Source organism: Streptomyces sp. NPDC038200, assembly GCF_055600785.1.
In genome coordinates this window covers 113,854-171,115 of the sequence record NZ_JBVJYH010000018.1, presented here as the reverse complement: position 1 = coordinate 171,115, position 57,262 = coordinate 113,854, and the positions used below count along the sequence as shown (strand labels likewise).

At 73.8% G+C, this 57,262-nt stretch carries 43 protein-coding genes and 1 pseudogene (2 of these 44 running past the window's edge); 22 read left to right on the top strand and 22 right to left on the bottom strand.

Translation table 11 applies throughout. The annotated features are described in order from the left end of the window. Positions 1-6,339, top strand: partial view of an SDR family NAD(P)-dependent oxidoreductase gene (locus tag ACZ7KF_RS30935; protein WP_471082238.1) — the 3' portion only. It extends 4,152 nt beyond the left edge of the window; the window shows 6,339 of its 10,491 coding nt (coding positions 4,153-10,491); its start codon lies beyond the left edge, outside the window; its stop codon occupies positions 6,337-6,339. Between the two features lie 124 nt (positions 6,340-6,463). Here ACZ7KF_RS30935 and ACZ7KF_RS30930 read toward each other — a convergent pair whose 3' ends face one another. The 4 genes from ACZ7KF_RS30930 to ACZ7KF_RS30915 form a co-directional block, all read right to left on the bottom strand. Beyond that, entirely contained in the window at positions 6,464-9,250 is a 2,787-nt protein-coding gene (locus ACZ7KF_RS30930) for a helix-turn-helix transcriptional regulator (RefSeq protein ID WP_471082235.1), read from the bottom strand. A 662-nt stretch (positions 9,251-9,912) separates the two neighbouring features. Then, complete coding sequence (locus tag ACZ7KF_RS30925; protein WP_471082232.1) at positions 9,913-10,707, bottom strand: SDR family NAD(P)-dependent oxidoreductase; 795 nt, start codon at positions 10,705-10,707, stop codon at positions 9,913-9,915. A 119-nt stretch (positions 10,708-10,826) separates the two neighbouring features. Then, positions 10,827-11,231 (bottom strand): hypothetical protein, encoded by a 405-nt coding sequence (locus ACZ7KF_RS30920; RefSeq protein ID WP_471082229.1) that lies wholly within the window; start codon positions 11,229-11,231, stop codon positions 10,827-10,829. Between the two features lie 96 nt (positions 11,232-11,327). Next, positions 11,328-13,133 carry an MOSC domain-containing protein gene (locus ACZ7KF_RS30915; RefSeq protein ID WP_471082226.1) on the bottom strand — a complete coding sequence of 602 codons (1,806 nt, stop codon included), beginning with the start codon at positions 13,131-13,133 and terminating at the stop codon, positions 11,328-11,330. 299 nt (positions 13,134-13,432) lie between these two features. Here ACZ7KF_RS30915 and ACZ7KF_RS30910 point away from each other — a divergent pair, with 299 nt between their 5' ends. Continuing rightward, entirely contained in the window at positions 13,433-14,140 is a 708-nt protein-coding gene (locus ACZ7KF_RS30910) for a response regulator (RefSeq protein ID WP_471082223.1), read from the top strand. Here ACZ7KF_RS30910 and ACZ7KF_RS30905 read toward each other — a convergent pair. The 5 genes from ACZ7KF_RS30905 to ACZ7KF_RS30885 form a co-directional block, all read right to left on the bottom strand. After that, positions 14,118-14,525: a response regulator gene (locus ACZ7KF_RS30905; protein ID WP_471082220.1), complete on the bottom strand. Its 408-nt coding sequence runs from the start codon at positions 14,523-14,525 to the stop codon at positions 14,118-14,120. The genes ACZ7KF_RS30910 and ACZ7KF_RS30905 overlap by 23 nt on opposite strands. Before the next feature lie 199 nt (positions 14,526-14,724). After that, positions 14,725-16,866, bottom strand: a complete 2,142-nt coding sequence (gene glgX / locus ACZ7KF_RS30900) for a glycogen debranching protein GlgX (RefSeq protein ID WP_471082217.1) — start codon at positions 16,864-16,866, stop codon at positions 14,725-14,727. Positions 16,867-17,055: 189 nt separating this feature from the next. After that, positions 17,056-17,505 (bottom strand): hypothetical protein, encoded by a 450-nt coding sequence (locus tag ACZ7KF_RS30895; RefSeq protein WP_471082214.1) that lies wholly within the window; start codon positions 17,503-17,505, stop codon positions 17,056-17,058. 196 nt (positions 17,506-17,701) lie between these two features. Further along, complete coding sequence (locus ACZ7KF_RS30890; protein ID WP_471082211.1) at positions 17,702-18,838, bottom strand: FAD-dependent oxidoreductase; 1,137 nt, start codon at positions 18,836-18,838, stop codon at positions 17,702-17,704. A gap of 357 nt (positions 18,839-19,195) precedes the next feature. Continuing rightward, a complete protein-coding gene (locus ACZ7KF_RS30885) occupies positions 19,196-20,167 on the bottom strand; it encodes an oxidoreductase (protein WP_471082208.1) in 972 nt (323 codons plus the stop codon). Positions 20,168-20,221: 54 nt separating this feature from the next. On the opposite strand from ACZ7KF_RS30885, the gene ACZ7KF_RS30880 reads away from it, so the two are divergent. The 3 genes from ACZ7KF_RS30880 (at position 20,222) to ACZ7KF_RS30870 (ending at position 22,955) form a co-directional block, all read left to right on the top strand. Next, on the top strand, positions 20,222-20,644 hold the full coding sequence (locus ACZ7KF_RS30880; protein WP_471082205.1) for a MerR family transcriptional regulator: 423 nt from the start codon (positions 20,222-20,224) through the stop codon (positions 20,642-20,644). A 223-nt stretch (positions 20,645-20,867) separates the two neighbouring features. Continuing rightward, positions 20,868-21,275, top strand: coding sequence for an ATP-binding protein (locus tag ACZ7KF_RS30875; protein ID WP_471082202.1), 408 nt, complete (start codon positions 20,868-20,870; stop codon positions 21,273-21,275). 153 nt (positions 21,276-21,428) lie between these two features. Further along, positions 21,429-22,955: a GAF domain-containing sensor histidine kinase gene (locus tag ACZ7KF_RS30870; RefSeq protein ID WP_471082199.1), complete on the top strand. Its 1,527-nt coding sequence runs from the start codon at positions 21,429-21,431 to the stop codon at positions 22,953-22,955. 22 nt (positions 22,956-22,977) lie between these two features. On the opposite strand, the gene ACZ7KF_RS30865 is transcribed toward ACZ7KF_RS30870, so the two are convergent. Continuing rightward, on the bottom strand, positions 22,978-23,340 hold the full coding sequence (locus ACZ7KF_RS30865) for a DoxX family protein (protein ID WP_471082197.1): 363 nt from the start codon (positions 23,338-23,340) through the stop codon (positions 22,978-22,980). Further along, positions 23,337-23,861, bottom strand: a complete 525-nt coding sequence (locus ACZ7KF_RS30860; RefSeq protein ID WP_471082193.1) for a cupin domain-containing protein — start codon at positions 23,859-23,861, stop codon at positions 23,337-23,339. The genes ACZ7KF_RS30865 and ACZ7KF_RS30860 overlap by 4 nt, the downstream gene beginning before the upstream one ends. A gap of 80 nt (positions 23,862-23,941) precedes the next feature. On the opposite strand from ACZ7KF_RS30860, the gene ACZ7KF_RS30855 reads away from it, so the two are divergent. The 4 genes from ACZ7KF_RS30855 (at position 23,942) to ACZ7KF_RS30840 (ending at position 30,608) form a co-directional block, all read left to right on the top strand. Continuing rightward, positions 23,942-24,826 carry a LysR family transcriptional regulator gene (locus ACZ7KF_RS30855; protein ID WP_471082190.1) on the top strand — a complete coding sequence of 295 codons (885 nt, stop codon included), beginning with the start codon at positions 23,942-23,944 and terminating at the stop codon, positions 24,824-24,826. 333 nt (positions 24,827-25,159) lie between these two features. After that, positions 25,160-25,528, top strand: coding sequence for a hypothetical protein (locus ACZ7KF_RS30850; protein WP_471082187.1), 369 nt, complete (start codon positions 25,160-25,162; stop codon positions 25,526-25,528). 177 nt (positions 25,529-25,705) lie between these two features. Beyond that, the gene (locus tag ACZ7KF_RS30845) at positions 25,706-29,548 is read left to right on the top strand and encodes an nSTAND1 domain-containing NTPase (RefSeq protein ID WP_471082184.1); all 3,843 of its coding nucleotides are present in this window, start codon (positions 25,706-25,708) and stop codon (positions 29,546-29,548) included. Between the two features lie 190 nt (positions 29,549-29,738). Further along, on the top strand, positions 29,739-30,608 hold the full coding sequence (locus ACZ7KF_RS30840) for an NlpC/P60 family protein (RefSeq protein WP_471082181.1): 870 nt from the start codon (positions 29,739-29,741) through the stop codon (positions 30,606-30,608). 76 nt (positions 30,609-30,684) lie between these two features. Here the strand turns inward: ACZ7KF_RS30840 and helR are convergent, their stop codons facing one another. Together helR and ACZ7KF_RS30830 are read right to left on the bottom strand one after the other, a co-directional pair. Next, positions 30,685-32,868 carry an RNA polymerase recycling motor ATPase HelR gene (gene helR, locus ACZ7KF_RS30835; protein WP_471082178.1) on the bottom strand — a complete coding sequence of 728 codons (2,184 nt, stop codon included), beginning with the start codon at positions 32,866-32,868 and terminating at the stop codon, positions 30,685-30,687. 139 nt (positions 32,869-33,007) lie between these two features. Beyond that, positions 33,008-34,213: a glycosyltransferase gene (locus tag ACZ7KF_RS30830; protein WP_471082318.1), complete on the bottom strand. Its 1,206-nt coding sequence runs from the start codon at positions 34,211-34,213 to the stop codon at positions 33,008-33,010. Positions 34,214-34,833: 620 nt separating this feature from the next. Between ACZ7KF_RS30830 and ACZ7KF_RS30825 the strand changes: the two genes are divergently transcribed. Together ACZ7KF_RS30825 and ACZ7KF_RS30820 are read left to right on the top strand one after the other, a co-directional pair. Beyond that, positions 34,834-37,080, top strand: a complete 2,247-nt coding sequence (locus tag ACZ7KF_RS30825) for an FUSC family protein (RefSeq protein WP_471082175.1) — start codon at positions 34,834-34,836, stop codon at positions 37,078-37,080. Positions 37,081-37,383: 303 nt separating this feature from the next. Then, entirely contained in the window at positions 37,384-37,575 is a 192-nt protein-coding gene (locus tag ACZ7KF_RS30820; RefSeq protein WP_471082172.1) for a hypothetical protein, read from the top strand. Positions 37,576-37,619: 44 nt separating this feature from the next. Here ACZ7KF_RS30820 and ACZ7KF_RS30815 read toward each other — a convergent pair whose 3' ends face one another. Together ACZ7KF_RS30815 and ACZ7KF_RS30810 are read right to left on the bottom strand one after the other, a co-directional pair. Then, complete coding sequence (locus ACZ7KF_RS30815; protein ID WP_471082169.1) at positions 37,620-39,014, bottom strand: nicotinate phosphoribosyltransferase; 1,395 nt, start codon at positions 39,012-39,014, stop codon at positions 37,620-37,622. Positions 39,015-39,136: 122 nt separating this feature from the next. Then, positions 39,137-39,793, bottom strand: coding sequence for a CBS domain-containing protein (locus ACZ7KF_RS30810; protein WP_471082166.1), 657 nt, complete (start codon positions 39,791-39,793; stop codon positions 39,137-39,139). Between the two features lie 301 nt (positions 39,794-40,094). Between ACZ7KF_RS30810 and ACZ7KF_RS30805 the strand changes: the two are divergent. The 4 genes and pseudogenes from ACZ7KF_RS30805 to ACZ7KF_RS30790 all read left to right on the top strand — a co-directional run. Continuing rightward, positions 40,095-40,388, top strand: a pseudogene (locus ACZ7KF_RS30805) (universal stress protein); the annotation flags it as partial. Positions 40,389-40,576: 188 nt separating this feature from the next. After that, entirely contained in the window at positions 40,577-41,449 is an 873-nt protein-coding gene (locus ACZ7KF_RS30800) for a universal stress protein (RefSeq protein ID WP_471082163.1), read from the top strand. 79 nt (positions 41,450-41,528) lie between these two features. Then, positions 41,529-42,227: a helix-turn-helix domain-containing protein gene (locus ACZ7KF_RS30795; RefSeq protein WP_471082161.1), complete on the top strand. Its 699-nt coding sequence runs from the start codon at positions 41,529-41,531 to the stop codon at positions 42,225-42,227. Positions 42,228-42,419: 192 nt separating this feature from the next. Continuing rightward, positions 42,420-43,154: a CBS domain-containing protein gene (locus ACZ7KF_RS30790; protein ID WP_471082158.1), complete on the top strand. Its 735-nt coding sequence runs from the start codon at positions 42,420-42,422 to the stop codon at positions 43,152-43,154. A 116-nt stretch (positions 43,155-43,270) separates the two neighbouring features. Here the strand turns inward: ACZ7KF_RS30790 and ACZ7KF_RS30785 are convergent, their stop codons facing one another. Beyond that, a complete protein-coding gene (locus ACZ7KF_RS30785; RefSeq protein WP_471082155.1) occupies positions 43,271-43,954 on the bottom strand; it encodes a CBS domain-containing protein in 684 nt (227 codons plus the stop codon). A gap of 447 nt (positions 43,955-44,401) precedes the next feature. Between ACZ7KF_RS30785 and ACZ7KF_RS30780 the strand changes: the two genes are divergently transcribed. Beyond that, positions 44,402-45,292: a universal stress protein gene (locus tag ACZ7KF_RS30780; RefSeq protein WP_471082152.1), complete on the top strand. Its 891-nt coding sequence runs from the start codon at positions 44,402-44,404 to the stop codon at positions 45,290-45,292. Positions 45,293-45,453: 161 nt separating this feature from the next. Continuing rightward, positions 45,454-45,897 carry a universal stress protein gene (locus ACZ7KF_RS30775; protein ID WP_471082149.1) on the top strand — a complete coding sequence of 148 codons (444 nt, stop codon included), beginning with the start codon at positions 45,454-45,456 and terminating at the stop codon, positions 45,895-45,897. A gap of 63 nt (positions 45,898-45,960) precedes the next feature. Here ACZ7KF_RS30775 and ACZ7KF_RS30770 read toward each other — a convergent pair whose 3' ends face one another. From ACZ7KF_RS30770 to ACZ7KF_RS30760, 3 genes are all read right to left on the bottom strand, one after another. Then, a complete protein-coding gene (locus tag ACZ7KF_RS30770) occupies positions 45,961-46,662 on the bottom strand; it encodes a response regulator (RefSeq protein WP_471082146.1) in 702 nt (233 codons plus the stop codon). Positions 46,663-46,843: 181 nt separating this feature from the next. Then, positions 46,844-47,416 carry an Rv1733c family protein gene (locus ACZ7KF_RS30765; RefSeq protein ID WP_471082143.1) on the bottom strand — a complete coding sequence of 191 codons (573 nt, stop codon included), beginning with the start codon at positions 47,414-47,416 and terminating at the stop codon, positions 46,844-46,846. A gap of 104 nt (positions 47,417-47,520) precedes the next feature. After that, entirely contained in the window at positions 47,521-47,925 is a 405-nt protein-coding gene (locus ACZ7KF_RS30760; protein WP_471082140.1) for an STAS domain-containing protein, read from the bottom strand. Between the two features lie 253 nt (positions 47,926-48,178). On the opposite strand from ACZ7KF_RS30760, the gene ACZ7KF_RS30755 reads away from it, so the two are divergent. Further along, entirely contained in the window at positions 48,179-49,270 is a 1,092-nt protein-coding gene (locus ACZ7KF_RS30755) for a zinc-dependent alcohol dehydrogenase family protein (RefSeq protein WP_471082137.1), read from the top strand. After that, on the top strand, positions 49,267-49,953 hold the full coding sequence (locus ACZ7KF_RS30750; RefSeq protein WP_471082134.1) for a pyridoxamine 5'-phosphate oxidase family protein: 687 nt from the start codon (positions 49,267-49,269) through the stop codon (positions 49,951-49,953). Before ACZ7KF_RS30755 ends, ACZ7KF_RS30750 begins: the two co-directional genes overlap by 4 nt. Positions 49,954-50,086: 133 nt before the next feature. Here the strand turns inward: ACZ7KF_RS30750 and ACZ7KF_RS30745 are convergent, their stop codons facing one another. Continuing rightward, entirely contained in the window at positions 50,087-50,554 is a 468-nt protein-coding gene (locus ACZ7KF_RS30745) for a pyridoxamine 5'-phosphate oxidase family protein (protein ID WP_471082131.1), read from the bottom strand. A gap of 314 nt (positions 50,555-50,868) precedes the next feature. Between ACZ7KF_RS30745 and ACZ7KF_RS30740 the strand changes: the two genes are divergently transcribed. After that, a complete protein-coding gene (locus tag ACZ7KF_RS30740) occupies positions 50,869-52,599 on the top strand; it encodes a sensor histidine kinase (protein WP_471082128.1) in 1,731 nt (576 codons plus the stop codon). A 333-nt stretch (positions 52,600-52,932) separates the two neighbouring features. Then, the gene (locus tag ACZ7KF_RS30735) at positions 52,933-53,865 is read left to right on the top strand and encodes a phenylalanine 4-monooxygenase (RefSeq protein WP_471082125.1); all 933 of its coding nucleotides are present in this window, start codon (positions 52,933-52,935) and stop codon (positions 53,863-53,865) included. Positions 53,866-53,946: 81 nt separating this feature from the next. Here ACZ7KF_RS30735 and ACZ7KF_RS30730 read toward each other — a convergent pair whose 3' ends face one another. Next, positions 53,947-54,909 carry a LysR family transcriptional regulator gene (locus ACZ7KF_RS30730; protein WP_471082123.1) on the bottom strand — a complete coding sequence of 321 codons (963 nt, stop codon included), beginning with the start codon at positions 54,907-54,909 and terminating at the stop codon, positions 53,947-53,949. Between the two features lie 50 nt (positions 54,910-54,959). Here ACZ7KF_RS30730 and ACZ7KF_RS30725 point away from each other — a divergent pair, with 50 nt between their 5' ends. Beyond that, the gene (locus ACZ7KF_RS30725; protein WP_471082120.1) at positions 54,960-55,910 is read left to right on the top strand and encodes a nitrilase-related carbon-nitrogen hydrolase; all 951 of its coding nucleotides are present in this window, start codon (positions 54,960-54,962) and stop codon (positions 55,908-55,910) included. Between the two features lie 73 nt (positions 55,911-55,983). Here the strand turns inward: ACZ7KF_RS30725 and ACZ7KF_RS30720 are convergent, their stop codons facing one another. Continuing rightward, on the bottom strand, positions 55,984-57,262 hold the 3' portion of the coding sequence (locus tag ACZ7KF_RS30720; protein WP_471082117.1) for a SpoIIE family protein phosphatase. The gene runs 1,334 nt beyond the window's last position; 1,279 of the gene's 2,613 nt are visible here — the last part of the coding sequence; its start codon lies beyond the right edge, outside the window; it ends in the stop codon at positions 55,984-55,986.

Here is a 57,262-nt window from a genome sequence, read left to right as displayed (position 1 = left end):
CACGGGGTACGCCGCGTGGTGCTGGCCGGGCGCAGCGGTACCGCCGCCGACGACTTCGCCGACCTGGACGCGGAGATCGTGGTGGCCCGCTGCGACGCCGCCGATCGCGGACAACTCGCCCGGCTCCTCGCCGAGACACCGTCCGACCGCCCGCTGACCGCGGTCGTCCACCTCGCCGGTGTCCTCGACGACGGCCTGGTGACCGACCAGACGCCCGAGCGCCTGGACGCCGTGCTGCGCCCCAAGGCCGACGCCGCCCGGCATCTGCACGAGCTGACCCGCGACCTCGGCCTCGCCGCGTTCGTCCTGTTCTCCTCCGCCGCCGGCACGGTCGACGGCGCCGGGCAGTCCGGCTACGCCGCCGCCAACGCCTTCCTCGACGCGCTGGCCGCCCACCGCAGGCACCACGGCCTGCCCGCCCACTCCCTCGCCTGGGGGTTCTGGGAGCAGCGCACGGGCCTGACCGCCCACCTCACCGACGCCGACGTGGCACGCATGGCACGTGCCGGCGTCCGCCCGATCCCCACCGAGGAGGGGCTGCGTCTCCTCGACGCCGCCCTCGCCGCCGAGGAGCCGCTGCTGCTCCCGGTCGGCCTGGACCTGGCCGTCCTGCGCCGCGCCGCCGACGTCCCGTCCGTGCTGCGCGGCCTGGTACCCGCACGCGCGCGCCGCACCGCGGCCGCGCGCACGGACTCCGCGTCGCTCGCCGACCGGCTGGCCGTGCTCGGTCCCGCCGAACGCGAGACGGCCCTCATGGAGTTGATCCGCACCCAGGTGGCCGCCGTCCTCGGGCACGGCAGCGACATGACGCTCGATCCGCGCCGCTCGTTCCGCGAGGTGGGCTTCGACTCGCTGACCGCGGTGGAGCTGCGCAACCGCCTCGGCAGCGCGGTGGGCCTGCGCCTGCCCGCCACCCTCGTCTTCGACCACCCCGACGCGGGCGCGCTCGTGAGACACCTGACGACGGAACTCTTCGGCGCACCTGCCGAGGACACCGTGGACGCCGCCGTCCAGGGATCCGACGAACCGGTCGCCATCGTCGCCATGGCCTGCCGCTACCCCGGCGGCGTCAGCACGCCCGAGGACCTGTGGCGGCTGCTCGCCGAGGGCGGCGACGGCATCGGCGCCTTCCCCGCCGACCGGGGCTGGGACCTGGACGCCCTGTACGATCCCGAGCCCGGCAAGGCCGGCCACTCCTCCACCCGGGCCGGCGGGTTCCTGTACGACGCCGCCGACTTCGACCCCGACTTCTTCGGCATCGGCCCGCGCGAGGCCCTGGCGATGGACCCCCAGCAGCGGCTGCTGCTGGAGACGTCCTGGGAGGCGCTGGAGCGGGCCGGCATCGACCCGTACTCCGTGCGCGGCAGCCGTACCGGTGTCTTCGCGGGCGTCATGTACCACGACTACGGCAGCCGGCTGCGCCGCGTTCCCGAGTCGGTGCGCGACTACCTCGGCAACGGCAGCCTCGGCAGTGTGGCCTCCGGCCGAGTCGCCTACGCCCTCGGTCTGGAGGGCCCGACGCTCACCGTCGACACGGCGTGCTCGTCGTCCCTGGTGGCGCTGCACCTGGCCGCGCAGGCACTGCGGCAGGGCGAGTGCGGCCTGGCCCTGGCCGGCGGTGTGTCCGTGATGTCGACCGTCGACACATTCGTGGACTTCAGCAGGCAGCGCAACCTCGCCGGGGACGGCCACGCCAAGTCCTTCGCCGACGCGGCGGACGGCACGGCCCTGTCGGAGGGCGCCGGCATGCTCGTGCTGGAGCGGTTGTCGGACGCGCGGCGCAACGGGCATCCGGTGCTGGCGGTGGTGCGGGGTTCGGCGGTGAACCAGGACGGTGCGTCGAACGGTCTGACGGCGCCGAACGGTCCGTCGCAGCAGCGGGTGATCCGGCAGGCGCTGGCGGCGGCGCGTTTGTCGGCCGCCGATGTGGACGTGGTGGAGGCGCACGGCACGGGGACGACGCTGGGGGATCCGATCGAGGCGCAGGCGCTGCTGGCGACTTATGGTCAGGAGCGGGACGAGCCGTTGTGGCTGGGTTCGGTGAAGTCCAACATCGGGCACACGCAGGCCGCCGCGGGTGTGGCGGGTGTCATCAAGATGGTGATGGCGATGCGCAACGGGGTGCTGCCGAGGACGCTGCACGTGGACCGGCCGTCCACGAAGGTCGACTGGGACGCCGGGAAGGTGCGGTTGCTGACCGAGCGGCGGGAGTGGCCGCGGCAGGGCCGTCCGCGCCGGGCCGGGGTGTCTTCCTTCGGCATCAGCGGCACCAACGTGCACACGATCATCGAGGAGGCACCCGCCGAGCGGTCCGCGCCGGACGCGAACGCGGACCCGGCGCAGGCCCCGATCCTGCCGCTGGTGCTCTCCGGCGCCACCCCCGAAGCCCTGGCCGCGCAGGCCGCACGGCTGCGGACGGTCGCCGACCGGCCGCTGCCCGACCTCGCCCGCTCCCTGGCCACGGACCGGGCCGCCCTCACCCACCGGGCCGCGCTCGTCGCCCGCGACCGGGACGGACTCCTCGCCGGACTCGCCGCGCTGGCCGACGGCACCCCGGCCGACACGGTCGTGCGCGGTCGTCCCGTCGGCGGCAAGGCCGCCTTCCTCTTCACCGGCCAGGGCGCCCAGCGCGCGGGCATGGGCCGCGGCCTGTACGCCGCCCACCCCGCCTTCCGGCAGGCGCTCGACGCGGCCTGCCAGGCCCTCGACGCCCACCTGGACCGCCCGCTGCGGGACGTGATGTGGGCCGAGCCCGGCTCCGAGGAGGCCGGCCTGCTCGACCACACCCTCTACACGCAGAGCGCCCTGTTCGCCGTGGAGACCGCCCTGTACCGGCTGCTGGAGTCCCACGGCGTCCGCGCGGACTGGCTGGCCGGCCACTCCATCGGCGAGCTGACCGCCGCGCACGTCGCCGGCGTCTGGGACCTGACGGACGCCGCCCGGCTGGTCGCCGCGCGCGGCCGGCTGATGCAGGCGCTGCCCGCAGGGGGCGCGATGCTCGCCGTGGACGCCACCGAGGACGAGGTGCTCCCGTACCTCGGGCCCGAGGTGTCCGTCGCCGCCGTCAACGGGCCCCGCGCCGTCGTCGTCTCCGGCACCGAGACCGCCGTGACCGCCGTGGCCGAGGCATTCCCCGGCCGCCGCACCAAGCGGTTGCGGGTCAGCCACGCCTTCCACTCCCCGCTGATGGACCCGATGCTGGCGGAGTTCGAGAAGACGGCCCGTGAACTCCGGTACGAGACGCCCGCGATCCCCGTCGTCTCCGACGTCACCGGAGCACGCGCCGGCGAGGACGAGCTGTGCGACCCCGAGTACTGGGTCCGCCACGTCCGGGAGGCCGTCCGCTTCGGCGACGCCGTCCGCACGCTGGAGGCCGACGGCGTGCGCACCTTCCTCGAACTCGGCCCCGACGCCGTCCTGTCCGCCCTGGGCGCGCACGCCGTCGCCGACGCCGAGCAGTCGGCGTTCGTCCCGGCGCTGCGCCGGGACCGGGACGAGGAACAGACGTTCGCGGCCCTGCTCGGCATCGCCCATGTGCGCGGTCTGACCGTGGACTGGCAGCGGGTGTTCGCGGGCACCGGCGCCCGCCGCACCGACCTGCCGACCTACGCCTTCCAGCGCACCCGGCTGTGGCTGGACGACGCGCCGGACGCGGTCACCGACGCCGCCGGGCTGGGCCAGGCGCCGGCCGGGCACCCGCTGCTCGGCGCCGCCCTGGAACTGGCCGGCGACGGCCGGGTGGCCCTGACCGGCCGGCTGTCCCTGACCACCCACCCCTGGCTCGCCGACCACGCCGTGGCGGGCGTCGTCCTGGTCCCGGGCAGTGCCTTCGTCGAACTCGCCGTCCGGGCCGGGGACCGCACGGACTGCCCGCAGGTGGAGGAACTCACCCTGGAACGGCCTCTCGTCCTGCCCGAGCAGGGCGCCGTCCAGCTCCAGGTCTCCGCCGCCGCCCCCGATGCCGACGGGCGCCGGCACCTGACCGTGCACGCCCGCCCGGAGGGCACCGACGGCGAGTGGACCCGGCACGCCACCGGCGTCCTCGCCCCGCGCGCCACGCCCGAACCGGCCGGCGCCGCCGAGTGGCCACCGGCGGGCGCCGTACCCGTCGACGTCACCGGCACCTACGACCACCTGGCCGAACAGGGCTACCATTACGGCCCGTTGTTCCGCTGCCTGCGCTCCGCGTGGCGGCTCGGCGACGAGGTCTGTGCCGAACTGGCCCTGCCCGACGCCGACGCGGCCGACGGCTTCGGACTGCACCCGGCCCTGCTCGACTCCACGCTGCACGCCATCGACCTGCTCGACGGCCAGGACCCGACCGTGATGACGCTGCCGTTCTCCTGGGAGGGCGTCGCCCTGTACGCGACCGGCGCCACGGCGGTGCGGCTGCGTCTGACCCCGCACGGCACCGACCACATGACCCTGCGCCTGTACGACGCCGCAGGAGCGCCCGTGGCCGAGGTGACGTCGCTGCGCATCCGCCAGGTGACCGCCGAGCAGCTGACCGCGGCCACACCGGCCCCCGGTGACCTGTTCCGCGTGCGCTGGACCGAACTGCCGGTGACCGCCGACGGATCCGCGCCCGCGCCCCGGACGCTCACCCTCGACCGGGCCCCGGACGCCGATCCGCCGGTGCGAGCCCGCGCGACCGCCGTACGGGCACTCGCCGCACTGCGCCGGCACCTCGCCGAGGCGCCGGACAGCGAGCCGCTGGTGGTCCTCACCCGGTCCGCCGTGGCCGTCCACGCCGACAGCGTGCCCGACCCGGCCGAGGCCGTGATCTGGGGCATGGTCCGGGCGGCGGCGGTCGAGCACCCCGGTCGCTTCGTGCTCGTCGACACCGACGGCGCCCCCGCCTCCGACGTCGCGCTCCCCGCCGCCGTGGCCGCCGGCGCACCCGAACTCGCCCTGCGGGCAGGCACGGCGTACGCCCCGGAACTGGCCCGGACCGCACAGGCGGCCGAGGCCCAGGCGCCCGTCCTGGACCCGCACGGCACCGTCCTCGTGACCGGGGGCACCGGCAGCCTCGGCCGGCTGCTGGCCCGGCACCTGGTCACCCGGCACGGCGTACGGCATCTGCTGCTGGCCGGCCGCACCGGGCGGCTGCCCGAGCCCGGCGCCCTGGACGACCTGGCCGCCCTGGGCGCCACCGTGACCGTCGCCGCCTGCGACGCCACCGACCGGGACGCGCTCGCCGCCCTGCTGGCGTCCGTCCCGGCCGAACACCCGCTGACCGCCGTGGTGCACGCCGCGGGCGTCCTGGACGACGGGCTGCTCACCGACCTCACGCCTCAGCGGCTGGAAGCGGTGCTGCGCCCCAAGACCGACGCCGCCTGGCATCTGCACGAGCTGACCCGCGACCTCGGCCTCGCCGCGTTCGTGCTGTTCTCGTCCGCCGCCGGCACCCTGGGGGCGGCCGGGCAGGCCAACTACGCCGCCGGGAACGCCTTCCTGGACGCCCTGGCCGCGCGACGCCGCGCCGAGGGGCTCCCGGCTCTCTCGCTCGGCTGGGGACTGTGGGACACGGGGGAGGGCATGGCGGCCGGGCTCGGCGCGACCGAACTGCGCCGGCTGGCCCGCGACGGAATCCTGCCGCTGCCCGCCGACCGGGCGCTGGCCCTGTTCGACCGGGCGCTGACCGCCGACCACACCCCGGCCGCCGACCGGGCCCTGCTGCTGCCGGTCCGCGTCCAGGTCACCGAGGACGCTCCCGCCCTGGTACGGGGGCTCGCTCCGGTGGCCGTACGCCGCACGGCCCGGGCGGCGGCGGACGCCGCGCCGGCGTCCGCCGAGGCGCTGCCGCAGCGGCTGGCCGGGCTCGCCGCCGCCGACGCCCTGCGGCTGCTGACGGACACGGTGTGCGGCCATGTCGCCGACGTCCTCGGACACGGGTCCGGCGGCGCCGTCGACCCCCAGCGCTCCCTGGGCGACCTGGGCGTGGACTCGCTGGCCGCCCTGGAACTGCGCAACCGGCTCGGCGCCGACACCGGGCTCCGGCTGTCCACCACGCTCACCTTCGACTACCCGACCTCCGAGGCCCTCGCCCGGTACCTCTTCGCGGAACTGGGCGGGGACGCCTCCGCCGACCTGGTGGACGTGGAGGCCGAAGTGGTGCGCCTGGAGACGGCGCTGGGCGCCGCGCTGGACTCGGCCGCGCTCGACGAGGAGCAGCGGGCCCGGGTGGCCGCCCGGCTGCGCACGCTCAGCGCGCGCTGGGAGGACAGCGGACGGTGGCGGGAGAACGGGACCGCGGACGCCGGCGGTGCGGGGCTGGAGACGGCCACGGCCGATGAACTCTTCGGCATCCTGGACGACGAACTCGGCAGCTTGGGCTGAGGCCCGCGCCCGCACGGGCGGGCGGAGCGCGGCCCCGCCGGTGACATCACCGGCGGGGCCGCGCTCCGCGTAGGGGACGAGAAGAGTGAGCGCTCTCAGATCGACACGACGACAGGACGGGCTCTCAGCCCGTGGACGAGTGAGTGCTGGCCCAGCGGTCCGACAGCTTGGGGATGCGATGGTCCAGCATCTTCGACGGCAGTTCCGAACGGTTGGCCACGTTCAGCTTGCGGTAGACCCGGGTGAGGTGCTGCTCCACCGTGCTGATCGTGACGTGCAGGCGGGTGCTGATCTCGCGGTTGGTGTACCCGAGCGCGGCCAGCCCCGCGACCCGGCACTCGGCGTCGCTGAGGATGGCGGGGCCGCCCTCGGACCCGGAGGTCTCGGGCCGTACCGGATCCTCCAGCAGATGCGCGTCGACCGGCGACTCGATGCGGCACGCCTCGGCCTCCCGTGCCGCCTGCCGCGCCACCAGCCGGGCCCGCGCGTACTCGCCGAGCTCGTAGTGGGCCGCGGACAGGTCGGCGTACGCCTGGGCCAGCGCGTACCGGTCGCCGCATGTCTTGAGCAGGTCGATCGACTCGCGCAGCAGCGAGGCCCGGCGGTGCGGCTTGCAGGTCGCGGCCAGCAGACGCAGGGCCATGGCCCGGGCGCGGGAACTGTGGCCGCCGGGCAGCCGCAGCTGCTCCTCGGCCCACTCCCGGGCCGTGCGGGCCTTGCCGATCCGCAGGTTGGCCAGGGCCAGGTCGGACCGCCAGGGGATGCCCTTCTGCAGGCTGGGGTTGCCTTCCCGGAGCAGCCGCCCGCAGGTCTCGAAGTCGTTGAGCGCCGCGAAGGGCCGGTCGGTGGCGAGGTAGTGGTGACCACGGGCGCGCAGGTACTGGATGCCGAACACGGTCCGGAACATGGGTTCGGGCACATCGTGCTTGAGCAGTTGCTCGGCCTCGTCGTAGGAGCCCATGGCGGTGTGCGCGGAGATCGCCGTCGACAGGGGCAGGCCGATGAGCACTCCCCAGCTCTGGGCGTGCAGTGTGCCGAGGGCGGCGAGCGTGCCCTGGGCGGCGGTGGTCACGTCCCCCTGGAGCAGGGCTATCTCCGCCCGGATGCTGCCGAGCAGGGCCTGCCATGTGGTCGCCCGGCGTTCCAGGGCGCACCCCAGCAGCGTGTCGCAGGCCTCGGCGGCGACCGCGGGCCGGTCCGCGTGGGCGATGGCGAGCAGGGACATGGCGACCAGTTCCAGGTTCAGGTGGTCCAGTTGGTGTCCCTGGACGGCCTGGGCGACGGCCGCCGCGGACTCGTCGGTGGCCTCGCCGCCGATGAGTGCCGCCAGCCGGGCGGCCAGTCCGCCCGTGTCGGTGGGAGCCGGGCGGCGGCGGGGGTCGGTGCCGGTGGCCGGGGTGCTCTTGCCGGGGAGCGCCACGCCGTAGAACCACTGCCGTACGAACTCCACCTCGGCGACGATCTGGGCGTCGGCGGGCGACTGCGCGGGGACGAGGGTGGCCACGGCCTGGGCGGCCAGTTCGGTGTCGCCCCGCCACAGCATGTACCGCAGGACGGTGGCGGTGTCCCGCATGTTCAGGTCGCCGTCGAGCGCGGCCCCGCGCAGGGGTTCCAGGTGAGGGGCGGCGGCTGCGGGGTTGGTGCGCCACTGGGCGCGCGCGAGCGCCACCGACAGGGCATGGCGTTCGCGTTCGTCGGCGCAGTCGCGCAGGACCAGGCCGAGGTAGGCGGTGCACGCCTCCACGTCGTCGGCGGCCAGGGTCTCCTCCGCGGCGGCGCGCAGGATCCCCGCGCCCCAGCCCGCCGGGACCAGGTCCGCGAGACGGAGGTGACGTGCCACCTCGACGGCGGGTGCGCCGGAACGATACAGCACGTGGGCGATCCGGCCGTGCAGGTCGGTGCGTGCGGCGGCGGCCATGTCCTCCAGGACCGCCGCGGCGGCGGTCGGGTGGCGGTAGGCACAACCGTCCAGCAGTCCCGAGGAGTTGAGCAGGTCGACGGCTTCCTGGGTGCCGGCCGGGGTGGTGCCGGCCAGCTCTCCGACGGCGACGGTCTCCGCCAGCGGGCCGAGCGCGGCCAGTACCCGGGCCACCCGGACATGGCCCGCGTCGCCGCGGTGCAGCAGCGACAGCACGGCCTGGCGGTAGGAGGCGCCGGCGATGGGCCCGCGGATCTCGGGCGCGAAGCGCGTGCTGTCGTCCAGCAGCGCGTGCACCAGCAAGGGGCTGCCGGCGGTGGCCCGGTGGTAGGCGGCGCCGATGTGCCCCGGCAGGGACCGTCCCGCCTGTGCGGCGAGCAGTTCGCCGACGCTCGCCTCCGACAGCGGAGCCAGGCGTACCCGTCGGTGGGGCTGGCGGAGGAGTTCCGTGTGTGCGGGCGAGCGAATCTCGCCGAAGTGCCCCGACGTGGCACACACCACGAGCACCCGCCGGGAGCGGCTTCGGTGCAGCAGGCCGACGAGCGTGTACAGCGAGGCACGATCCATCGTGTGGGCGTCGTCCACGGCGATGACCAGGGGGCGTTCCTCCCGGACGAGGTCCAGGAGAGCCTCGTTCGGCCGGTCTCCGGCGGGCGCCCGGACGGCATTGTGCTCGGGGTCGGCGGAACGGCGATTTTTCGCCGGGAAGTTCACTTCCGCGGGGGCCGGGTGTGAGAGCGCGCACTCCGCATCCGCGTTCCGCAGTAATTGCTGCACGAGGCTCATCGGGCGATCCCGATCGAACGAGCAGGCCGTACCCGTCAGTATGCACGCGCCGGTGCCGTTCAGTGTGGTGAGGAATTCATGCAGGAGCTGGGTCTTGCCGGATCCGGGACCGCCCGTGATGATCACGAGCCGGCCGTTTCCCCGCGCGCTCTCGGTGAACACCTCACCCAAGGCCCGGAGTTCTCTTGAACGGCCGAAAAGGTGCATCGTGGGTCCCCCCTAGATTCATTTTTCCAAGCGAGGTCGTGCCCCGTTTCCCGCGTGACGAGGCGGCGTCGTGCGACGGTGCGTGAAGAGTTTGTGAGGATGGCGGCGCTGCCGCAAAGGCGGCGCGCCGAGTCGCTCCTGGGCCGGCCGGACAGCTCCTGACCGGCCGCGCAAGGTCAGTCCATCGGCCGGTGTGGCCGCTGCTCGCGCCGCGAGAGAGGCGTCGCATCCCCTGGTCTCCCGTTTTTGCCGCGTACCGCGGGTGGCTCTCGACGCCGCCATGCATTGATGTGCCGTTGCTTACCGGCGGTACAACCGCGAGGCGGCCTGAAATCCATGGACCGAATGTTTTCGGCCAATTTCTGGCCGACTTCCATTCGGAGTGTCCATGTTTTTGCCGGCCGAGTGCCGAATTAGAGATTAGATGCTCATATCAGGCAGAGACGCTATCTGTCCAGGCCAACGTTGTCAACTGCTGACCTATGTGGCCCCATCCCTACTCTCCGGATGGTCCGCCGAGGCGTCCTTTTACAGTCCTGTGATTTACCGGATGGTTAAGAAAGGATCCGGGCGCGGGCAATCGTGACATCGGTCACGGGAAAGCGCTTCCGGTGCCCGTACGGGCAACGCGGCTTTTCCGGTGCGGCCGGGCGCCGGACCGGTCAGGGAAGGATCGCGTCGATGTACCCGCCGTCGACCCGCAGGGCGCCTCCGGTCGTGGCCGACGCCTGCTCGGAGCTGAGGTAGACGACCATGTGGGCGATCTCCTCCGGCTCGATCAACCGCTGCAGCAGGGACTGGGGACGGTACTCGCGCATGAACGCACGCTGTGCCTCGTCCCACGGCAGGTCCCGGTCGACGAGTTCGTATACGAAGTCCTCGACGCCGCCGGTGTGCGTGGGTCCGGCGATGACGGAGTTGACCGTGACGCCCGTGCCCGCCGCCTTCTTGGCGAAGCCGCGGCTCACCGCGAGCAGTGCCGTCTTCGACATCCCGTAATGGATCATCTCCGCGGGGATGACCACCGCCGAGTCACTGGCGATGAACTGGATCCGGCCCCAGCCGCGCGCGGTCATGCCCGGCAGATACAGCCGGGTCAGCCGTACCCCGGCGAGCACGTTCACCTCGAAGTAGCGCCGCCACTCGTCGTCGGTGATCTCCAGCGGGTCGGCGGTGCCGAAGACACCGAGGTTGTTGACGAGGATGTCCACCTCCGGCAACAGCTGCGCCACCCGGGCCGCGCCTTCCTCGCCGGACACATCGGCGGCCACCGGAACCAGCTCGGCACCGGGCGCCTCCCTCGCCAGTGACTCCACGCTCTCGGCGACCCGCTGTTCGTCACGGCCGTTGATTCCCACGCGGGCCCCGGCCCGGGCGAGCGCGACGGCGATGGCCGCCCCGATGCCCTGCGTCGAACCGGTGACCAGTGCGGTGCGTCCTGTGAGGTCGAGATGCATGGGCGGACGGGTTCCCTTCGTGCGCGCCTGGATGCCACGGTCCGTCAAGTCTGGCCGCCCGGACCGCGGAACGGGCGAAGGACGCGAGCGGGATCGGCCGTTCGGGCGCCCCGGCCCCGCTACCGTCCGTGGAGCGCCTTGTGGGCGCCGTACGCCTCGATGAAAGCCTGGACCGTCTGCAGGTTGCCCGCGAAGGACATGGATCGCCACTTCGCCTTCCTGCCGTCGACGAAGACGAGATCGAGCCACACGCTCAGGCTGACCGCCGAGCTGCCGGAGGAGCTCTGACCGGCTGCCTTGAGCGTGATCTCGCTCAGATCGCAGAAGGTGATGATCGTCAACGGTTTGCGGTCGTGTGCGTACTCGACGACGCACTCGTGGGTGATGACCAGCAGGGGGTCCGGGTCGTGCGAGGTGCCGTGGAAGAAGCCGGACACTTTCCCGCGTCTTTTCGTGAAGACCCGCCAGTCGGTCGGCACGGGCCCTTGGCGTGCCCGGTCGAGGATGGCTCGGGGGTCGAGCATGATGCCTCCGGTGTGCTCCTCCCGGGCGACTGGAGCGGGCCGCGCCGCGTCGGTGTGTCGTGCGCGGACCGCGGGGCGGCCGGCTGCCGCGGCGGCTCAGAGGTCCAGGACCGTTTCGGTGGTCGGTTCGCTGCAGCACACCAGGACGGTGCCGGCTTCGGGAAGGTCGAGGGGCGGGGTGGTGTAGGTGATGTCGCCCGACAGGAGAGGGGTGACGCAGGTGTGGCAGACGCCGGTGCGGCAGGACCAGCGGGTCGGGATGTCGCAGGCTTCCGCGAGGTCGAGGAGCGAGGGGTGCGCGGGTGACCAGGCGGTGGTGATCCCGCTGCGGGCGAAGGTGACGAGGGGACCCGTGCCGGGCGGGCCGTCGGGCTCGTGGGGTCTGACGGTGGCCGCGGACCTCACCCCGGGGTTGAGCGCGGGGAGCGCGCTGAACTGCTCGGTGCGGATGCGGTCCGGGCGCAGGCCGGCCTCGCGCAGACGGGCTGCGAGGTCGTTCATGAAGGAGGCCGGCCCGCAGAGGTAGGCGTCGGCGTCGGCCGGAATGCCCGTGGCCGCGAGCGCCGAGGCCGTGGGGCGTCCTCGGGTCACGTGGGCGTCGGACCGGTCGCACGGCGGGGCGGCTTCGGCGGTGTAGAAGATGTGCTCGTGTGCGGCGGGCAGCCGGGCCAGGAGCGCGTGGGCCTCGTCCGCGAAGACGTGACGGGCGCGGTCACGGGCGACGTGGATCCACCACACGGGCGGTGGGTCCGGCAGGGCGGTGAGCCGGTGGAGCATGGCGAGCACCGGCGTGACGCCGATGCCCGCGGAGGCGAGGACGACCGGGCGCACGCCTTCCTCCAGGACGAACGTCCCGCGGGGGCTCGCGATGTCCACGAGGTCGCCCGGGTGCAGCGTGTCGTGGATGTACGCGCTGACCTTTCCGTGTGCCTCGTGTTTGACGCTGATGCGGTAGGTGCCGGCGTCGGGCGCGGCGGACAGGGAGTAGCTGCGCACGGTCGGGGCGGTGTCGCCGAGGGCGAGGCGGATGGAGAGGTACTGGCCCGCAGGCGCCGTGGGCAGGGGAGTGCCGTCGGTGGTGTGCAGGTAGACCGACGAGACGGTGGGTGTCTCGGGGACCACACGGGCGACGCGCACGGTCCGGAAGCCCGGCCACCCCGGCACTCCACCGGGCTGTCGGTCGCCGCCTCCGTCCGGCCGTCCGGGTCCCTGTCCGGGCTGTGCGCCTCGGTCCGGGCTTCCGGGTTCCTGTCCGGCCTGCCGGGCGGCGGCCAGTTCGCGGAAGGACTGCTGCCATCCGGGGCTGAGGGCGGGGATGTCCAGTGCCCTGCGCAGCTTCGCGGGGTCGCGGTCGGGGAGGTAGAGCAGTGCGTCGGTGTCGGCGACGCTGAGTCCTCCGGGACCCCTGCGGGTCAGAATGATCTCGTCGCCCGCCCGGACGTGCCCCTCGGTGATCACCCGCAGATAGAAGCCGGGCCGGTGGTGGGCGACCAGCAGGGAGGCCATGGCCGGTTCGCCCAGGCGCATCCCGACGCGGTAGCAGGTGACGCGGGGCTGGGTGACCTCGAACTCGGCCTCGCCGATGCGGTACCGGTCGCCGATGCACACCTCGTCGTCCGGCAGCCCGTCGACGGTGAAGTTCTCCCCGAAGGCACCGAAGGCGAGGTCGTCGCGGCCGAGGTGGGCGCGCCAGTGCCGGTAGGACTCGAGCTGGTACACGAGCACGGCCCGGATCTCGCCGCCGTGCCCGGCCAGGTCTCCCTGGCCGTCTCCGTCGACGTTGAGCCGGTGCACCATCCGGGGCCCGGCCACAGGGGACTTCCAGGCACCGGTGTGCACGGTCCTTCCCTGCCAGGAGACGTCCTTCGGCATCCCCACGTTGACGGACAGCAGCGTCGCCATCGCGGACCTCCTGCGGGTGGCCGGCCGGGGCAGCCCCTCATGGCGCTGTGCTTGTGCGCTCGGGCCGATCCTAGTTCCAGTGCCGGTGGCGCCGCGATTCCGCACGGCCGCCCGCACGCCGTTCGTGCCCGGCCTGCCCGGTGCCCGGTGTCCGTCGTCCGTGCCCCTGCCCGGCCTGCCCGCCGCGCGCCTTCCGCCCGCCGGAGCGCCCTCCCTCGGCGCCACTCGAACAGGCGTGCTCGGGGCGTCAGCACCGTCGCCGGGTGCCCACCCGGCGCGGCTCACCGACAATATGAGGTATGACGCCAGGAACCCCCGGTTTCGGCGACGGGCCCCTTGATGACGGACCGGCCTTGGCGGATCTGCGGGTCGTCCTCGCCGACGACGACGTCCTGCTGCGCGAAGGACTGGCCAGCCTGCTGCAGCGCTCGGGCTGCGCGGTGGTGGGTCAGGCCGCCGACGCCGCCCAGCTGATCGACGTGGTCCGGCAGGCCGAGCCCGGACTGGTGGTGGTCGACATCAGGATGCCGCCGGGCCAGTCCACCGAGGGACTGGACGCGGCCCGCACCATCCGACGTGAGTTCCCGGCCATCGGCATCCTGGTCCTGTCGGCGCACGCCGAGGTGGAGCACGCGATGGAATTGCTGGCCAGCGGCCACGGCGTCGGCTACCTGCTGAAGACCCGCGTGGGTGACGTACGGGAGTTCCTGGAGGCACTGGAGCGTATCGCCAGGGGCGGGTCGGTGGTGGATCCGGCGCTGGTGCAGGAACTGGTCACCGCCCGGCACAGGGCGGATCCGCTGGCCGTGCTCAGTTCCCGGGAGCGCGAGGTGCTGGAGCTGATGGCGGAGGGCCGGTCCAACGCCGGCATCGGGCGTCGGCTCTGGGTGACCGAGGGCACGGTGGAGAAACACGTGCGCAGCATCCTGGCCAAGCTGGACCTGCCGGAGACCGACGACGACCACCGGCGTGTCCGGGCCGTGATCACCTACCTGGAGGCCCGTTGACCGGGTCCTCCCGGCGCCGGTCGTCCGCCCCGGCGAGCAGGGCACGGACGGCGTCGCCCGACAGGGCCGTCTTGGACAGGTAGCCCACCGCGGGGCTGGCCTCGATCAGATCGGCGAAATCCTCCTCGGCATGGCTGGAGATCAGGATCACCGAGAAGGGCGCATGGCCGGCCTCGCGTTGGAGCCGGCCGGTCAGCTCCAGACCGCACTCGACACCGAGGTCGATGTCCACCAGGGCCACGTCCGGCCTGAGCTGCGCCGCGAGCCGCAGTGCCTGGGCACTGTCGGATGCCACGCCCACGACGGAGACGCCCTGGTCCTCCAGCAGACTCCGGGCGGCGCTCAGGAAACACGGGCTGTCATCCACGATCAGGCATCGCAGCATGCCTCCAGAATCCCAGGGCGGCACCCGGTCGGCATTCCTGCTAGCTGGATGCGGAGCCCGTCCGCCCCTGCATTCGGCAGGCGGACGCCCGGCGATCAGCATGGGCGGGCCCTCGCCGCCGGGCGGACGGGGCGTCGCCGTGAACGAGGCCGGGCGATGCCCACCGGCCGGGCTCCGCCCCGGCTGGGGCCGTGCGACGTCAGCCGTGCTCGTGGCAGCGGAGGACGAACGTGGAACGGCCTTCGACCTCCACCTCGCTGCCGCCCTTGATCAGGGGCCGGTACTCCGTATGAGGGATGGCCGTGTCCACTTCCACCGCCCACCAAGGGCCGAGTTCTTCGGGGACGGCGAAGGAGAGGGCCTGGCTGTGGGCGTTGAAGAGGAGGAGGAACGAGTCGTCCTCCACCCGCAGCCCTCGGAGATCCGGCTCGGTGATGGCCTTGCCGTTGAGGTGGACCATCAGGGACCTGGCGAAACCGGTGTCCCAGTCGGTGTCGGTCATCTCGCGTCCGGCGGGGGTGAACCAGGCGATGTCCTTCTCCTCGGGACGGGCTTCGTGCGAAGCGCGTCCCTTGAAGAACCGTCGCCGGCGGAAGACCGGGTGATCGCGACGCAGGGTGATCAGTTTCCGGGTGAAGTCGAGCAGTTCGCTTCCTTCGGTGACATTCGACCAGTCGATCCAGGTCAGTGCGTTGTCCTGGCAGTAGGCGTTGTTGTTGCCGCGCTGCGTGCGGCCGAGTTCGTCACCGTGGAGCAGCATGGGCACGCCCTGGGAGAGCAGCAGGGTGGCGAGGAGGTTGCGCTGCTGGCGGGCGCGCAGGGCGAGGACGTCCCGGTCTCGGGTGGGGCCTTCGGTGCCGCAGTTCCAGGAGCGGTTGTGGTTCTCGCCGTCGCGGTTGTCCTCGCCGTTGGCCTCATTGTGTTTGCCGTCGTACGACACGAGGTCGCGCAGGGTGAAGCCGTCGTGCGCGGTGACGAAGTTGACCGAGGCGTAGGGACGCCGGCCGTCGTTCTGGTACAGGTCGGAGGAGCCGGTCAGGCGGGAGGCGAACTCGCCCAGCGTGCCGCCCTCGCCCCGCCAGAAGTCGCGCACGGTGTCGCGGTACTTGCCGTTCCACTCGGTCCACAGCGGAGGGAAGTTGCCGACCTGGTAGCCGCCGTCGCCGACGTCCCAGGGTTCGGCGATGAGCTTCACCTGGGAGATGACGGGGTCCTGCTGGACGAGGTCGAAGAACGAAGACAGTCGGTCGACCTCGTGGAACTGGCGGGCGAGCGTGGCGGCCAGGTCGAAGCGGAAGCCGTCGACATGCATCTCGGTCACCCAGTACCGCAGCGAGTCCATGATCAGCTGCAGGGTGTGCGGATGGTTCATCCGCAGGCTGTTGCCGGTCCCGGTGGTGTCCCAGTAGAAGCGCGGATCCTCTTGGGACAGTCGGTAGTAGGCCGCGTTGTCCAGGCCCCGCAGCGACAGCACCGGTCCGAGGTGGTTCCCCTCGGCGGTGTGGTTGTAGACGACGTCGAGGATGACCTCGATACCGGCCTCGTGCAGGGTCTTGACCATCGAGCGGAACTCCTGCACCTGCTCGCCCCGCTGCCCCGACGAGCAGTAGGCGTTGTGCGGGGCGAAGAAGCCGATGGTGTTGTACCCCCAGTAGTTCGACAGGCCCTTCTCCACCAGTGCGTGGTCCTGGACGAACTGATGGACGGGCATCAGCTCGACCGCGGTGACGCCCAGCTTGACGAAGTAGTCGACCATGGCCGGGTGCGCCAGCGCGGCGTAGGTGCCGCGAATCGCCTCCGGGATGGCCGGGTGGGTCTGCGTCATGCCCTTCACATGGGCTTCGTAGACGACCGTCTCGTGGTACGGAGTTCGCGGCGAGTGGTCGCTTCCCCAGTCGAAGTAGGGATTCACCACCACCGACTTCGGCACGTACGGGGCGGAGTCGAGGTCATTGCGTCGCCCCAGGCCGCCGAAGTGGTAGGGGAACAGCGCCTCGTTCCAGAGGACCTCGCCTTCGATCGCCTTGGCGTACGGATCGAGCAGCAGCTTGCTCGGGTTGCAGCGTTCACCGCGCTCCGGCCGGTACGGTCCGTGCACGCGGAACCCGTAACGCCGGCCGGGGCCGACGTCCGGCAGGTGGATGTGGTGGATGAAACCGTCGACCTCCGTCAGCGGTACGCGTTCCTCGGTGCCGTCCTCGTCGAAGAGGCACAGCTCCACGCGCTCCGCCGCCTCGGAGAACACGGCGAAGTTGGTGCCGGCGCCGTCGAAGGTGGCCCCCAGTGGCGCCATGCGCCCCGGTCGCGGGCCGACCTCCATGGTGTCCTGCCAGATACGCATGGCCCCGCCCCTCCCGACATGGCCGGCGGGCAGCCCGCACGGCGCAGGTCTCCTTGTGCCCGTGTCCGCGGTGAGCATGCCCCCGTGTCCGCGGTGAGCGTGCCCCCGTGTCCGCCCGGCGACGGCCGGTGCCGGGGAGGGGGCCGCCTGCGCGGTGCTGCCACCTCGGACGGAGGAGGCGCGCCCGGCTCAGAGCGGTGAGCGGCTGCGAGGCACCCGAGCCAACGGGCTCACGAGCCCGTGCAACTGGTCGAGCGCGTCGCGCAGTACCGGCCGGTCTTTCGCGGCGGCCGTCACCAGTACCTGCTCCAGAAGCTGGCGGCGCCGTTGACGCATCGCTTCTAGGACGCATTTCCCGGCGCCGGTGAGACAGATCTCCCCCGAGGGCAGGCGGCGCACCAGCGTGCGCTGTTCGAGCTGGTCGAGCAACTCGGCCGCCCAGGAGCGACTGACGCCGAGGGCGTCCGCGACCCGCCCCGCATCGCTCGGCGTGCCGCCCAGCGCGAGCAGACCGCGCATCTGCGCGTCGGACACCGTGGGAGCGACGTCCTCATGAGCCCGCTGGAACAACTCGATCATCGATTCGGCCACGTGCTCCGCCGCAGACTCGGCTTCGGCAGCTTCGGGATCCAGTGGCATGGCGTTCCCCTTCCGTGATGCCGTCAGATCCCCCTGCATACCCGCCCGATGACAGGTCAGCCCCGCCCTCATGTTCGAATGGGCTGTGAGCTGGGACGAAACGGAAGCAATGTGCCACTTCGAGCGGTCATTCGGGTGACGGAGCCGTCCCGGGAGGGCCGCCCGGCCGGTGCCGGGCGACACTTCGGGCGAAGCCTCACGGGGACTGCTCATGCCGGGTGATCGCGGTGATCAGGCTGTCGACGATGTCGTTGTCGGAGGCGGTCCCGTGAGCCTCGGCGCCTTCGAAGACGGCGGCCTCGGCGCTGCGGGGGAACATGGCCTGTTCGTATGCGGTGAGCGCGGCCTCGAGGTCGTCGGGGTGCGCGGCGAGGGCCTTGCCGAGTTCGGCGCCGTCGAGCATGGCCAGGTTGGCGCCTTCGCCGTTCGGGGCCGCGAGGTGGGCGGCGTCGCCGAGCAGGGTCACCCCCGGCACCCGGTCCCACCGGTGCCCGGCCGGCAGAGCGTGGAGGGGACGCAGGACCGGCGCGGTGTCGGCGTCGGTGATCAGCGCGGTGAGCTGCGGCGCCCAGCCGTCGAACTCCGCGGCGATCCGAGCGGTGGCCACGGCCGCATCGGTGAAATCGATGGCGGCGAACCAGTCCTGCGGCTCGGACAGCCCCACGTAGGCGTGCAGGGTGTCGTTCTTTTCCCGGTGAGCGAAGATCTCCCTGTTCGGCATGTGCGCGATCATCGACCCGCCGCCGACCGCTTTCGCGGCGGCCGGGTGCCGGGTGTCGGCGTCGAACAGGTAGGTCTCGACCACCGACTTGCCGATGTACTCGGGTGTGGCGGTGGAGAGCAGCGGCCGGACCCGTGACCACGCGCCGTCCGCGCCGACCAGCAGGCGGGTGGCGATGGTGCTGCCGTCGGCGAAGGTCACCTCGTGGCGCCCCTCGCCGAGGGTGCGGGTGCTGCTGACCTTGTGCCCCCACCGGACGGTGCCGGCCGGGAGCGAGTCGAGCAGGATCTGCCGCAGCTCGCCGCGCATCACCTCGGGGCGCCCGCCGTCACCGTCGTCGGGTATGGCGAGCCGGACGGTCCCGTCCTTGTCGAGGACCCGCATCGTCTCGCGGCCCTCCAGGATGAGGCCACGGAACTCGTCCATCAAGTCGGCTGCTTGGAGGGCGAGTTGTCCGTTGTAGTCGTGGATGTCGAGCATCCCGCCCTGGGAACGCGCAGCCGGGGAGGGCTCCGCCTCGTAGACCGTGGCCGGTATTCCGTGGACGTGCAGGACGCGGGCGAGCGTGAGGCCGCCGAGCCCGGCGCCGATGATCGTGACGTCGGTGGTCATGGGGACTTCCTTCCGGACCGTGGGTCGCTGGGCGGACCCCGGCGGGTCACGCCGGGAGCGCCGCTTCGGCGAGTCGGGACGATGCGATGCCGGTGGCCGGTGCCGTTGACGGCCGACGTCGCAGCACCGACTCTCCCGGCAGCCGTCGACAGATCACCGACAGATCACCGCCTACCGCCGACAACCACCCGACACCGGCCCGGTCCGGCCCTGGAGGACGCCCCGGAGCCGAAGCACACCGCGCTGCGGACCTCGGTGGTGCGGCACGGCACCGGGAGGCGTCGGTGACCGACGACGCGCTGCCGCCGAGCGAGTCCTGCGGGCCGCCGACGGCCACGCCGGTGGGCTCCGCCGACGTCATCGGGTGATCGGCGGGGCGCCGGTCGCCGCGAGCGAGATGTCCCAGAGCCGTGCGGCGGAGCCGGGCGCGAGGGCGTACGCGCGGACCCCGCCGTCGTCCATGGGAGTGCCGGGGGCGGCGACGGGTGCGACCTCGCAGTCTTCGAGGTAGAGGCCGCCGCGGCCGTCGAGGAGCGGGGACGTGGCGGCCCACAGGCCCGTGGCGGCGCCCTGGGCGGGAGTCTTGAAGCCTGCGCCGATCACCTGGCCGTGCTCGTCCACCCAGCCGCGCTCCATCTGCTCCCGGAGCGTCATGTCGCGCTGGAGACCAGTGATGATCTTGCCGGGGTGGAGGGCGAACGCCCGGACGCCGTCGTCGCGGCCGAGGGTGTCGAGATGCACGGCGAACAGGACGTTGGCGGTCTTGGACTGGCCGTAGGCCAGCCACTTGTCGTAGCCGGTGCGGAAGTGCGGGTCGTGCCAGCGGATGTCGGTCAGAGCGTGCCCGGCGGAGCTGTTGACGACGACGCGCGCACCGTCGGCGGCGGCGAGCAGCGGGTACAGCGCGCAGGCGAGTGCGAAGTGGCCGAGGTGGTTGGCGGCGAACTGGCTCTCCCACCCCGGTCCGACGTGCCGCTCCGGGCCGGCCATGACGCCCGCGACGGCCATCAGGAGGTCGAGCCGGTCGAGGGAGTCGCTGATCCGTGCCGCCGCGGCGCGTACGTCGGCGAGGTCCGCCAGGTCCATGGGGACGACCTCGCAGCCCTTCACGTCCGCGAGCGCGGCACGCGCGACGACGGGCCGGCGTGCCGGCACGACGACCCGGGCTCCGGCGGCTGCCAGGGCCCGGGTGGTCGCCAGGCCGAGTCCGGAGTAGCCCCCGGTCACGACGGCGGTCGCACCGGACAGATCGAGGCCGGCCAGGACGTCCTCGGCGGTGGCGGCGGCGGAGAAGGGCGAGCCGAGCGGCTGCTGAGCAGTGGTGGTCATGGCGGCGACGCTATGATCTGGAGCGCGGTCTAGATCAAGTCGTAGCCTGGCGGCATGACGACTGCCGAGACCCGCGAGGAGTCCCTCAGCATCGGCGAGACGGCCGAGCGGACCGGACTGAGCGTGCACGCCCTGCGCTTCTACGAGCGTGAGGGTCTGCTGGTCGGACCGGTCCGGCGGACCTCCGGAGGCCGGCGCCGCTACAGCGCCGTGGACGTCGACTGGCTGCTCATCTGCGTCAAGCTCCGCGAGTCCGGAATGCCGCTCGCCGATCTGAAGCGGTTCGCCGAACTGGTGCGCAGAGGTCCGGGCAACGAGCCGGAACGCCTGCGGCTCCTCGATGCCCACCAGCAGCGCGTCGACGCACAGATCCGGGCGCTTCAGGAGTGCCGTTCCGTCATCGCGTGGAAGGTCGGTGTCTACGCCGAGCACCTCGCCCGCGGTGCGGCCGAAGGGCTCTGGGACCCGACGGCCTGAAGCGGACGGGACATCGACACCCGGTGTCGCTGCCGGGCCCTTCGTGCCGTCGTCCCGCGTGTACTGCTGCCACCTGCAGTGCGGCCGTTCCGGCTGCCCGGTAGTGGGGTTGGGCGCTGGCCTCGAAGACGTGCGCGGGCGCCGGAGGCCAACATGGGGGCAACTGGCCCGTACGGCACTCCGAGTCCGGTACGCCGCCAGGGTGCTGGAGGAGGTGGACGCCGTGACGGACGACCGCGGCACGCCGACGTCGGCACGGCCCTGGTCCCTGGAGCACCGTCCGGAAGCCGCCGGGCAGGCCCGCACCATCACTCAGGGGCTGTTGAACCGGTGGGGGGTCGCCGGGGAGGTCGCGGACTCGGTCCTGCTGACCGTCTCGGAACTGGTCGCCAACGCCGTACAGCATGCCCAGCCACCGCTGTGCCTGGGGCTGGGATGTGATCCCGCCGCCGGACACGTGTACGTCGAGGTGTCGGACGGCGGTCCCGCCACCGAGGACAGGAAAGCCGGTCTCGCCGAGGACGAACACGGCCGCGGGCTGATGATCGTCGACCGGGTCGCCGCCGCCCACGGGGACCGCCAGGAAGCGGGTCAGGCCATCCACTGGGCAGACATCACCTACGCCGCGTGATCCGAGCGCCACGGCCCGGGAAACCGCGGGCCGGCGACTCCGGCCGGCTTGCGCCGCCACCCGGCCGCTGCGCCCCCCACATCCCCTTCCGGCCCGCTATGTCACACTTTGAAGAGGAAACATCCGTCTGTGCTCGGTCAGGGAAACGATGCGATGGCACGGCGTTGCGTGGTCCGCTCGCCGCCTCTGCGCTGGCCCAACCGGCTTCTCGCCAGCGTGACCATGGTGGCTGCGATGACGGGGGTCATCGCGCTCCTCGAGCCGCACATCGGAACGCTGCACCCGCTGCTGTTCTACCTCCTGGTCATCCTTCCCGTCGCCATGCTGTGGGGAACCGGACTGGCACTGGCCACGTCGATGCTGTCCGTCGCGGTCTACGGCTACCTCTTCGTGCCGCCGCTCCACGCGCTGCGGCTCGGCAACCCCGAGAACCTCGTCGGACTGGGCGTCTTCCTCCTCACGGCGGCCGTCGTGGGACAGCTGGCGGCTCGGTTGCGGCGAGCGGCATGGGAAGCCGAACGCCTGACGGAGGAGCAGTCCGCGCTGCGCCGGGTGGCGGAACTGGTCGCCCGCTCGGTTCCGCCCTCGGCGGTGTTCGAGGCCGTCACCCGCGAGGTCGGCATGCTGTGCGACGCCGACGCGGCCCGCATGGAGCGCTACGAGACGGACGGAACCGTCATCGGCGTCGCCGCCTGGGGCCGGGACCGGGGACAGGCCCCGCCGCTCATCGGCACCCGCATCGACCTGAACGGTCTGAGCATCGCCCGCGACATCCGGATCAGCGGCCGTCCGGTCCGCATCGAGAGCTTCGCGGGTGCCACCGGGGAGATGGCACGGGAGGCCCGCGCCAGCGGCATCACCTCGTCGGTCGGCTGCCCGGTCGCCGTGCGCGGCCGTCTGTGGGGGGTGATCGCCGCCTCGACGAAGGGCGACAAACCCTTCCCGGAGAAGACGGAGGAGCAGATCGCCAGCTTCACCGAGCTGGTCGCCACCGCCCTGGAGAACGCCGAGGCCGGTGCCGAGCTGACCGCCTCACGCGCCCGTCTCGTCAGCGCCGCCGACGAGACGCGCCGGCGCATCGAGCGCGACCTGCACGACGGCGTCCAGCAACGGCTGGTCTCGCTGGTGCTGCTCGCGGGTTCGGCGCAGGCGCTGGTGCCGAACGGGCTGAACGAGCTGCGGGGGAAGCTCCGCCAGCTGACCGCCGGGCTCACGGACGCGTCGGACGAACTGCGCGAGATGGCGCGGGGCATCCACCCCTCGGTCCTCACCCGGGGCGGCCTCGTCGCCGCGATCAAGGCGCTGGCCCGGCGCTGTCCCGTCCCGGTCGACCTCGTGGTGCACGACGACGGGGCTCTGCCCGGGCAGATCCAGGTCAGCGGTTACTACATCGTCTCCGAGGCACTGACCAACGTGGTCAAGCACGCGCGCGCCTCGGCCGTCACGGTCACGGTGGGGCAGGAGGACGGCGTGCTGCGCCTGGCCGTCCAGGACGACGGCGTCGGCGGCGCCGACTTCGGCCGCGGTACCGGCCTCGTCGGGATCAAGGACCGTGTGGAGGCGCTCGGCGGCCGGATCTGGGTCAGCAGTCCGCGGGGGGCGGGCACCACACTGCGTGTCGCACTGCCGCTCTCGGACCGGCACCGCTCCGCCGTCCAGCCGGCCCGAGCGGCGCGGTGAGCCGGCGCGTACCGGGCGGACCTCACAGCCGGACCGTCGCCGGCCAGACCACGGCGGCCGCGGCGAGCACGAGCGTGATGTTGAGGGCGATCCGGCGGTCTCCGAGGCGAAGATGGATCCCGATCGCGCCGATCTGGAGGACCAGGAACCCGAGGGCCGCGGCCAGGGCGAGCCAGGGTGCGACACCGGTCAGCGGCGGGAGGATCAGCCCGGCCGCCCCGAGGACCTCGAGCACTCCGACGGCTCGGACGGCCGGCATCGGTGTGCTGTCCACCCAGGCCATCATCGGCCGGAGCCGCTCCCTGCTCCGCACCGCCTTCAGCCCGCCCCCGTAGAGGTAGAAGCAGGCGAGCAGGACGGCGACGGTCCAGTAGAGGAGGTTCATGCGTCGCGTCCGCCCTCGGCCCGGACCCGGGAGAAGTCGGCGGCCGGCTCGGTGGCGTAGCGGCGCATCACGTCGATGTTCTCCTCCGGGCCGGGCGCCCGGCCGTCGGCGAACAGGTCCCGCAGGTCCCGGAAGTACCGCACGTACAGGTCCGGAGTGAACGTGCTGAGCATGACGGCCGGCCGGTCGGTCGTGTTGGCGAAGGTGTGCGGAACCCCGGGCGGGACCATGACGAGCGTCCCCGGCGTCGCGTCGTGCTCCTCGGCCCCGACCGTGAAACGCACCGTGCCCGACACGATGTAGAAACCCTCGTCGTGCCGCGCGTGGCGGTGCTGCGGCGGTCCGGGCGTGTGCGGCGCGAGGACGGACTCGGCGAGTCCGAGGCGGTGCGCGGTGTTGCTGCCGTCCTCGAGCACGCGCATCCGTGTGGTGCCCAGCACGAGCACCTCGCCCTCGTCCGGACCGACCACCGATACGGCGGTTCCGGCGGTCGTCTCACTGTTCCTGCGTTCGTCGGTCATGCCCCGATTCCACCGCCGGGGTCGCGGGAGTGTCCAAGACCCGTTCCGGCACCTCGATACCGTGCGGGTATCGTCGCCGCATGGAGCTACGCACGCTGCGTTATTTCGTGGCGGTCGCCGAGGAACTCCACTTCGGGCGGGCCGCCGCCCGGCTGCACATGAGCCAGCCGCCCCTGAGCCGGGCGATCAGGCGGCTGGAGGCCGACGTCGGCGCCGCGCTGCTGGACCGGTCCTCCACCGGTGTCGCGCTCACTCCGGCGGGGGCGGTGCTGCTCGACGAGGCCCGCGCCCTGCTCGACCGGGCCGAACGGGCACGCGTACGGGTGGCCGCGGCGGCCGGCGCCGCGACCCTCACCGTCGGCTTCCTGGGGGACAGCACCGACCCGGGCGCGACCCGGCTGGCCCGCGCCCACCGCCGTCGGTACCCGGGCGTCGAGGTCCGCGTCCGGGAGACCGACCTGGCCGACCCCACCTGCGGCCTGCACGCCGGACTGGTCGACGTCGCCCTGACCCGCGGGCCGTTCGACGAGAGGGGGCTGACCGTACGCGAGCTGCGCGCCGACCCGGTGGGCGCCCTGCTGCGCGCCGACGATCCGCTGGCCCGCCGCGACAGCCTGACACCGGCCGACCTGGCGGGCCGCCGCTGGTTCGTGTTCCCCGAGGGCACCGACCCGCTCTGGCAGGCGTACTGGAACGGCGGAGAGCCCCGTGAAGGCCCGGTGGTGCGCGCCGTGCAGGAGTGTCGGCAAGCCGTGCTCTGGAACGGCACGGTCGGCCTGACGCCCCTCGGTCACGAGCAGGGCCGGGGACTCACGGTGGTGCCGCTGACCGGCATGCCGCCGAGCCGGGTGGTGGTGGCATGGAACGAGGGCGACACGAATCCCCTGATCCACTCGTTCGCCCGGCTCGCGACGGCCGCCTACCGCGACCGAGACGAATTCCCCCCGACCGCCAGTCGCGACTGAGACGACTTTCCCCGACCGCCTGTCGCGACTGAGACCCCTTGCCCAGCCCGCCTGCCGTGACGGAGGCGACCCCCTGAGGACGGAAGGGAGGCAGCCGGCACCGGCCAAGCCGTGATGTGCCCGCACTCCTCGTGCGGACGGGTTCCTCGGTCCCGGCCGGTTGCCCGCCCCCGCCGACCGTCGCTGGTCGGGCGCGGTTTCCCGGAGGCGGAGGGGACGGGCGACGGGAAACCCGTCGACGCCGGGCGGTCGGGACGGCAGTTTTGATGCCGTCAGCACCAAGCACGACCTGCGGCGACGTGGACGACGCAGGAGAACCGCAAGGGGGAACACATGCGCAAGACGATGCGCTGGACTGCCGCGTTCGCGACCGCCGCGGCCGCGGTGACGGCGATGAGCGGCGCGGCCCACGCCGGGCCGGCCGCCGATCCCTGGGCGGGCTGCCCGGACGGGGCGGTGTGCGTCTACCCGCAGAACCAGAACCCCGCCCAGTCGCCGAGCCTGGTCCTCTACAGCTACGGGCCGCACAACCTCGACAACCAGGTCGGCCGGCACTGGGTCCTCAACAACCAGTACGGCGGCGCCACCGCGAGCCTGTGCACGGGCTACAACGGCGCCGGCTGCGGCACCCCCATCGCCGAGGGAACGGGCGTGTACGCGGACCTGACGCCGGTCAACTCCCTCACTCTCAACCGGCCGTAACCCCACCCACGGCCGACCGAGGGGGGCCCACGGGGGAAGCTTCCGGAACCGCAACCGCGGTTCCGGAAGCTTGTTTTCGGTCACTCCGTACGCGTGGCTGGGCCACCTGTCCCACCCCCGCAGTAACCTGGGCTCCCGCCGTCTCACGGCCTGGGCACGTGCGCCATGGGGGACGCCTTGGGGGAGCCGCAACAGGGAGCCGACACCGGCAACCGGAACGAGAACGACGGGGACCGGACGGTGCCGACCACACCGCCCTTCCCCGCACAGCTACGACGACTCAGGCAGCAGCGCGGTCTGTCGCTCGCCGACCTGGCCCGGCAGACCCACTACAGCAAGGGGTACCTGAGCAAGATCGAGACCGGTGCGAAGCGCGTGACCGCCGACGTGGCCCGCCGCTGCGACCAGGTCCTGCGTGCCGACGGCGAGTTGCTGCGCCTGGTCGCCCCCGCACGCCCCGCGGAACGGGACGACGGCAACGATGTCACCGGCCCCTACCCGGGCCTCTCGGCGTTCACCACGCAGGACGCCGACCGGTTCTTCGGCCGGGAACGGGCCACGGCCGCGCTCGTGGAACGGGTCTTCGGCAGAGTCGGCGAGGGGCCGCTGCTGCTCGTCGCCCCTTCGGGTGCGGGAAAGTCGTCCCTCCTCAACGCCGGCCTCGTGCCCGCGCTCCGGCGGCCCGGCGGTTTCCCGATGGCGGGGGCCGACCGATGGCCGGTCGTCACCCTCACCCCCACCGCCCACCCGCTGGACGAACTCCTCGAACGCACCGCCAAAGCCCTCGGCGGCGACCTGGAGCTCACCGCGGCCCGGCTGGGCGAGCGGCCCGAGGCCCTCCTCAGTGCCGTCCGGACCCACGCGGACGCGACCCCGGCCGGGCGCCGGCCGCCCCCACCGCCCCGCCTCGTCCTGCTCGTCGACCAGTTCGAGGAACTGTTCACCCTCTGCGCGGACGAGGCCGAACGACGCACCTTCGCCCGCGTGTTGTGCGCGCTGGCCGCCCCCGCGCCGTCACCCGCCCACGACCCCGCCGTGGTCGTCCTCGGTGTGCGCGCCGACTTCTCCGGCCGATGTCTGGACCTCCCCGAACTCGCCCCCGCCTTCACCGACGGCCTCCACGTCCTGCCCCCGATGACCACGGCGGAACTGCGCGAGTCCATCACCCGCCCCGCCGAACTGGCCGGCGCCGCTCTCGACCCCGGCCTGGTCCCGGTGCTGCTGCGGGACGCCGGGCTGACCGGCGAGCCCGGCACGCAGAGCGTCCCCTCCGGCGCGCTCCCCCTCGTCGCCCACGCCCTGCTGGCCACCTGGCGCCACCGCGAGGCGGGCACGCTGACCGTCGCCGGGTACGAGAGCACGGGCGGCATCCAGGGCGCCGTCGCACGCACCGCCGAGGACGCTTTCGCCCAGCTGTATCCCGCCGAGCAGCAGACCATCCGCCGCATCCTGTCCCGGCTCGTCCAGGTCTCCGACGGCACCGGCGCCACCCGCCGCCGGGCCGGCCGGACCGCCCTCATGGCCCAGCTCACCGACGCGGAGGGCGCCGACACCGCACTCGACGTCTTCGTCCGTGCCCGGCTCCTCACCGTCGACAGCGACAGCGTGGAGATCACGCACGAGGCCCTGCTGCACAGCTGGCCCCGGCTGCGGACGTGGATCAGCGCCGACCGCGCAGGCCTGCTCGCTCGCCAGCAACTCGCCCACGCCGCCGCCGAATGGGAACGCGAGGGCCGCGACCCGTCCGCGCTCTACCGCGGCACACGGCTGGACACCGTACGGTCCTGGGCCACGGAACCGGACGGCCTCGGTCCGCCGGCCCCCGCAGAGGAGGCGTTCCTGCGCGCCAGCCAGGCGGAGGAGGACGCCCGGCAGCGCCAGGCACGACGCCAGACCCGGCTGCGGCAGGCCATGGTGGCCACCCTCGTCGTCCTGCTCGGCTGCGCCCTGGCCGCCGGCGGCCTCGCCCACCGCCAGCGGGCCGACGCACTCGCCCAGGAACGCCTCGCCCGCTCCCAGGCCCTCGCCGCCCGGTCCACCCTGTTGGCCGGCGGCCGCCCCGAGGCATCCATGCTGCTCGCCGCGGAGGCCTACCGCACGCAACCCACCGCCACCGCCCGGGGAGCCCTGCTGAGCACGCAGGCCGAGCCCTTCGCGGCCCGGCTCGGCGGACACCACGGCCCGGTCAACACGGTCGCCTTCGCGCCGGGCGGCCAGGTGCTGGCGACCGGCAGCTCCGACGGCACGGTCCGCCTGCGGCGCCCGGCCGACCGGCGGACCATCGCCACGCTCACCGTCACCGGCCGGATCCGCTCGATCGCCTTCGGCCCCGACGGGCGCACCCTCGCCGTCACGGACTCCACCGGGCCGGTACGGCTGTGGTCCCCGGGCCGCTCCGCCCGCCCCGTCCCCCTGCCGACGGCGGACACCCGCGCCGCCCGCGCGGTCGCCTTCGACCCGCACGGCCGCACCCTCGCCGTAGCCGCCGCCGACGGCACCGTCCAGCTCTGGGACACGGCCGGAACACCCCGGCGCACCGCGCGCCTCACCGGCCACACCGGCCAGGTCGACGCGCTCGCGTTCGCCCCGGACGGCAGAACGCTCGCCTCCGCCGGCGCGGACCGGACCGTACGGCTGTGGGACCCCGACCGGGCCCGGCAGCTGGCCGTCCTGCGCGGCCACACCGACGAGGTGCTCGGCCTGGCGTTCGCTCCCGACGGCCGCGGCCTGGCCAGCGGGGGAGTGGACCGGACGGTACGGCTGTGGGACGTCGGCCGCCGCCGGACCACGGCGACACTCACCGGGCACAGCGACGACGTCAACGCGGTCGCCTACACCCCCGACGGCACCACCGTGATCAGCGCCAGCGGGGACAGCACCACCAGGCTCTGGGACGTACCCGGCGGACGGCTCGTCACGACCCTCACCGGACACTCCGACTACGTGATGTCCGTGGCGGTCGACGCCACCGGCACCCGGCTCGCCACCGGCGGGTTCGACCAGTCCGTGGTCCTGTGGGACCTGCGCGGCCGGGCCCTGGCCGCGCGGCCCTTCACGGAGGTCTCCGCCGTCGCCTACCGTCCCGACGGGCGGCTGCTCGCCGGCGCGGACGCCGACCACACCGTACGCCTGTGGGACCCCGTCCGGCGGCGCGCGACGCCCACGACCCTGACGAGCACTCGCGGAAGCGTCACCACCGTGGCGTTCGCGCCGGACGGCGCCACCCTCGCCGCGGCCGGCTCCGACGGCACGGTGACCCTGTGGGATCCCGCCGCCCGCCGCCCGCACACGGCGCTGCACGGCCACCGCGGCGCCGTCTTCTCGGTGGCGTTCGCGCCGGACGGCCGTACCCTCGCCTCCGCGGGCGCCGACCGCACCCTGCGCCTCTGGGACGTCACCGGCCGCCGTCCGCTCGCCGTCCTCGCCGGCCACACCGACTACGTCAACGCCGTCGCCTTCAGCCCCGACGGGCGGACCCTGGCCAGTGCCGGCGACGATCTGACGGTGCGTCTGTGGGACGTGCGGACACACCGTCCGCCGGACACGCTGACCGGCCACACCGGTGCCGTACGGGGCGTCGCCTTCAGCCCCGACGGGCGCACGCTGGCCAGCTGCGGCAACGACGGCACCGTACGTCTGTGGGACGTGGCGCGGCACCGGCTCCTCGCCTCGCTGACCGGCCACACCGGCTCGGTGCGCGGCCTGGCGTTCGCGCCGGACGGCCGGCTGCTCGCCAGCAGCGGCAACGACCGCACGGTACGGCTGTGGGACGTGCCCGGACGGCGGCCGTGGGCCACGCTCGCCGGGCACACCAACGCGGTGTGGGGCGTGGCCTTCGCGCCCGACGGCCGGACCGTGGCGAGCAGCAGCAACGACGGCACGGTACGGCTGTGGAGCCTGGACGCCCGGACGCGGCTGGCCGAGATCTGCCGTCTGGACCGGGGCATGGACCCGGCGACCCGCCGTTCCCTGCTCCCCGGCGAACCCGCCCCCGGCGCGTCCGCGTGCCCGGCGCACTGAGCGACTGCCCTGCTCGGCCCGGGTTTCCCGGGTGTTGCCCGTTGCCCGTCGAAGAAGGACCGCACGGCATCCTCGACCGGCAGGCCGCACCCGGGAAGGCTACGAACCGCACCACGTCCCTCCTCTCTCCCGAGGGACGTGGTGCTTCCCTCCCCACCGGACGACCAGACCACGAAACGGGGGTCCCGGCATGCTCCGCCGAACCGGTGCCATCGGCACACTCGTCACCCTGCTGACCGCGCTCTTCCTCGCCCCGTCGGCGCTCGCCGCCGATCGCCCCACCCGGCCGGCCGGGGCGGCGGACGGCGGCTGCGGCGTCCTCGCCCCGGGCGCCACGGCCGCGGCCGAACGGGCCGTCGACGCCGCCTGCGCCCAGGTGGCGGCCGGCGTCTGGTACACCTGGGGCGGTGGCCACGGCCCCCGGCCCGGCCCCACGCACGGCAAGGTGGACCCGACCGACCCGGCCAGCGAACACGATCCCGAACGCCTCGGCTTCGACTGCTCCGGACTGGTCCGCTTCGCCTACGCCCAGGCCACCGGCGCAGACATCCTCGACGGCGACGCGAGCGCCCAGTACTACACGTACCGCACCGCCGACCGCTTCACCGCGGCCGAGGGCCTCGCCCCGCTGCGCCCCGGGGACCTGCTCGCCTACGGCACCTCGGCGGACCTGCACCACATCGCCCTCTACCTCGGCGCCGGCAGGATGGTGGAGGCCCGGCAGTCCGGCACCAGGCTGATGGTCAGTGACGTCCGCCTCGGCGGCGACTACTTCGGTGCCGTCCGCGTCGCGACCGGCACGGTCGGGGGTCCCGTCCTGCGCACCTGGGGCACCGGAGTCTGGACCAAGGCGCAGCCCTCCGTCAGGGCCGCCCGCGTCTTTGCCTTCCCCGGCCCGACGACCGTGCGCGTCACCTGCCAGAAGCACGCCGAGGTCGTCACGGCCGAGGGGTACACCAACGACGCCTGGTCCTACCTTCCCGACTACCGCGCCTGGGTCACCAACATCTACCTCCAGGGCCCGGCCTGGCTGGACGGCGTACCCACCTGCACGACCTGAGCGAACCGTCCGCCGGCCGGGCCGTGCGCCGCCGGGACGCGCGCGCTTCCCGTCCGGCGTCCGGCGGCCCCGTGGCTCAGGTGCTCGTGAGGACGACGAGCTGCCGGGTCGCCCGGGTCATGGCGACATAGCGGTCCACCGCCCCCGCGACGCCCTCGCCGAAGTCCTCCGGGTCGACGAGGACCACGAGGTCGAACTCGAGCCCCTTCGTCAGTTCCGGGGCCAGCGAGCGCACGCGGGACGTCGCCCGGAAACCGGGATCGCCGATGACGCAGGCGATGCCCTCGGGATGTGCGGCGAGCCAGGTGTCGAGCACCGAGGGCAGGTCGGTGACGGATCCGTGGACGACGGGGACGCCGCTGCGGCGGACGGAGGTCGGCACGTTGGCGTCGGGGAGCACGGCCCGGATGACCGGCTCGGCCTCCGCCATGATCTCCTCCGGGGTCCGGTAGTTGACGCTCAGGGAGGCCGACTCGATCCGGTCGAACCCGACTCGGCCGAGCCGCTCCCGCCAGGACTCCGTGAACCCGTGCCTGGCCTGGGCGCGGTCTCCGACGATGGTGAAGCTCCGGGACGGGCACCGCAGCAGCAGCATCTGCCACTCCGCGTCGGTGAGTTCCTGGGCCTCGTCCACGACGACGTGCGCGAACGGTCCCGCGAGCAGGTCCGGGTCGGCGGTGGGCAGTTCGGCCTCGTCCACCAGGCTGACCTCGGCGTCCGCACCCCGCAGCATCGTCACCAGGCCCTCGCCGTCGTCACCGTCGGCGCCGGAGTCGGCCGCGGCGGCGATCAGGTTGTCGACGACCTGCGCCATGCGCTCGCGCTGGGCGGCGATGACGGCCTCGTTCCGGCGCTTGCGCCGCGCCGCCTCGGGGTCACCGAGCCGCTGCCGTGCCGCGTCCAGCAGCGGCAGGTCGGACACCGTCCACGCCTGGGCGTCCGCGCGCTGCAACAGGCGGACCTCGTCGCGACCGAGCCAGGGAGCGCACATCCGCAGATACGCGGGCACCGACCACAGGTCTCCGACGAGGTCGGCCGCCTCCAGCAGCGGCCACGCGCGGTCGAACGCCGTGAGCAGCTCCCTGTTCGACAGCAGCGACCGCCGGAGCAGCTCGGGCGAGGCGTCCCCGTCCCCGTCCCCGTCGCACTTGTCCACCAGGATCGTGACCAGCTCCGCCAGGACCTGGTCACGCGCCTCGTTGTGCGGGGTGCCGGGTTCCGCCGCCTCGAAGGCCACGGCCCAGTCGTCGGCGCTCAGCCATACGTCGGACCAGTGGGTCGTGACGGTCATCCCCTCGGCGGGCGGCTCCTCGTAGAACCTGACGGCCGCCTCGATCGCCCTCACCATGTCCGCGGACGACTTCAGACGGGCCACCTCCGGGTCGGCCTCGGCCTCCGCCGCGGCCCCTTCGGCGACGAGGTCCCGCAGGGTGCAGGTCTGCACGCCCTCCTCGCCGAGGCTGGGAAGGACATCGGCGACGTACGCCAGGTACGGCCGGTGCGGACCGACGAACAGGACGCCGCCCCGGCGGTGTCCGAGCCGGGGGTCGGAGTGGAGGAGGTAGGCGGAGCGGTGCAGGGCGACGACGGTCTTGCCCGTGCCCGGGCCGCCGTCGACGACGAGAGCGCCCCGGGAGCCGGCCCGGATGATGGCGTCCTGATCGGCCTGGATCGTGCCCAGCACGTCCCGCATCCGCGGCGAACGGCTGGTGCCGAGGCTGGCGATGAAGGCGGACTGGTCGTCGAGCGCGGCATGCCCGACCAGCCCGTCCGAGGTGAACACCTCGTCCCAGTAGTCGCCGATGCGGCCGCCGGTCCAGCGGTACCGGCGGCGGCTCGCCAGCCCCATCGGGTGGGCATGCGTGGCTCCGAAGAACGGCTCGGCGGCGGGGGAGCGCCAGTCGATCAGCAGCCGGCGCCCGGTGCTGTCGGTGAGGCCGAGCCGTCCCACGTACAGGGGCTCGGTGCCGTCCTGGCCGACCATGCGCCCCAGGCACAGGTCGAGCCCGAAGCGGCGCAGCGCGCGCAGTCGCGTGGTCAGCCGGTGGATCTCCGCGTCCCGGTCCATCGCCTGCCGGCCCATGCCGCCCGGCGCCCTGCGTTCGGCATCGAGGCGGGCGGTCAGTTCGGCGATCGACTGCTCCAGACACTCGGCGACGGCCGCGAAGTGCCGCTCGTCGTCGGCGATCAGCGTGGGGTCGGCCTTCGCGGAGAGGTGGCCGGGAATGGCGAAGGCGCTGGTGGTCAGGGGGTGTGTCACGTCATGGCTCCGATGTGAGGCTGCTTCCGGCCAGGGCGCGCGGCAAGGCGTCCGCGCGGGCGCGTGGCTGCGGGTGTGCGTGTTTCCGGGTGCCGGCTCGTCGTGCTCGCGCCGGGGGCGGCGGGCCCGGCGGCGTCGGTCAGCGGACGGTGTCGAGCAGCAGCCGCGCGGCCACCGACGCGCCGTCGGCGCGGACCCGACCGGCCACGGCCCTCGCTCGTGCGCGGGTTCCGGGGTCGAGGGCCGTCCCGAGAGCGGCGGACAGGGACGCGAAGGTCGGGGTCGGACCGTCGTGTGCCGCGCCGATGCCCAGCTCGGCCACCCGGCCGGCCCAGTACGGCTGGTCCGCCGCCTGGGGCACCACCACCTGGGGCGCGCCGGCCCGGGCCGCCGTCGTCGTCGTACCCGCGCCGCCGTGGTGCACGACGGCGGCCACCCGGCCGAACAGCGCCTGCTGGTTGACCTCCCCCACGACGAAGCAGTCGTCCCGGTCGTCGATCAGGGCCAGGTCCGCCCAGCCGCGAGCCACGACCGCGCGGCGGCCCTGCGCGCGGACCGCCTCGATGGCGATCCGGGCGACGTCCGACGACGTGTGCATGGGCATGCTTCCGAAGCCCACGTACACCGGTTCTGTCCCGGCGTCCAGAAAAGCCGTCAGGTCGGCCGGGAGAGGGTGCGGGTCCGGCAGGATCCACGCGCCGGTCTGGACGACGTCGAGGTCCGGCGTCTCGTGCCACGGGTCCAGGACCGGGTCCGTCGCCAGCCACGGCCGGTCACCGATGACGTAGCCGCGCACGTCGTCCACCGGCGGCAGGCCCAGTTCCGCACGGTGGGTGTCGAGCGCCTCACCGAACAACGCGTCGATGTTCCGGGCGTCCAGGTCCCACAGCGCCCGGTGGTCGGTCACCTCCGGCGGGAACGGCCGGCCCGGGTAGGCCAGCGGCGCGCGATGCGGGGCCGGCAGGGTGAGCTGCTGGAAGGTCACGGACACGGAGGGGACGCCCAGCTTCTCGGCCACGGACAGGGCGCCCGCGGCGGCGGGCAGGGGGCCGGTCGCCACCAGCACATCGCATCCCTCGGCCGCCGCCGTGACCGGGCCGAGCTGGCCGGCGATCAACTCGGCGGCGCGCTGGGGCAGGGACGCGGGCGAGGGCGCCGCCTTCGTGAGAGCGCGCGCGGACGGGCCGACCGGCACCAGGGGCACGCCGACACCGGCCAGCCGCTGCGCGAAGTCCTCGTCCGGCGGCGCGCACACCCGCACCTCCGCGCCGAGTTCCCGCAACCGCACCGCGAGTCCCGCCATCGGTTCCACGTCCCCGCGCGACCCATACGTCGACAAAAGCACACGCACTGAGTGAATCTCCTATTTCCGCTGCTTCCTGGCTTCGGCCGATGATTCTGCGGTACGACGGGGGCCTTGCCGCAAGCCCCCCAGTGCGCTATAAGTTGAGAGTGGCAAGGAGTGGGTGAACTCCTTGCCTTTGTCATGCGGCCCTGGCGAACGGTGTTTCCGCCCACGGGAGTTCCGCCGCGCGAGAAGGCTCGCCGGGTCAGCGGCCATGGCAGTTGGAGGGGCGGGGAGACGGTCTCGGGTGAGGTCGTCGTGCCGGCCGGTCATGTCGGTCGTGGCGCCGCCGGGTCGGTCCCGAACACCGTGACGCCGCTGCCACGCGCACCATGACGCCGTTGCCACGCGGCCGCTCCGCCGGATCCTCGCGCCCCCTGGCGGGCACGGCCGAGCAGGTGCTCGCGGACCGGCCGAGCGTGGCCTTCAAGGAAGCGCTCGGCCGACAGTGCCTCCCACAGCGCGCGGCGGTTCGGGAAACGCCGGGACACGAAGCGACCGGTGCCGCTCCGGCCGCAGGCCCGGCCGGCCCGGACCCGGAGCGACCGGCCCGCCAGGCCGCGGCCCGGGCGCCGGCGATCAGAGGTGCCGGATGACCGGTGATGGGTGATTCTGAAGGGGTGCGGGGTGTTCCAGGTGCTCGCCGGCCGACGGCCTTCGCCGCCTCCGGCCGCCGCGCGCTGCGCGTCACATTGGTCGCCGCGGCCGGCTTCAACCTCTTCCGCTACGGCCTGGACCGGCCGGTGGCTGCGACCTACGCGCTGTTCACCGTCGTGGCGGTGGGCGGGCTCTCCAGGATCCCCGGCACCGGGCGGCAGCGCGCGGCGGTGGTACTGCGCCTGCTGCCGGTGTGCTGGGTGCTGGTGACCGTCGGCACCTATCTGTCGGTGCGGACGTGGACCGCCGTTGTCGGCATGCTCGTGGTCGGCTTCACGCTGGCCTTCGCCGCCGTGGGCGGCCCCCGTCCGGCGGGTGCGGCGCCCGGCCTGCAACTCCTCTACATCCTGCCGTCCTTCCCACCGTACGAGCCCGGCTCGCTCGGCGAGCGGCTGATCGGGACGACCACGGGCGGAGCCCTGTTCGTCGTGGCCGAGGCGCTGCTCTTCCGCGAACCCGCCCCGCTCCCGTACCGGGAGCGGGCCGCCCGGGCGGCCCTGATCGCCGAGCGCTGCGCCGCGAAGCTCGCCGGCCCCGCGGGCGCCCTCACCGAGACGGACCTACGGGCGTCCCGGGAGACGAGCCAGGCACTGCGGCCGATCAACGTGCCGGAGGCCGAGCGCCCGGCGGGGCCGGGGATGCGCGACCGCGCCCTCACCCACACCGGCCTGGCCACCCGCACCCTGCTCAGCAGGCTGGCACAGCTGCGCCTCGCCCCGGGGCCGCACACCGCGGCCGACGTCAGCGCCGTGCTGCGCGCGGTGGCGGGACTGGCGACGGCGACCGCGACCTGCCTGCGGACGGGGACGCCTCCCGACCCGGCGCAGCGGGAGCTGTCCGCGGCACGCGCGCACCTGTCCGCCCGCTCCGCGAGGCCACCACCCGCCGCGGCGGCCTCCCGGCCCGAGCCGGACGGGACCGGCTTCCCGCCCGCCGTCCTGCGCTGCCACGCCGCCGTGCTGGAGGTCGCCGACGCGGCGCTGGCGATGGGCGCGGCGGCCGATCTGGCGGCCCGCGGCCGGCACTCCTCGCTGGAGCTGCCCCCGGGCCACTTCTGGTACGCCAAGAGCCGGGCCCCCGTCCTGTGGTGGCACCGGCTGCGCGGCCACGCCGGGCGCCGCTCGGTCTTCTTCCAGAACGCGGTGCGCATGGCCCTGGCGCTGACGGCGGTACGGCTGGTGGCCGGAGTGGACACCCTGCCGCACGGCTTCTGGGCGATGCTGGCGACGCTCACCCTCACCCGGACCACGCTGGGCGAGACCTGGAGCACCATCCGCCTGGCACTCGCGGGCACGCTGGCCGGGGCCCTGGTCAGCGCGGGAACCCTGATCCTGGTGGGTCCCGACACCGCCGTCTACGCCGTCCTGCTGCCGGTCTGGATGCTGTTCGCCTTCACGGTGGGACCGGTCAAGGGCATGGGCTGGGCGCAGGGGATGTTCACCGTGCTCGTGGCACTGGTCTTCGCGCAGCTGGCGCAGCCGACGTGGCGGCTGGCCGAGGTCAGGATGCTGGACGTGCTGGTCGGCAGCGCGATCGGGGTCGTCTTCGGGGTGCTGGCCTGGCCGCGGGGTGCCCATGACGAGCTGCGCCACGCGGCGGCCGAACTTCTGCGCAGGGCGGCGGAGATCGTGGTGGCGACCAGCGCCTCGGTGGCGGGCGGCACGGCGGCGGCCGTGCCGCCGGGAGTGCCCGGTCACCGGTCGCTGCAGCGTGCCGTCATCCTGGCGGAGTCCGCGTACGCGCAGTTGCAGAGCGAACCCATGCCCCTCGGGGGACGGGGGCGCAGAGCGGAACCGCCCGCGGTGGACTGGCAGGCGACGCTGATCGCCGGGCATCACACGCTGTGGGGATCCATACGGCTGCTGGAGCCGCCGCTCACCGCGCTGAGCCCGGCGGCCGCCGAGTCGGCCCGCATGCTGGGGGACCGGGTGGCCGGCCGGATGCTGCTGGTGTCGGCGGCGCTGGATCCGGGCGACGACACCCCGACCGCGGCGCTGGATCCGGGCGGCGACACCCCGACCGCGGCGCTGCCGCCCGACGGTCCCGCAGCCGCCGGTTTCGTCACCGAGCCGCCCGGCGCTCCGCGGAGGTACTACGCCACCGTGGCGTGGCTGGACTCGCTCCTCACCGATCTGACACACATCGCGCAGGGCGACCGTGCCCCCGAGACCGCTACCGCTCTTTCGGAACCCCGGCGGCGGGGTACGTGACCGTCGCCGAGGGGCCCATGGGCCTGTCGTACCGCCGGGCGAAACCGCCTGTGGCGGACTGCGCCGTCTGGGCACTCGGACCCCGGTGCGCACCGTCGCCGACGGCGGCGCCACGGCGGGGACGGCCCGGAAAGGGCGGGCATGGTCCTCCGCCCGGGAGTGTCCCTCGGGTCCCCGTCCCCCTCCCGCGCCGCACGCCGGCCTCGGCGGGCCCGATGTTCCTCGCGCAGGCCGTTTCGGCCCCGCTGTACGGGGCAGAGCACTGCGGTCCGTGCACGGAAGGGATCGAACGGGAAGGCATCGATGAGCAAGCGCAAGCGAGCCAGGAGGCGGGCCGGCGGCAGCGGCCGGGCGCCGACGGCCGCCACGGCCAAGCGGGCGACGGGCGGCTCGGTCCAATGGAGTGCCCGTGGCAAGGCCGGCGACTGGTTGCTGCTCCCCGGTGGCGCCTGGCGGCGCGTCGAGACGATCCGGGTCGAAAGCCTCTTCGGCTGACGCAGCGCATGCCCGCATCGCCCCTTGGGCCCGCCGCCCGTCCCTCACGGCGCGTCGGCGGACGCCTCCGAGGAACGGGAGTCGGCCGTGCCGAACGCGGCGGGCAGACGGCGTCGGCGCGATCGTGCCTCGATGTCCGCGCGTGCCGCGGCCGTCAGCTCCTCCAGCGCCCGCGACCGGCTCGGCCGGACCGGTTCGGGACGCTCGATCCGAAGCGCCGGGCCGGGCAGGCCGGCGACGTCCTCGCGGAACCGGTCGCGGGCGTCCTGCCAGCGGTCCGGCGGCCCGGTCCGGCGGCCACCCCGCATGACCGTGCGCAGCAGCGGTCGTCCCGGGGCCGGAAGGTCCTCGTCCAGGAGGGCGATGACGTCGGGCTGCCCTGCACGGCGGAAGACCTGCTTGCGGCCCGGAGCCGTGACCTTGGCCGAGGACAGCTTCATCACCGGGCGGCCGTCGTACTCGACGAGCTTGTACGCGGCGTCCAGGTACGGGGCGTCCGCGGCCACGCCCACGCGCGTGCCCACGGCGTACACGTCGATCGGGGCTCCGGCGCGCACCAGCCGCGCGACACCGTACTCGTCGAGTCCGCCGCTGGCCACGATCCGTACGCCGGCCGGCCCCGCGCTGTCCAGGATGGTGCGCGCCCGGCGGGCGAGCGCGTCGAGGTCTCCGCTGTCCAGCCGGATCGCGCAGCCGGGACCGCGCCCGAGGTCCGCGAGAACCCGGGCGGCGATCCGCGTTCCCTCCTCGGTGTCGTAGGTGTCGACGAGGAACGTGACCGGGCCGGGATGACTGCGTGCGAACGCGCGGAACGCCTCCTCCTCGCCGGGGAACGCCTCGATGTACGAATGGGCCATCGTGCCCGAGGCGGGGATGCCCAGGGCCGTGGCCGCGGCGACGTTGCTGGTGCCGGCGAAGCCCACCATGGCACCCAGCCGGGCGGCCTGGTGGCCCGCCCAGGGGCCGTGGGTACGGCGCAGCGAGAAGTCCACGAGGGGCCGTCCGTCCGCGGCCAGGACGCAGCGGGCCGCCTTGGACGCCACCGCCGTCTGGTGGCAGAGCTGGTTCAGCAGGTACGTCTCGACGAGCTGAGCCTGCGGCAGCGGGGCGGTCACCTCCAGCAGCGGCTCCCCGGCGAACACCACGTGGCCCTCCGGGACGGCGCGCACCTCGCCCTCGAAGGCGAGACCGAGGAGGGGTTCCAGGTCCCGCACCGGACGGTGCAGAGCGGCCGCGAACTCCTCGACGTCCTCGCGCTCCACGCGGTAGCCGGCCAGGAAGTCCAGGGCGGGCTCCAGCCCCGCGGCGACCAGGAAGCCCCGGCCGGGCGGGAGGTCGCGGACGAAGAGCGTGAAGCTGGCCGGAGCCCGCATGTCCTCCCGGAGATAGGTCATGGCCATGGTCACTTCGTAGAGATCGGTGGTGGTGACGTCGGACATGGTGATCGCCGCCGGGTGTGATCGTCGTTTCCTGCCGCCTGCCGCCTGCCGCCTGCCGCCTGCCGCCTGCCGCCTGCCGCCTGCCGCCTGCCGCCTGCCGCCTGCCGCCTGCCGCCCTCCGCCTACCGCACCCCCGCCTTCCGGGTGAGGTCGAACTCCACGTCCACCACTCCCTCGACGGCCCGCACCAGGCGCGCGGCCACGGGCACCAGGGCGGTGTCGCGCACCATGCCGGTGAGCGTGACGACTCCGTCGTGCACGTCGACCTGGATGACCGAGGACGGCAGCGGGAAGAGGTACGCCACGATCTCCCGCCGGATCTCCTCGGCGATGTCGGCGTCGTCGCGCAGAAAGACCTTGAGCAGGTCGGTACGGCTGACCACGCCGACCAGCAGACCCGCTTCGTCGACCACGGGCAGCCGCTTGACCTTCCCTCGGGCCATGATCCGCGCGGCCTCGGCCAGGGTGGTGTTCGCACGGACGGTGATCGCGGGCGAGGACATCAGCTCGCCCGCCGTGACCGCGCCGGCCTTGGCCATGTCGGCCGGCTTCCGCAGGAGCGCGTAGCCCTCCTCGGGGCTGTCCCGGAGTTCCTCGGTGGGCAGCAGATCGGCCTCGGAGACCACGCCGACCACCCGCCCCTCGCCTTCGAGCACGGGCAGGGCGCTGACCCCCCGGTCCTGCATCATCTCCACGATCACCTTGAACGAGGCCCGCCGGCCGACGGACGCGACCGGCTGCGTCATGACGTCGCTGACGATGTGCGGGATGCCGTACATGCTGACCCCCTGGGGTCCTCGGCGGGTGGTCGTGCCGCTTCCAGCGTGTGCCGTGCGGGAGGGGGCCGGAAAGGGGCCCCTCGGCCCGTGGGCGGGCCTTTCGGCCTCCCGTCGGCCGGGCCGGGGAGGCGGTCCTCGCGGCACCGGCCCGGTGCTCCCGCCGCGAACTGCTCACGACCTCCCGCGCCGGTCGCCCGCCCGGGTGGGTCGGTCGGCCCCGCTCGGGGACGTGTGGCCCCTGACAGTGGCCGTGACCGTGCGGCCACGCTGGAGGCGGAACCGCATCCGGGAGAGGGAGACCATGTCCCCGACCGTCACCGTGGGCCTCGACGGATCGCCCGCGAGCCGGGCCGCCGCCGAATGGGCGGCGCGTGAAGCCCTGCTGCGCGGCCTGTCGCTGAAGATCGTCCACGTCTGCGCACCCGCACCGGCGCGCGTGGCGCAGGCGCCGCTGCTCGGCCCGGAGACCCGTCAGGACTGGCTGGAGCGGATTCCGCGCGAGTCCGCGCAGGGCCTGCGTCTGCGCCACCCCGGTCTGGAGGTGACCAGCGAGCAGCCGGTGGGGAGCCCGGTCGACGTCCTGTGCGCGGCGGCGGACCCGCGCCGTGAACGGGAGGAATCCATGGAAGCAGCAGCACCACGGGCCGTCGCCGAGCCGGTGCCCACGGCCGTCACCCCCGTCGCCGCCGACGTCGGTCGGCCGTCCTGTGCGGACGTCCGTACGACCCCGGTGTGCGCACGGCGGGCGGCGGACACCTGCCCACGCCCGGGAGGGTGATCAGGATGGACCTTCCGATCGTCGTCGGGGTCGATGGTTCCGAGCCGAGCCTCGGGGCCGTGGACTGGGGCGCCGACGAGGCCGTCCTGCGGGGGGCGCAACTCCGGCTGGTGTATGCCTCGCTGTGGGAGCACTTCGGAGGCGACTGCCTCGCGCACGACCACGGCAAGCCCCCGGAGGAGGTGACGGCGGGAGACATCGTCGACACCGCCGAGCGGCGGGCGCACCGTCGGCAGCCGGGCGTGAAGGTGACGACCGATGTGCTTCCCGAGGCGCCGGAGTACTCGCTCGTCCGGGAGAGCCAGACGGCCTTCGCGGTGGTCGTGGGCAGCCGTGGCCGCAGCGGCGTCACGGAAGCGCTTCTGGGCTCCGTCGCCGTCATGGTGGCGGGGCACGCCTCCTGCCCGGTGATCGTGCTGCGGGGCGGCCACGACGACCGGGCCGGACCCGAGGCACGCGGTCGCGTCGTCCTGGGCGTCGCCGACAGCCCGGCGGACTCGGCCGCCTTCTGGTTCGCGGCCGAAGAGGCCGCGCTGCGCGGCGTGCCGCTGGAGGCCGTACGGGCCTGGCGCCCGCCCGCGCACGCGGCGGCGGCCCACCCGCTGATCGTCGGCGATCCGGCCCACGGGTACGAGCAGCGGGCGACGGAAGTGCTGGAAGAGGTGCGCCGCCGTGCGCCGGCCGGCTTGCAGGTACGACGGCGTGCGGTCGAGGACCGTGCCCGTGACGCCCTGCTGGCCGCCTCGCACGACGCCACCCTGCTGGTGGTCGGTGCCCGGCGCCGGCACGGCGACTTCGGCCTCCAGCTCGGCCACGTCGCCCACGGGTTGCTCCACCAGGCCGCGTGCCCGGTGGCGGTCGTGCCGGAGCGTGGCTGACCGCGGCCCGTGCCCGACCCGACCGCGGGCCCGGACGTGGCCGGCCCCCCACGGCGAGGCGAGGAGAGAGGGAGAGATCATGGCCGAACGGACGAAGGTGATCCCGGACACCACCGTGCCCGGGGCGTTCGACGTGGAGGCACCGCTGGGTGATCTGGGCCGCCGGCTCGCGGCCCGGCGGGTGAAACTCGGCCTGACCCGGCGACAGGCGGCGGCGCGGGCCGGAATGGCGGTCACCTATCTCGGTTACCTGGAGGAGCATCCTGGCGCCGCGCCGGGCACCAGCGCGCTGATGAAGCTGGCCGAGGCACTGGAGACCACCGTCGCCGACCTCACGGGCGGCGCCGTCGACCTGCCACCGGGAACCGGACGGGCCGGGCGCGCACCGCAGTTCACCGTGCTGCGTCCCGGTGAGTGCCGCACCCTGCTGGCGATGCACGGGGTGGGGCGTCTCGCGGTGTCCACGGACAGCGGTCCGGTGATCGTGCCCGTCAACTACAGCGTCGTGGACGACGCGATCGTCTTCCGGACCGCGCGTGGTACGACGCCCTCACTGGCCGCCGGCAACCAGGTGGCCTTCGAGGTCGACCGTATCGACGACGCGTTCAGCCAGGGCTGGAGCGTCCTGGTCCGCGGACCCGCGCGCGCGGTCACGGACCCGCAGGAACAGCGGCGGCTGACGGAACGTGCCTACAGCACTCCCTGGGCCGGCGGCTCCCGCAGCCTGTGGGTGAGCATCGACACCTTCACCGTCACCGGACGCCGGATCACGGTGTGAGCGCGGGGAGCGGGACGGCGCGTCGACCCGGCGGGCGCGGTGTGCCCCCGACGGCGGGCGCGCCGCACTCCCGACCGGGCCCCCTGGCCCGCTCGGGCCCCGCGCACGGGCCGCTCGGCCCATGCCCGCGGGCGGTCCGTGGCCGCAGGCTGAAGGTGTCGCAGGACGGCATCGATCCCTCGGGAGGACGCCATGGACGTCGCTCTGACCGTCGTGGACGACGTGATGACCCGCCGGGTCGTGGCCCTGCGCGCGGGGGCTGCCTTCAAGGACATCGTCAAGGCCATGGGGGAGTGGCGGGTGAGCGCCCTGCCGGTGCTGGACGACGCCGGACGTGTCGTCGGTGTCGTCTCCGAGGCCGACCTGCTGCCGAAGGAGGAGTACCGCCGAGGAGACCCCGGCCGGTACGGTCGGGCGCGGCCCGCCCCTGACGTGCGCAAGGCACGGGCGGTGACGGCGGGCGACCTGATGTCCGCCCCCGCGGTCACCGTGACGCCCGATGCCACCCTCGCGTACGCGGCACGCGTCATGGCGCGTTCCCGCGTCAAGCGGCTGCCGGTCGTCGACCGGGCGGGCGTGCTCCAGGGCATCGTCAGCCGTGCCGACCTGCTGAAGGTGTTCCTGCGGGCCGACGAGGACATCGCCGAGGAGGTCCGGCGCGAGGTCGTCCTGCGGCTCTTCGGCCCACACGACGACCTCGGCACGGACGCCGAAGCGATCGGGATCGAGGTGCGCGACGGCGTGGTGACGCTCACGGGCCGGGTCCGCGACACCGCGCTGGTGCCGCTCGCCGCCTTGCTGACGCGGGCCGTGGAGGGTGTGGTGGACGTGCGGTGCGCGCTGGCCGGTCCGCCCCGCCGTCCGGACCTCGAGCCGGATCTGCCGGATCCGGATCTGCCGCGTCCACAGCGGACGGCCCGCGCCTGACGGCGGCGCCGGCCGAACACCGTCGCGGGGCGCAGAGCAAGCGGACACCGTCCCCCTGCACACCGTCCCCCCGGACTCTGTCCCCCCCCGGGGCCGGGTTCTCCGAGCCCGAGCCCCTACCCGTCCGCTTCCTGTCCGCTGCCCGTCCGCCCCTCGTCGGCCGGGGTGAGCCGGCAGTCCACTCCCACGACGCCCTCGACGCCCCGCACCAGGCGGACGGCGAGGGGGATCCGGGCGGCGTCCGTGACTCGTCCGGTGAGCGTGACGACGCCTTCGGCGACCATGATGTGCACGGGCTCGACCGGGGCAGGGAAGAGGACGTCGACCACCTCGCGCCGGATCTCGTCGGCGAGGTCGTTGTCCGGACGCAGGAACACCTTCAGCAGATCCCCGCGGCTGACGACGCCTTCGAGCAGCCCCTCGGCGTTCACCACGGGCAGCCGTTTGACGTTGCGCAGGGCCATGACGCGCGCCGCCTCGGCGAGCGTGGCGTCGGGATGGACGGTGACGGCCGGAGCGCTCATCAGCTCCTCGGCACGCGTCGCCGCGGCCTTGGCCAGGTCGGCCGGGCGGCGCAGCCGGGTGGACGGGTCCGGGTCGCTGTCCCGGAACTCCTCCTTGGGCAGCAGATCGGCCTCGGACACCACACCGACCACCCGGCCGTCACCCTCCAGCACCGGAAGCGCGCTGACCTTCCACTGCTCCATGCGCTCGACGATCTCCTTGAACAGGGCCCTGCGGCCCACGGCGACGGCTGCGTGCGTCATCACGTCGCTCACGCGACGCGGGCTGGTGCGCATGGTGTCCCTCCTGACCGGACCGCGTGGCCACGTCGGACCACCGCTGCCGCAGGAAGGCACGGAGGCGGGCGCATCGACCGTTCGCGGCGCACGGGCTCCGCGGGCTGCGGGTGGCTGCGGCACGACTGGACGGGAAGGGCCATCCACTTCTCGCGGATCCTGATTGCGCGGTGCGCGACTCTCGGCCGCTTCTCCGCATCCCAACGGGTCCTTCCCGCCACCACCAGCACACCACAGGGCTCGGCCGGTCCGCCAGGGCTCTTCGGCCCCGATCCCGCGCGCTGCGCGAGACGCCGAGCCGTGTCCACCGCCGGCCCGGCCCGCCGGGCGCGCCTCGCCCCGCGGCACTCCGGACCGGACGCGAGGGTGAAATCAGTGCGACCGTGGAATCACCTCCCTGTGCGGGCCCGCCCCGCGAACGGCGTCGCGGCAGCCCCATGAAAGGCGGTGGGGACGATGACACTCCCTCTGGTCGTGGGCGTCGACGGATCACAGGCGTGTCTGCTCGCGGTCGACTGGGCCGTCGACGAGGCCATGCGCCACGGTGTCTCCCTGCGGCTCGTCTACGCCTCTCGCTGGGAGCGTTACGAACGGGCCCTGCCGGCAGCCGATGACGAGCCTCCCTCCGAGCTGGTCCTGGAGGAGCACATCGTGGCATCCGCGGCCGAGCGTGCCCAGCGGCGCAATCCTGACGTCAAGGTCATCACCGACATCCTCCCGGACGACGCCGCGGTGGCCCTCGTGCACGAGAGCAACGACGCGTTCGCGCTGGTGACGGGATCGCGCGGGCGGGGGCGGCTCACGGAACTGCTGCTCGGCTCGGTGAGCCTGGCCGTCGCGGCCCGGGCGCGCTGCCCTGTCGTGGTGGTCCGAGGCGACCAGGCCGGCCTGACCGGCGCACACGGACGCATCCTGCTCGGCCTCGGTGACGCCGACACCGGTACCGAGGCCCTGAGGTTCGCCTTCCGCGAGGCCGGCGCCCGGCGCTGCGTCCTGGACGTCGTACGTGCCTGGCGCCACTCCGCCCACGACCCGGGCGACGACCGGACACCGGGCGAACCCGCGGCCGAGGCGCGGGCCGCCACGCTGCTCGACGCGTCACTGAACAGCCTCAGCGCCGAGTATCCGCGCGTCGACGCCCGCCGCTCGGCGCTCGAGGGCCCCGCGAGCAAGGTCCTGCTGCACCGGTCGGCCGCCGCCGATCTCGTGGTCGTCGGCGCGCACCACAGGACGGGCCACTTCGGGCTGCAGCTCGGCCGGGTGGGGCACACGCTGCTGCACCACGCTCAGTGCCCGGTCGCGATCGTGCCGGAACGACCCCAGGTGCCCGCGACCTGAGACGCGGGGCGGGTCCCGGGAGCGGTCGGCGGCCGGAGCGGCCACGAGGTTCCGGACGCCCCCCGGCCGGCACTGCCCTGGCGAGATGACGGCACCGCGTGCAGCGTGGAGGTGAAGGGGGCCGAACGGCGGGGCGGGGATCCGTAGGAGAGGTGGGACGCATGGACAAGGATGGCTCCGAACCCCGGGTGGTCGTCGGCGTGGACGGCTCGGCGGCCTCGTACGCGGCCCTGCGCTGGGCGGTGCGGTACGCGGGTCTCGTCGGCGGCATCGTGGACGCGGTCGCGGTGTGGGAACTGCCGGGGCTGTACGGCTGGTCGGCTCCCGCCGTGGACATGGACATCGACCAGGACGAAACCCGGCAGCGGATGCGGAAGGAACTGACCGACGTGCTCGGCGAGGACGCGGCCGGCTCGGTCCGGACCCATCTGGTGCACGGCAACGCCACCGACGTTCTGCTGCGGGCCGCGGAGGGAGCCGAGGCCCTGGTGGTCGGCAGCCGAGGGAGGGGCGGGTTCGCCCGCGCCCTGCTCGGCTCGGTCAGCCAGCACGTGTCGCAACACGCGAGCTGTCCCGTGGTCATCGTGCGCGCCGAGAAGGACTGAGCGGCGGCCCGCTGCCGGGGAGGGGGCCGGCCGGTCGCCGGATGTCCGCGGCGGAGGCCGGCCTCAGTGGTCGGAGCGTTCCCGCGGCGACAGCGGCTCCAGCTGGGACGCGAGCACCGCCGCCTGTACCCGGCGCTGGACGCCGAGCTTGGCCAGCATCCGCGAGATGTGGTTCTTGACGGTCTTCTCCGACAGGTACAGCCTCCCGCCGATCTCACGGTTGGTCAGACCGTCCCCGATCAGGGCGAGGATGTCCCGTTCGCGCGGCGACAGGCCCGCCAGCTCGGGCGGCACCGACGGCGTCTGCGCCGGGTCGGACCGCAGGGAGCGCATGAGGCGGGCCGTGGTCGCGGGGTCGAGCATCGACTGCCCGGAGGCGACGGTACGGACCGCGGAGACCAGGTCCGAGCCCTTGATCTGCTTCAGCACATAGCCGGAGGCTCCGGCCATGATGGCGTCCAGCAGAGCGTCCTCGTCGTCGAACGAGGTCAGCATCAGACACGCCAGCTCCGGCATCCGGCTGCGCAGCTCCCGGCAGACCGAGATGCCGTCGCCGTCGGGGAGGCGGACGTCCAGGACGGCGACGTGCGGGCGCAGCGCGGGGCAGCGGACGACGGCGTGCTCGGCGGTGTCCGCGTCGCCGACCACGGAGATGTCCGGCTCGGCGTCGAGCAGGTCGGCCAGGCCACGCCGCACGACCTCGTGGTCGTCCAGCAGGAACACCCGGATCGGGTTCTGCTCCGTGAAGCTGCGTGTCTCGGCCATGACGCCCTCTCGTTCCCCGGCGACGGACAGGCTCTGGGCTGCCCACGCTGCTGATCATCCGCCCAGGGGTGCCGTACGGACTAGGGCCGTCCGGCCCCACTCGCTCCATGATCGTCGGACTCGGGGCCGGACCGCACGTCCACCGCCGGCCCGGCGGCCCGCGCCGGGCCCCTGACCGCCCTCAGCCCGTGGGGTGCCGCCAGTGCGGCTCCACCAGGTCCCATTCCCTGGCCCAGCGGCCCATGCGCCGCCGGTCGAGGCACAGCCGCACGAGTGCCGTCGCGCCGTACGCCGGGACGATGACGGCCAGGGCGGCCGCCGCGCCGAAGAGACCCGCCTCGACCGAGCCCTCCGTGGTGCCCGCCGGTTTCGTGGGGGCGAGCCGGCCGTGGTCGTCCTGCCACACCACCACCCGGGCGCCGGTCCGCAGACCGCCGTCGACCGGTGCGCTGCCGGTACGGGAGGTGCCGTCCGGAGCCGTCCAGCGCACCGCCGCCCGGACCAGGCCGTCCGCCGGCCAGGCCGCCGCGGTGCCCTCCGGCGCGTCGGCGACCAGCACGGCGCGGACGGCGTGCCGGTGGGCGCGCTGCTGCGCGAACACCCCCTCGGCGGCACGCGCCGTCAGGACCCCCGCCACGGCGCCGCCGACCACGGCCAGCACCCAGACGGCGAGGACGAGCCAGGCCTCCACCACGTCCTCGCGGCGCCGCAGCGGACTGCTCCGCCACCGCCACAGCCGCTTCCTCACGTCCATCCGGCGGCACCTCCTCGGCGTGGTGACACCCTCGACGCTGCCTTCCCGCCCATCGGCCCCGACAGGGGCCGATGGGCCCCGCCGGGGGCTGTCCGGGTCCGTCCTCAGGCCCACGAGGGGCCGTTGCGGACCTGCAGTGGCCCAGGCGGACGCGTGCACACCTCGAAGACGTCCAGCAGTCCCGTGACCCGCAGCAGCCGCCGGAAGCCCGCGCTGTCGGCCACCAGCCGCAGCCGCCCCTGCCGGGCCAGGGTCCGGTTGCGCGCGCGGCACAGGATCCCCAGTCCGGCGCAGTCGATGAACGTGACCGGCCGCAGGTCCAGCACCAGATCGGGACGCGGTCGCGCGGTGAGCGCGTCGAGCCGTTCCGTCAGCGCGGGCACCGACAACAGATCGATCTCGCCGTGCAGGCACACGAGGGTCGCTCCGCCGCGCCCACCGCAGGCCGCCACGACCACGTCGTCCTCGGTGTGGCGCTCTGACACGCAGGCCGTGTGGTTCTCGGGCATGGGGGAGAGCAAACCGGGGGTGCCGGACCTGGCGAAAGGGCCGTCCGGCCCCCTTCCGCCGGCCCGTCCGGGCCCTCGGACGGGCCGCGGGGGGCGCGGCCTCGACGGGCGCCGTCCGGCCGCGCGCCGGGGCCGGACGGCCCAAGCGGCCCCGCTCGCCCACGGGTGAAGCTGGACGTGCGGGAAGGCCGCCCGGCTCCGCTCCGGAGCCACGGTTCCCGCGGCGGACCGACCGAAGCGGGTGAGGAGCACGATGAAAGGCTTCGTCTTCCACGGTCCGGGAAAGGCGTCCTGGCAGGACGTCCCGGACCCCGCCGTCAAGGAACCCACCGACGCCGTCGTCGAGGTCGGTGCCGTCACCATCTGCGGGACCGACCTGCACATCCTCAAGGGCGACGTGCCCGAGGTCCACCCCGGCACGGTGCTCGGGCACGAGGCGGTCGGCGAGATCGTGGAGGTGGGCGGCGACGTACGCACCGTGCGGCCCGGGGACCGGGTGCTGATCTCCTGCATCACCTCCTGCGGCCGGTGCCGGTTCTGCCGGGAGGGGGTCTACGGCCAGTGCCGCGGCGGCGGAGGCTGGATCCTCGGCCATCTGATCGACGGCACCCAGGCCGAGTACGTCCGCGTCCCCTGCGCCGACCTGTCCGTGCACCCGCTGACCCACGTGGTGCGCAGCGAGGACGCCGTGCTGCTCGCGGACATCTTCCCGACCGCCTACGAGGTGGGCGTCCTCAACGGGCACGTACGTCCCGGGGACACCGTCGCCGTCGTGGGTGCCGGTCCCATCGGTCTCGCGGCGGTCGTCACCGCGCGGCTGTTCTCGCCCGAGCGGATCATCGCCGTCGACCTGGCCCCCGCCCGGCTGGAGGCCGCCCGCCGGCTCGGGGCCGACGCGGTGGCCGACGTGCGCGAGGCCCCCGGCCAACTGGTCGCCGACCTGACCGACGGGCTCGGCGCGGACGTGGTCATCGAGGCGGTCGGCGTCCCGGAGAGTTTCGAGCTGTGCACCCGGATCGTCCGGCCCGGCGGCCATGTCGCCAACATCGGCGTCCACGGCGGGCCGGCCACGCTGCACCTCGAAGACCTGTGGAGCAAGAACGTGACCATCACGACCGGTCTGGTGGACACCTCCTCCACACCCACCCTGCTCCGGATGGCCGCCGCCGGACGGCTGCCGACCGGGCAACTGGTCACCCACCGCTTCTCGCTGGGGCGGATGGAGGAGGCGTACGAGGTCTTCTCCAAGGCGGCCGAGACGGGCGCGCTCAAGGTGGTGCTCGGCGTGGAACAGCACGCGGAAGTGGCCCCACGGCCTCCACGAGAAGAGACGCGACGACCATGACCGAACAGACGACGACGAACCCGGCGACGGAGACGCCCCTCGGCGACCTGGGCCGCCGCCTGGCCGCCCGGCGGGCCCGACTGGGGCTGACACGCAGGCAGACGGCCGCACGTGTCGGCATCGCCGACGGCTATCTGCGCTACCTGGAGGAACATCCCGGCGCCGCCCCCCGCACCGGTGTGCTCATCAGGCTGGCCGAGGTCCTGGAGACCACGGTGGCCGAGCTGACCGGCGGTGCCGTCGACCTGCCGCCGGCACTCGGACGTACCGCACGCGAACGCCACCTCACCGAGATGGCACCCGGTGAGTGCCAGGCGCTGCTGGGTGCGCACGGCTTGGGCCGCGTGGTGGTGCCCACGGCCACCGGGCCGGTGATCGTGCCCGTCGACTACAGCATCATCGACGCCGCGATCGTGTTCCGGACCGCCCTCGGTGCGACACCGTCACTCGCCTCCGGCCGCCAGGTGGCGTTCGAGATCGACCGCATCGACGACGCGTTCAGCCGGGGCTGGAGCATCCTGATCCGGGGATTCGCCAGGACGGTGACGGACCCGCGGGAGCGGCAATGGCTCACCGAGCAGGCGTACAGCGCCCCTTGGGCGGGTGGGACGCGGGACGTGTGGGTGCGGGTCGACCCGCACCGGGTGACGGGTCACCGGGTCGGGATCCGACGCACCACCTGACGAAGGTGCCGGTGACCTCCGACGGCCCGGTGGCCCCCGACGGCGGCGGGGCCGGTGACGTTCCACCGGTCCCGCACCGCGTGCCCTTGCGGTGCCGGCCCCGCCTTCGACCGCGACCGCGCTCCCACTGCGCTCAGTTGCGGTGCGGCGTCCGCCCCGACGTCTCGTCCGGCCCGGTGAGCAGCACACCCGTGACCAGCTCGGGACGGATGCGGACGGCGTGGTCCACGCCCTGCTGCGGCACCCAGGGCTCCAACAGCCGCCGGATGCGCGCCAGTTCGACGGGGTCGGTGACCAGCCGGGCGTAGCCGGTCACCACCACGCTCCAGCCGAGGTGCGTCTCGGGATCGATGGCGTCGGCCTCGTAGGCGACGACCACGCCGAAGCCGTCGGCCTGGCGGGCGTGCGAGGTCAGCGCCGCGCCCTCGTGCGTACGGATCACGATGTCACCGCCGTCGAGGATGTGGTTGACCGGGCGGACGGTGGGCAGCGCCCGCCGGGTGAAGACGACCCTGCCCAGGGACACGGTGCCCAGCAGGCGCAGCGCCTCGGCCCGGTCGAGGTCGACGCGGCGGTGCGGTGGAACGTACTGACGGATCATGGCCGGCTTCTTCGCGCGTGCATGGCTCCTGGCTCCTCGGACGCAGCGCGGTGCGCGCCATGGCGCCGCGCGGGCGGAGCGGCACCACGGGGGAGGACCGGTGCCGCTCCTGGCTCCACTCTCGGCCACCGCCACGTACTTCCCCAGTGCCGTTCGGCCCTCCGCCCGAGGGCCGGTCGTCCCTGCCGCGCCCGCCGTCCGCCACCCCTGTGCGGCGGGCCCGCCGCCGACCCGGCGTACGGGCCGCGGCACCGGACGGATACGGTGGAGCCGACCCGGCGTGCACAGTCCGCACGTCCACGGGACCTGGAGGGATGTGGGTGACAAGCCCCGAGGAGCCCCGCGTACGACTGCCGCAGCTGAAGCTCGACGAACTGCTGGAGGAGTTGCAGGCCCGCATCGACGCGGCCCGGAGCACCCAGGGGCGCGTGCACAGTCTGCTGGAGGCGGTCCTCGCCGTCGGCCGGGAACTGGACCTGGAGCAGGCGCTGCACTGCATCGTGGAGGCGGCGGCGGTGCTCGTGGACGCCGAGTACGCGGCGCTCGGGGTCATCGGACCGGACGGCAGACGGCTGTCCGCCTTCCACACCGTCGGCGTGACCGAGCAGCAGATCGCCGCGATCGGCCCCTACCCGGAGGGGCATGGCATCCTCGGCGAGCTGATCCGGCACCCCGAGCCGCTCCGGCTCGCGAAGATCTCCGGGCACCCGGCCTCGTACGGTTTCCCGCCGGGCCACCCGCCGATGAACAGCTTCCTCGGTGTTCCGATCCGCGTGCGCGACCAGGTCTTCGGCAACCTGTATCTGACGGAGAAGCGCGGCGGGCTGGAGTTCGACGAGGAGGACGAGTCGGTGCTCTCCACGCTGGCCGTGGCCGCCGGCGTCGCCATCGACAACGCCCGCCTGTACGAGGACTCCCGGCTGCGTGAGCGCTGGCTGCTGGCGAACGCGGAGATCGGCCACGGCCTGATGTCCGGCAGCGACCGTGCCGAGTCCCTGGGCCTGATCGCCGAGCGCGCGCGGGACATCTCGGGCTCGGCCCTGGCGGCGGTCGCCATGCCCATGGAGGACACCGATTCGCTCACCGTGGAGATCGCAGTCGGAGTGGACGCCGACGCACACCGCGGACTGGTGCTGCCCGTGCACGAAAGCCTGATGGGGCTGGCGTACTCCGCGACCGCCCCGATCACCAGCGAGGACGTCGTCAACGACCCGCGGATCTCCCAGGAGCCACCGCGCTTCGCCGGACTCGGCCCCGCCGCGGCCGTCCCCATCGGCACGGGCGCGGGCGGTGTCCGGGGAGTGGTCCTGGTGGCCCGGGAAGCCGACCGGCCGGTCTTCCTGCAGAGGGAGACCGAGATGCTGCAGGGCTTCGCCGCCCAGGCCGCGATCGCGATGGAACTGGCCGAGCGCCGACAGGACGCCCAGCAGATCGCGGTGCTGGAGGACCGCGACCGCATCGCGCGGGACCTGCACGACCTGGCCATCCAGCGGCTGTTCGCCACCGGCATGACCCTGCAGAGCGCGGGCCGCTTCATCGAGCATCCGGAGGCCGCCGAGCGGGTGTTACGGGCCGTGGACGACCTCGACGAGACCATCAAGATCATCAGGTCGACGATCTTCGGGCTGCGCGCGCGGCAGGGCTCCGCCGGAAGCGGACTGCGCGCCAGGCTCGTCCGCGCGGTCGGCGAGGCCGCCCCCGTACTGGGATTCGCGCCCAGCGTCCGCATGGAGGGCCTGGTCGACACCGACGTGCCGGCCGATATCGGAGACCACGTCATGGCCGTGCTCTCCGAGGCCCTCACCAACGTCGCCCGGCACGCCCGCGCCCGCCGCGCCCAGGTCGTGCTGACGACCGACGGCCGTGAGGTGTCGCTGGGGGTCTCCGACGACGGCGTGGGCATCCCGTCCGGTGGCCGCCGCAGCGGACTGCGCAACATGGCCGAGCGGGCCGAGCAGCTCGGCGGACGGCTGGAGGTCACCGTCACCGAAGGCGGCGGCGCCACCCTGGAATGGCGGGTCCCGCTGCCCGCCCGCCGAGGGTGAGGTGCGCTCCCGGCCTGGACTCGCCCCGCCCGCCTCACCACGGGCCACCTGGACCCGGCCCGGGGTCCTCGGGCCCCGCCCCACGGACACCCCTTCCCGCGGACTCCCGCACCGGCCGTGGCGGCGGACGCACGCGGGCCCACGCCGCGCCGCGAACGCGCCGGCCGACCCTCCCGGCAGCGGGCGCCCCCCCCGTGCGACGCCCGCTGCACCGGTGGCCCCCACGGCCGCGCCTGGCGCGTCGCGGGTGGTGCGGCCGGGCGATTGCCAGGATGGGCACGGTGCCTCGCCGCACCGACTTCGCGGCAGGCCGAGCGTACGGAGGAGGACCTGGTGATCGACTGGCTGCGCCGCACGCCACTGGACCCGCACGGCGGCCGTCTGGGCGCCGCCGAGGAGCATCCCGGCTTCGCCGACGCCGCCTACCGGCGCCGCCGGGACCGCCTCGCGGCCGCCGCCGAGCACCACCCGGTCGGCTCCACGTCCCCACACGTGGAGTACACCGAGGACGAGCACGCCACCTGGCGCACCGTCCACGCGGCGCTCGTCGAGGCGCAACGGGAGCGGGCCTGCCGGGAGGTGCTGCGGGCCCGGGAGAACGCCCCCGTCCCGGCGGACCGGGTCCCCCAGCACGAGGAGGTCTCCGACCATCTCGAGGAACTGACCGGCTTCCGGTTCACGCTGGCGGGCGGCATCGTGCCGAACAAGCGGTTCCTGGGCGCCATGGCCGACGGCTACTTCCACGCGGTGCAGTACGTCCGCCATCCGGCGATGCCGTTGTACACCCCGGAACCGGACGTCCTGCACGATGTGTTCGGCCACGGCACCCACCTGTGCGACCCGTGGTTCGCCGACCTGTACCGCACCGTCGGCCGTGCCGCCGCCCGCGTGGAGTCGCGCGACGCCCTGGATCTGATCAGCCGTCTGTACTGGTTCACCCTGGAGTACGGCGTGGCCTGGGAGGACGGCAGCCCCAAGGCGTACGGGGCCGCGCTGCTGTCCTCGTACGGCGAACTCGGCCACTTCCCCCGCGCGGACATCCGGCCCCTCGACATCCCCGACATGCTGCGCCTGCCCTACGAGGTCGCCGGCTACCAGCCGGTCCTGTACGCCGTCGACCCGCTGCCCCGCCTCGCGGACTTCCTCCACGGCTTCCTCGACGACTTCGACGAGGACACCCGCGCCCGGCTGCGTCTGCCCGCACTGCCCGAACGCGGCTTCATGGCCCGTCCCGAGCCGGGCGCGGTACTCGACCGGCGCGGATGACGGACCGGCCCGCTCCAGGCGAAGCGGATCCTCGCCTCGTCACCCGGCTCGCGCGAAGTCCGGTACGGGCCCGGGGCGCCCCTAGCCCGCCGGCGGGCGGGACCCCGGTGGGGGAGTCGGGTCCGGGGCTGGCGTCCGGGCGAGTCCGGTGAGCAGGTCGCGCAGCCAGCTGTGCGCGGGGTCCTCGGCCGTGGCGGTGTGCCAGAGCGCGGTGACGGTGTACTCGGGCATCGGCAGCGGCGGTTCGGTCGCCGTCAGACCCAGGCGCTCCGCGTAGCGGGCCGCCGCGTGGGCGGGGAGGGTGGCGAGGGCGGGCACGGCGGTGAGATGGAAGGCGGCACCGGCGAAGTGCGTGGTGGAGGCGATCACCCGCCGGGTCAGACCCCGCGCCTCCAGCAGGTCGTCGACGATTCCTCGGCGACCGTCGAACGAGATCAGCAGGTGCGGGTGGGCGAGGTAGTCGTCCAGGCTCAGCGGGGTGGGCAGCGGCAGGAGACGGGGGTCGAACAGGCAGGTGTACCCGGACGTGAACAGCGGGCGGCTGCGGTGGGCGTCGCCGTGCGCGGGCGCCACGGCCACACCGAGGTCGATCTCGCCGCGGTCGAGCATCTCCGCCACGGTGTTGCGGTTGGCCTGCCGTACCGCGATCCGGATGCCCGGCAGGTCCGCCGTCGCGGCCAGGAGGCGGGGGAGCAGCGCGGCCTCCAGGTCGTCGGACATGCCGAGGGTGAAGGCGCGCGGCGCGGTGGCCGGGTCGAAGCGGTCCCGGGCGGTGACCGCGCCGTGCAGGAGACCGAGGGCCGGCTCGATGCGGCGGGCGAGTTCCACCGCGCGTGCGGTGGGTTGCACGCCGGTGCGGGTCCGGGTGAACAACTCGTCGGCGAAGAGCCTCCGCAACCGGCCGAGTGCGGCGCTGGCCGCGCCCTGGCTCATGTGCAGCGCCCCCGCGGCCCGGGTGACGCTGCGCTCGCGCATCAGCGCGGCGAACACGACCAGGAGATTCAGGTCGGCCTGCCGGAATTCGGTTTCATAGATGTCGATCATCGTAAGCATTAGTTTGATGGATGAGCCGGGCGGTTCCTAGTCTCGGCGGTATGACGACTCTGACCGCGGCCGTCGTCCAGGCCGCCGCCCCGCTGTTCGACACCCCCACCGCGCTGACCCGGGCCCAGGACCTGATCCGCGAGGCCGTCCTCGGCCGGCGCGCCGAGGTCGTCGTCCTGCCCGAGGCGTTCCTCGGCGGTTACCCCAAGGGCCTGGACTTCGGCATCACGGTCGGCAGCCGCACGCCGGCCGGCCGCGACCTGTTCCGGCGCTACCACGCCGCCGCCATCGACGTCCCCGGCCCCGAGGTCGCCGCCCTGGCCGGCCTCACCCGGGAACTGGGCTGTCACGCCGTGGTCGGCGCGGTCGAACGGCAGGGCGGCACCCTGTACTGCTCGGCGCTCTTCTTCGGCCCGGACGGCTACCTCGGCCTGCACCGCAAGCTGATGCCGACCGCCGCCGAACGGTATCTGTGGGGCCAGGGCGACGGCTCCACCCTCCCCGTGGTCGACACCGGCACGGCCCGTCTGGGCGCCGGCATCTGCTGGGAGAACTACATGCCGTTGTTCCGTACCGCGATGTACGCCAAGGGCGTCGACCTGTGGTGCGCGCCGACCGTGGACGACCGCGACACCTGGCAGGCCACCCTGCGGCACATCGCCCTGGAGGGCCGCTGTTTCGTCCTCGGCGCCGGCCAGTACCTGCGCCGTGACGCCCTGCCCGCCGACCTCCACCCCGTGCAGGGAGAGGCGCCCGACACCGTGCTGATCGGCGGCGGCTCCGTCATCGTCTCCCCGCTGGGCGAGGTCCTCGCCGGACCGCTCCGCGACGGCGAGGGCATCCTCACCGCCGAACTCGACCTGGACGACCTGGCGCGCGCCCGCTTCGACTTCGACCCGACCGGTCATTACGCCCGTCCCGACGTCTTCACCCTCCGCGTCGACGAGTCCGCCCGCACCTCCGTCGCCCGGACCCGCGGCCGGGCGGGGGAGGAGCGCTGAGACCCCCCATGGACCGATCGGCGGGGCCGCCGTGCGACGGGAGTCCCGGACCTCGGTCATGGAGCCTCCTCCGTCAGAGCTCCATGACGTCGAAGAGGGCCGACACGTCCGGTTCCGCGGTGCGGTCCAGGTTCTGCTCGGCCCAGATGACCTTTCCCCGTGCCGCGTACCGCGTGCCCCAGATGTCGGCGAACTGGGAGACCAGGAACAGGCCGCGGCCTCCCTCGTCGGTGCTGGCCGCGCGCCGCAGCCGGGGCGAGGTGTTGCTGCCGTCCGACACCTCGCAGACCAGGGTGCGGCCCAGCAGCAGCCGGACGCGCACGGGCGGAGCGCCGTAGCGGATCGCGTTGGTGAGGAGTTCGCTGAGGATCAGTTCCGTGGCGAACGAGACGCCCTCCAGCTGCCAGTCGGCCAGCCGGCGGCCCACTTCGGCGCGCACCTGGGACACCGCCGCCACGTCGAACGGGACCTCCCAGGTCGCGACGGACGCGGGGCCGAGCGTACGGGTGCGGGCGACGAGCAGCACCACGTCGTCCTTGGGGCGCCCGGGCAGCATCGCCGCCACGAGGGCGCGGCAGGTCTCGTCCGGTGTCCGGTCGGTGTGGGCGATGGTCGAGGCGAGCAGCTCCAGCCCCTCGTCGATGTCCCGTCCGCGGTTCTCGACCAGGCCGTCGGTGAACAGGACGAGGCGGCTGCCCTCGGCCAGCTCCAGCTCGCCGGACTCGAAAGGATGCCCCCCCACGCCCAGCGGAGGCGACAGCGGAAGGTCGGGAAACGTGACCCTGCCCTGGGGATCCACCACGGCGGGCGCCAGGTGTCCGGCGCGGGAGAGGGAGCAGCGCCCGCAGACCGGGTCGTAGATGGCGTAGAGGCAGGTGGCGCCGGTGAGCGGGACACGGTCGTCGTCGGCGGTCGCGGTCTGCGAGTCCAGCCGGGTCACCATCTCGTCCAGATGCCCGAGCAGCTCGTCCGGGGTCAGGTCGAGCGAGGAGAAGTTCAGTACGGCCGTGCGCAGCCGTCCCATGGTGACCGCTGCCTGGAGCCCGTGCCCCACGACGTCACCGACGACGAGGGCCACCCGGAAGCCGGGCAGGGGGATGACGTCGAACCAGTCGCCGCCCACCCCGGACTGCGCCGGCAGGTAGCGGGAGGCGATCTGCAGCACGTCCTGCTCCGGCAGGCCCAGCGGCAGCAGGTTGCGCTGCAGGGTCACGGCCATCGCGTGCTCGCGGGAGTACCGGCGGGCGTTGTCGATCGCCACGGCGGCCCGGGCCACCAGTTCCTCGGCGACGGCGACGTCCTCCTCCTCGAACCGCGGGGTGTCGGCGCCACGCCAGAAGTTGACCATGCCG

What these genes read in the sequence shown, in the direction of transcription:
- ACZ7KF_RS30930 (WP_471082235.1), bottom strand. Translation starts at nt 9,250, where the DNA reads ATGCACCTTTTCGGCCGTTCAAGAGAACTCCGGGCCTTGGGTGAGGTG.
- ACZ7KF_RS30925 (WP_471082232.1), bottom strand. Translation starts at nt 10,707, where the DNA reads ATGCATCTCGACCTCACAGGACGCACCGCACTGGTCACCGGTTCGACG.
- ACZ7KF_RS30920 (WP_471082229.1), bottom strand. Translation starts at nt 11,231, where the DNA reads ATGCTCGACCCCCGAGCCATCCTCGACCGGGCACGCCAAGGGCCCGTG.
- ACZ7KF_RS30915 (WP_471082226.1), bottom strand. Translation starts at nt 13,133, where the DNA reads ATGGCGACGCTGCTGTCCGTCAACGTGGGGATGCCGAAGGACGTCTCC.
- ACZ7KF_RS30910 (WP_471082223.1), top strand. Translation starts at nt 13,433, where the DNA reads ATGACGCCAGGAACCCCCGGTTTCGGCGACGGGCCCCTTGATGACGGA.
- ACZ7KF_RS30905 (WP_471082220.1), bottom strand. Translation starts at nt 14,525, where the DNA reads ATGCTGCGATGCCTGATCGTGGATGACAGCCCGTGTTTCCTGAGCGCC.
- glgX (WP_471082217.1), bottom strand. Translation starts at nt 16,866, where the DNA reads ATGCGTATCTGGCAGGACACCATGGAGGTCGGCCCGCGACCGGGGCGC.
- ACZ7KF_RS30895 (WP_471082214.1), bottom strand. Translation starts at nt 17,505, where the DNA reads ATGCCACTGGATCCCGAAGCTGCCGAAGCCGAGTCTGCGGCGGAGCAC.
- ACZ7KF_RS30890 (WP_471082211.1), bottom strand. Translation starts at nt 18,838, where the DNA reads ATGACCACCGACGTCACGATCATCGGCGCCGGGCTCGGCGGCCTCACG.
- ACZ7KF_RS30885 (WP_471082208.1), bottom strand. Translation starts at nt 20,167, where the DNA reads ATGACCACCACTGCTCAGCAGCCGCTCGGCTCGCCCTTCTCCGCCGCC.
- ACZ7KF_RS30880 (WP_471082205.1), top strand. Translation starts at nt 20,222, where the DNA reads ATGACGACTGCCGAGACCCGCGAGGAGTCCCTCAGCATCGGCGAGACG.
- ACZ7KF_RS30870 (WP_471082199.1), top strand. Translation starts at nt 21,429, where the DNA reads ATGGCACGGCGTTGCGTGGTCCGCTCGCCGCCTCTGCGCTGGCCCAAC.
- ACZ7KF_RS30865 (WP_471082197.1), bottom strand. Translation starts at nt 23,340, where the DNA reads ATGAACCTCCTCTACTGGACCGTCGCCGTCCTGCTCGCCTGCTTCTAC.
- ACZ7KF_RS30860 (WP_471082193.1), bottom strand. Translation starts at nt 23,861, where the DNA reads ATGACCGACGAACGCAGGAACAGTGAGACGACCGCCGGAACCGCCGTA.
- ACZ7KF_RS30855 (WP_471082190.1), top strand. Translation starts at nt 23,942, where the DNA reads ATGGAGCTACGCACGCTGCGTTATTTCGTGGCGGTCGCCGAGGAACTC.
- ACZ7KF_RS30850 (WP_471082187.1), top strand. Translation starts at nt 25,160, where the DNA reads ATGCGCAAGACGATGCGCTGGACTGCCGCGTTCGCGACCGCCGCGGCC.
- ACZ7KF_RS30840 (WP_471082181.1), top strand. Translation starts at nt 29,739, where the DNA reads ATGCTCCGCCGAACCGGTGCCATCGGCACACTCGTCACCCTGCTGACC.
- ACZ7KF_RS30820 (WP_471082172.1), top strand. Translation starts at nt 37,384, where the DNA reads ATGAGCAAGCGCAAGCGAGCCAGGAGGCGGGCCGGCGGCAGCGGCCGG.
- ACZ7KF_RS30815 (WP_471082169.1), bottom strand. Translation starts at nt 39,014, where the DNA reads ATGTCCGACGTCACCACCACCGATCTCTACGAAGTGACCATGGCCATG.
- ACZ7KF_RS30810 (WP_471082166.1), bottom strand. Translation starts at nt 39,793, where the DNA reads ATGTACGGCATCCCGCACATCGTCAGCGACGTCATGACGCAGCCGGTC.
- ACZ7KF_RS30800 (WP_471082163.1), top strand. Translation starts at nt 40,577, where the DNA reads ATGGACCTTCCGATCGTCGTCGGGGTCGATGGTTCCGAGCCGAGCCTC.
- ACZ7KF_RS30795 (WP_471082161.1), top strand. Translation starts at nt 41,529, where the DNA reads ATGGCCGAACGGACGAAGGTGATCCCGGACACCACCGTGCCCGGGGCG.
- ACZ7KF_RS30790 (WP_471082158.1), top strand. Translation starts at nt 42,420, where the DNA reads ATGGACGTCGCTCTGACCGTCGTGGACGACGTGATGACCCGCCGGGTC.
- ACZ7KF_RS30785 (WP_471082155.1), bottom strand. Translation starts at nt 43,954, where the DNA reads ATGCGCACCAGCCCGCGTCGCGTGAGCGACGTGATGACGCACGCAGCC.
- ACZ7KF_RS30775 (WP_471082149.1), top strand. Translation starts at nt 45,454, where the DNA reads ATGGACAAGGATGGCTCCGAACCCCGGGTGGTCGTCGGCGTGGACGGC.
- ACZ7KF_RS30770 (WP_471082146.1), bottom strand. Translation starts at nt 46,662, where the DNA reads ATGGCCGAGACACGCAGCTTCACGGAGCAGAACCCGATCCGGGTGTTC.
- ACZ7KF_RS30765 (WP_471082143.1), bottom strand. Translation starts at nt 47,416, where the DNA reads ATGGACGTGAGGAAGCGGCTGTGGCGGTGGCGGAGCAGTCCGCTGCGG.
- ACZ7KF_RS30760 (WP_471082140.1), bottom strand. Translation starts at nt 47,925, where the DNA reads ATGCCCGAGAACCACACGGCCTGCGTGTCAGAGCGCCACACCGAGGAC.
- ACZ7KF_RS30755 (WP_471082137.1), top strand. Translation starts at nt 48,179, where the DNA reads ATGAAAGGCTTCGTCTTCCACGGTCCGGGAAAGGCGTCCTGGCAGGAC.
- ACZ7KF_RS30750 (WP_471082134.1), top strand. Translation starts at nt 49,267, where the DNA reads ATGACCGAACAGACGACGACGAACCCGGCGACGGAGACGCCCCTCGGC.
- ACZ7KF_RS30745 (WP_471082131.1), bottom strand. Translation starts at nt 50,554, where the DNA reads ATGATCCGTCAGTACGTTCCACCGCACCGCCGCGTCGACCTCGACCGG.
- ACZ7KF_RS30740 (WP_471082128.1), top strand. Translation starts at nt 50,869, where the DNA reads ATGTGGGTGACAAGCCCCGAGGAGCCCCGCGTACGACTGCCGCAGCTG.
- ACZ7KF_RS30730 (WP_471082123.1), bottom strand. Translation starts at nt 54,909, where the DNA reads ATGATCGACATCTATGAAACCGAATTCCGGCAGGCCGACCTGAATCTC.
- ACZ7KF_RS30725 (WP_471082120.1), top strand. Translation starts at nt 54,960, where the DNA reads ATGACGACTCTGACCGCGGCCGTCGTCCAGGCCGCCGCCCCGCTGTTC.